The following is a 57,671-nucleotide window of genomic DNA, read 5'->3' on the forward strand; positions in this document are numbered from 1 at the left end:
TAGCTGGGTAGCTACGTGTGGACGGGATAAGTGCTGAAAGCATCTAAGCATGAAGCCCCCCTCAAGATGAGATTTCCCATCACGCAAGTGAGTAAGACCCCTTAGAGATGATGAGGTTGATAGGTCTGGTGTGGAAGCGTGGTGACACGTGGAGCTGACAGATACTAATCGGTCGAGGGCTTATCCTTAAAAAAGCATAACGTTTGGAAACGTCGTATCTAGTTTTGAGAGAACATACTCTCTAATTTAATAGATCATGGTGAAAGTCATGGTTAGGTCTAGTGATGATGGCAAAGAGGTCACACCCGTTCCCATACCGAACACGGAAGTTAAGCTCTTTAGCGCCGATGGTAGTTGGGGGTTTCCCCCTGTTAGAGTAGGACGTCGCTAGGCAATGAGGAAGATGGATGAAAATCCATCTTCTTTTTTTGTGCTTTTAAAAAGAAGATAAGGTGGTTTGGCGGATACCAAACTTCTGATTATAGGTGACTGGGGTGTGAAAGGTGGAGGGTATAGAGCTTGGATCGGGCAGAGATTGGTTGTCGAGATTTAGCGAACGGCCTTTATTTTTGGTTTTAGACTTAATTGAGGTTCTTTCCGACTTAATTCGCTCTCATTTCGACTTAATTTTGTGCATTCAGGCTTAATTATGGAAGGGAGATACCCCACTCCGTATGCTTCGAAGATGCGTTTCAACCACGTAACCCTATCACAACCCCTCAAAATCGGAAGAAGATGGCCACAGCCATCTTCCATAACGCGATATTCTTCAGCAAAAGCTCTAAAAATCCATTTAAGAACAACATTAGCAACTCCTTCAACCATCAACCAAGCCAGTACCAACTAAAATACCTTAAATCTCACCCTCAAATGCACAAATCTCTCCAAAACCAACTTCCGCCACGACAAACAAACACCACCAAAACAAACCCCAAGCCCATATTTCTAACCGATTTTATGCTAAACTAAAAGATAAAAACAATGGGGAGGCCATATATCATGAAGAATGTTCATTTTGATACATCCAGCGTACATGCAAGTGGTCATAATAGTGTGAAGTCGGTAAGTAAGATCAATCCGATCTATCAGACGTCAGCTTTTTCTTTTAACGATCTTGACGACCTAGAGGATTATTTTAGAGGAAAGAACGATTACTTATATACGCGTATGAATAACCCGAACCAGAACGATTTTGCGAGTGGTGTTGCTAACCTTGAACAAGCTCCTGCGGGTGTTGTGACCTCATCGGGTATGTCAGCCATTTTAGTAGGTATCTTAGCAGTTACACAAGTCGGTGATCATATTCTAGCTTGTGATGATTTGTATGGTGGCACCTATCAGCTTCTTTCTGATGATCTTAAGAGTTTTGGAATCGAAACCACATTCGTTTCATTCAAGGACTTAGATGAGGTTAAACGAAACATTCGAAGCAACACGAAGCTCATTTATTCAGAATCCATAACGAATCCTTTATTGCGTGTAGAGGATTTAGAGGGACTTGTTGCCATTGCAAAAGAACATAATCTTACGACGATGATTGATAATACATTCGCCACACCTTATGTACTAAAGCCGTACACAAAAGGTGTTGATCTCGTAGTTCATAGTGCAACGAAGTACTTGAATGGACATAGCGACGTGACAGCAGGTGTAGTAGTAGGGAAAGAGGAGTTAATCGCAAAGGCTCAAGCAAAAATGATTCACCTTGGCTGTAATCTAGGACCGTTTGATGCGTGGCTGGCTTCTAGGGGCTTGAAAACGTTAAGCGTTCGTATGGAGCGTCATATTTCTAATGCAACTGAATTAGCGAAGCAGCTTAAACAGACAGAGGGAATTAAAACCGTCTACTATCCAGAATACGTGAGTGAAACGGGTAATTCTTCTATTGTAACCATCGAACTTGATGAAAACAGCAACGTTCATACGTTTTTTAAGTCATTGGATTGGGTTCATATTGTTCCGACGCTTGCAGGTGTAGAAACGACGGTCTCTTATCCACTCGGAACTTCTCACCGATCTTTACCAGCAGAGACATGTGAAAAATTGGGGATCAATAAGAATGTGATCAGAATTTCTGTTGGGATTGAAAATATTGAGGATATCGCGACTGTTTTTAAAGAAGCTGCCAAAAAAGCCCTGTTACAATAGGGCTTTTAGGCTTTATAATGTAATATAAACGAATTGTTTATCTTTGTCGAAATGTGTTATGATATCGGAGTGAAAGCGCTTCATCATATACATCAAGGGAGGCATAAAAATGAAGCCAAAACAAGAATTACAGCGTGGGCTCGAAGAACGACATATAACACTTATGTCGCTTGGGGCAGCTATTGGAGTGGGCTTATTTTTAGGGTCAGCTTCAGCAATTGAAATGGCGGGGCCAGCAATTTTATTAGCATATGCATTAGGCGGAGCCGTAATGTTCATTATTATGAGAGCATTAGGAGAGATGGCGATTCATCAACCGGTTGCCGGATCTTTTAGCCGATATGCAAGAAACTATATTGGACCACTAGCTGGTTATTTAACTGGCTGGAACTATTGGTTCTTGTGGATCGTAACATGTATGGCTGAGATCACAGCCGTAGGTATTTATATGAAGATGTGGTACCCAGATGTACCCGTTTGGATTTGGGCACTATCTGCACTTGTGATTATGGCTAGCATTAACTTGCTTGCTATCAAAGCGTATGGAGAGTTTGAATTCTGGTTTGCACTGATTAAGATCGTTGCCATCGTATTAATGATTGTAACTGGTTTAGGCATGATACTATTTGGTTTTGGTAACGGTGGAGTAGCAACAGGAATCAGTAACCTTTGGGAAAATGGCGGTTTCGCACCTAATGGCATACAGGGAATCCTGATGTCTATGCAGATGGTTATGTTTGCATTCTTAGGAATCGAGATGATCGGTGTTACAGCAGGTGAAGTTAAGAATCCTGAAAAATCTTTAGCAAGAGCTGTGAACTCTGTATTCTGGCGTATCCTGATTTTCTACGTAGGGGCATTATTTGTTATCATGTCCATCTACCCGTGGGATCAGATTGGAACGCAAGGAAGTCCGTTCGTTCTTACATTTGAAAAGATCGGTATCGGACAAGCTGCTGGTATCATTAACTTTGTTGTATTAACAGCTGCATTATCTAGCTGTAACAGTGGAATATTCAGTACAGGACGCATGCTTTTCAACTTGGCTGAACAAAAACAAGCACCAGCAGGACTTCATAAAGTAAGTAAGACGGGTGTACCTTCTGTAGCTGTATTAGTTTCAGCGGGAGCACTTCTTATTGGAGTCGTGTTAAACTATCTTGTTCCTGAAAAAGTTTTCGTATGGGTAACAAGTATCTCAACATTCGGAGCGATCTGGACATGGTCCATTATTCTTGTGTCTCAGCTTAAGTTCCGTAAAAGGTTGAGTGAAGAAGAAAAGAAATCACTGAAATTTAAAGTACCGTTCTTTCCGTATGGATCATATATCGCATTAGCTATTTTAATCTTTGTTGTCGGAATCATGGCATACTTCCCAGATACACGTATCGCCTTGATCGTAGGACCGTGTTGGTTAATCTTATTAACAGCGATCTACTATTTAAAAGGGTTCAACAAACGCACTGAAAACAACGATAAAGTGGCATAAAATAGAGGGCACTGGAAATAAATAAAATTTCTAGTGCCTAATATTTTTAAAACACTTGCATCATACTAAGAAACGTGATATATTAATAAATGTCCGAAACAAGTTGTTATCTAAACCAGAAAAAACAACATTTTATAACGTCGCGGGGTGGAGCAGTCTGGTAGCTCGTCGGGCTCATAACCCGAAGGTCGCAGGTTCAAATCCTGTCCCCGCAACCAATTTAAATTTCATGAACATTTACTACATCAATTACATACAAGCTGGACCCGTGGTGTAGTGGTTAACATGCCTGCCTGTCACGCAGGAGATCGCCGGTTCGACCCCGGTCGGGTCCGCCACTTTTAAAAAACGAAACAAGGTTTCGTGTTTTTTTATGTCTAAAAGTAAGTTAAACTAAAAATATACAACTGTCACCTTAGGAGTTTTATTATAATCCTAAGGCTTTTTTATAAGTTGATTTAAGAGTTGAGGTTGATTTCCGCTCCAGGTACTTCGCTTTCCGCGGGGCGACCGGTGAGCCCCTTGCCGCTTTGCGCCCTTAAGGGTCTCACCTGACCAGTTACAGTGGCTAGCCCCTCGAGGTCAAAAATTAAACGGTCAAGAAGGCAAAGTGCGCCTTCCTAGCCCATTCAACTTTTGCTGGTCGGGGCTGAACGAGCCACTTTCACATTTAGAACTGACCGCTCGTCCCGCAGGAGTCTCGTACCTTCCATACAATCAACTTAATCAATGAGGTTTTGCAAAGCTATTTAATAAACATGCTAAAGTAAAGACCAGAGAGGAGCACATCCATGATTAAAGATGAATTTGAATGGATCAACAGCATCACGCCTCGGCACTTCTTTCAAAAAGAGGTTGTTCAAGGAATCGGTGATGACGCTGCTCTTTGGTCGGTGAACGAAGAGATGGATCAAATCGTTTGTGTGGATACCATGGTAGAAGGTGTTCATTTTACGAAGAATACGTTATCTCCTTATCAAGCTGGCTTTAAAGCACTTGCTGTGAACGTGAGTGATATAGCCGCGATGGGTGGTATTCCGCAGTTCTATCTCGTCTCGATCGCGATTCCACCTGAATGGTCGGAGGATGAACTGCAAGAGATCTATCGTGGGATGGGGAAACTTGCAGAGAAATACAAAATGGATCTTCTGGGCGGAGATACCGTTTCTACAAAAGGGCTGTTAGTATTAACAGTGACGGTTATTGGAAAAGTAGAAAAAGGAAGATCTCTATTAAGAAGCAACGCGAGACCAGGAGACTCTGTATTTTTAACAGGAACAACGGGTGAATCAGCGGCAGGACTCAACATTCTGCTTGAAAAAACAAGACATGCTGAACTCACGGCAAATGAAGAAAAATGGAAAAGTCAACATCAGATGCCCATTCCTCATATCCAGCAGGGAAGAATTCTCGCAGGTAGCGGTTTTCGAATCTCCTTGAACGATGTTAGTGACGGAGTGGCGAGCGAACTGAATGAGATCGCTGAAGCAAGTAACGTTTCCATTCATATAGAAAGAAACAGCATGCCTGTTAGTGAGTCCTTAAGAGATTTACCAGAGGATGACGTGCTTCACCATCAGTTGTTTGGTGGCGAAGACTATGTGCTGGTTGGAACAGCTTCAGAAGAAGATTTTAAGGTGCTGGCAGATACATTCAAACAACATGAGCTGCCGCTTTATGAAATTGGGAAAGTTGGAGAAGCTGGTAAGGCTGAAGTCTTTCTTCATAAACAAGACGAGAAGCCTGAACTTCTCACGAAAAAAGGATACAATCATTTTAGGGAAAGGTAAGGGGAAGTCATGAGTACTTATCAATACGAAACAAAGTCAGCGGAAGAAACGATGTCTTTTGCCGAAAAGCTGGGCTCTCTTCTTCAAAAAGGAGATGTACTCACACTGGCTGGAGATCTTGGAGCGGGAAAGACGACTTTTACAAAAGGGCTCGCAAAAGGGCTCGGAATAACCCGTACAGTGAACTCTCCTACTTTTACCATCATTAAAGAATACAGTGGACGACTGCCGCTTTATCATATGGACGTGTACCGATTAGAAGACTCGGACGAAGATTTAGGATTCGAAGAGTACTTTTCAGGAGATGGCGTCTGTGTGGTCGAGTGGGCCGTATATATAGAAGACTATTTACCAGAGGAAAGACTTGAACTCATTATCTCACATAAAGGCGACGACGAGCGAGAGATTCAATTAAAACCTATCGGAACTAGATACGAAGAACGCGTTAAGGAGATTATGTAATGAAAGTTCTTGCAATAGATACATCCAATCTTGTGATGGGGATCTCAGTATTGGATGAAGGAAAAGTGCTCGGTGAGTATATTACGAACTTAAAAAAGAATCATTCGATACGAGTGATGCCTGCGATTGAAGAAGTATTAAAAGAGACTGGGGTAAAGCCTGCAGATCTTGATCGCATCGTGGTTGCGAAAGGGCCTGGTTCTTATACAGGTGTTAGAATCGGTGTAACAATCGCAAAGACACTTGCGTGGACACTAAAAAAAGAACTCGTTGGGATTTCGAGCCTGGAAGTACTCGCTCAGAGCGGAAAATACTTTGATGGCTATACCGTTCCTTTATTTGATGCACGCCGCACGCAGCTGTTTACGGGGCTTTACGGAAGAAATGATTCAGGAGAGTTTCAAAATCTTTGGGAAGACCAGATCATCTTATTAAAAGATTGGTTGGACAAGCTTAAAGAGCTAGATAAAAAGATATTATTCGTCGGAAACGATTTACCTCTTCACCAAGAGACGATTCAGAACGTGTTGGGGGACCAAGCTATTTTTGGACAAGTATCTGATCACAATCCGCGTCCAAGCGAACTCGGACGTATCGGTATGACGAGCGAACCGGTTGATATCCATTCGTTTACTCCAAGCTATCTTCAGTTGGCAGAAGCAGAAGTGAACTGGCTGAAGTCACAAGGAAAGTAGGGTGGATCTGATGGGAGAGCCTTATACATTCAGACTGGCAAAAGTAAGCGATATAGATGATATCCTTGGGATCGAGCAAGCATCGTTTGCTGTTCCATGGTCCCGAGAAGCTTTTTATAGAGAAATCGTTGAGAACCAGTTCGCTCATTACCTCGTTATCGAAGACTCCTTTCAGCCGGTCGGTTATTGTGGCATCTGGCTCGTTATGGACGAGGCACATGTTACGAACATCGCAATCCTTCCTTCTTATAGAGGAAGAAAGCTAGGGGAGATGCTCATGAGAGAAGCGATCAAACTTGCGAAGATGCATGGCGCGGTATCGATGACGCTAGAGGCACGCGTAAGTAATCATGTGGCACAGAACTTATATAAAAAACTAGGATTTGAAGCAGGCGGTATTCGAAAAAACTATTATAGCGATAATGGTGAAGATGCTTTAGTCATGTGGGTGGAATTATGATAAAAGATGAATTGATATTAGCGATAGAAACAAGCTGTGATGAGACAGCAGTAGCGATTGTGAAGAACGGTACAGAACTGTTGGCAAACGTTGTCGCGTCACAGATCGAGAGTCATAAGCGTTTTGGCGGCGTTGTTCCTGAGGTGGCGTCACGCCATCATGTTGAAGAGATTACGGTCGTAATTGAAGAAGCGCTGAATCAAGCGGAGTTAGAGCCAGGAGATCTTACAGCAGTTGCTGTAACAGAAGGACCAGGCCTCGTCGGAGCACTATTAATCGGTGTTAACGCAGCGAAAGCGTTCGCTTTTGCACACGGGCTACCGCTCGTTCCTGTGCATCATATCGCAGGACATATCTATGCGAACCGACTTGAAAAAGAAATGACGTTTCCACTGTTGTCTCTTATCGTCTCAGGCGGGCATACAGAGCTTGTCCTGATGGAGGAGCACGGAACGTTCAAAGTAATCGGTGAAACGAGAGACGACGCAGCAGGGGAAGCGTATGATAAAGTGGCGCGAACACTGAACATGCCATACCCAGGCGGTCCTCATATCGATAAGCTGGCACAAGAGGGTGAAGCGAACATTGACCTGCCTCGCGCTTGGCTAGAGCCGAACTCGCTTGATTTCAGCTTCAGCGGCTTGAAGTCAGCTGTTATCAACACGGTTCACAATGCAACACAGCGTGGAGAAGTGATCAAGCCTGAAGATCTCGCTGCAAGCTTCCAAGCGAGTGTTGTGGATGTACTTGTGGAAAAAACATATCGTGCCGCAGAGCAATATAACGTAAAACAAGTCCTCTTGGCCGGTGGAGTAGCGGCGAACAAAGGACTTCGTCACATGCTAGAGAACCGTTTTAATGGAACAAAGTATGATCTCGTCATTCCTCCGCTTCACTTATGCACAGATAATGCAGCTATGATTGGTGCTGCAGGAAGTGTGGCGTACCAAAAAGGAACGCGTGGAGATATGGCATTAAACGGTGTACCTGGATTAGATTTAGAAGCGCAATAATGAAAAAGCTCTTTTCCTTATATGAGGAGAAGAGCTTTTTTAGTAATCGACTTAATTCGACACAAAAACCCTTCATTTTTGTGGAAAAGTTATACACAGGTTTGTGGATAATGTGGACAATGGTTTTGAAACATTTGAAATAAAGGGTTTGTGTTATACACAATTCACATCATGTATACACATGTTCGTGTGGATAAAGTGGATAAGTCGTCAAAAAGTGCAAAATCCACAGGTTGATCTGTGGATAAGAATGATTATTCGAAAATTTCACTGGGTGTTTTTTTAAGTTTATTAAGATATTTGTGTGTAACGTTGGGGAAGAAGTGCGTAAGTGATGTCGAAACGTGCGCAGCGAATTAAATGACAAAAAAGCTGACATCCCTACAAAAAGTAAGGATATCAGCTTTCAACTTAAGCATTTTGTAGTTCTTCCCATTCTTCCATCAACGTTTCCATCTCTTCATTCAAAACATCAAGCTGAGACTGGAATTCTTGCGTCTTTTCATAATCCTGAAAGACTTCAGGTTTACAAAGTTCAGCTTCGGCCAAAGTGATTTTCGTTTCTAGTCCTTCAAGCAGACCATCGATCTCCTCGATACGGCGCTGTCTTTTACGATCCAGCTTCTTCGCTTCTTTATCGATCGAGTTTTTCGCACCGTTTCCTTGGTTTGAAGAAGGAGTGTTAACCGCGTTCTCCGCTTTCTGGCGCGCAGCGATTTCTTCACGTGCTTTCATCTCATTTTTCTTTTCGGTGTAATAGTCGTAGTCACCTAGATACTCGGTCATGCCTGTTGGCGCGAGCTCAACGACTTTCGTGGCGATACGGTTTATGAAATAACGGTCATGCGATACGAATAGGATCGTACCAGGATAGTGGATCAGAGCTTGTTCAAGGATCTCTTTGCTGTCAAGATCCAGATGGTTCGTCGGCTCGTCCAGCAGAAGAAGGTTTCCTTTCTCCATCATAAGCTTCGCCAGGGCAAGTCGAGCCTTCTGACCACCGCTCAGCTCTGTTACAAGCTTAAGTACATCGTCACCGCTAAACAGGAACTGTCCGAGGATCGAGCGGATCTCTTTTTCTGTTTTTTCCGGATAGTCATCCCACAGCTCGTTAAGAAGAGTCTTGCGGGAATGCAGATCCGCTTGTTCCTGATCATAGTGAGAGATCATGAGTCCACTGCCGTACCGTATATCGCCCGATATGAGCGGCAGCTGCTTACGTATCACTTTTAATAAAGTCGATTTGCCGATACCGTTCGGTCCAACGATCGCGACGCTGTCCTGGCGGTTGATCGCTACCGATACGTTCTTAAATAACGGCTCACCGTCTTCATATCCTGTGCTCACGTTCTCAAGCTTCAGCACATCGTTCCCGCTTTGTCTCTCAATCTCAAAAGAAAAACTAGCAGACTTTTCGGCACCAGCGGGACGCTCTTTTAATTCCATCTTCTCTAACTGTTTGCGACGACTCTGTGCACGTTTCGTAGTCGAAGCACGCACGATGTTGCGCTGAATAAAATCTTCTAACTTCGCAACCTGCTCTTGCTGCTTCTCAAACTCTTTCATCTCTTGAGCGAAACGCTCCGCTTTTTGCTCGAGATAGCTAGAATAGTTACCTGTGAAACGGTAAGAACGTTTTCTAGAAACCTCATAAACGGTCGTTACGATCTTATCGAGGAAATACCGGTCATGGGAGACGATCAAAATGCCGCCGGGATAACTCTGCAGATATTGCTCGAGCCACGTGAGCGTTTTGATGTCTAAGTGGTTCGTCGGCTCATCGAGAATGAGTAGATCTGGTTTAGTTAATAGGAGCTTTGCGAGTGCGAGTCTCGTTTTTTGCCCTCCACTTAATGTGTTGATCTTCGTATCGCGATCAAAATCGGCAAACTGAAAACCGTGAAGTACCGTACGAATTTCTGCTTCATACTGATAGCCACCTTCGTCTTTAAATGTTACTTGCAGCGCATCATAGTCTTTTAAGAGACGTTCATACTCCGCTTCATTCGCAATCACTTCTGGATCGCCCATACGCGCTTCCATCTCACGCAGCTTTTTCTCTTTTTTACGAAGGTCTTCAAACACCGAGAGCATCTCGTTCCAAATCGACTCATCGGAGTCCAGCCCCGCATCTTGTGCGAGATAACCAGTTTTCACGTCTTTCGGAATCATGACATGACCAGAATCGTAGGAATACTCACCAGTAATCACGCGTAGCAGCGTAGATTTACCCGCACCGTTCCGCCCAACAAGCGCGATCCGCTCACCTTTTTGAACCTCTAGTTTTATATTCGATAAAATAACGTCCGCGCCAAACGACTTCGTAACGTCCTGAACTTGTAAAATAATCATTGTAATTTCACCTCTATGGAAAACGGGTGGTTTTATTTATTTAATTGACTTGTTTGTTACTTTTGAATAATGCTGAAAAAGTACTTCTTTGATAAGTTGGTTGGAGCGCAAGGCACGAGACTCCTGTGGGACAAGCGGTCAGGTGAGACCCTTAATGGCGCAAAGCGGCAAGGGGCTCACCGCCTGCCCCACGGAAAGCGAAGTGCCTGGAGCGGAGAACAACTACTTACACAAACATGCTTTTATACAATCAGCCCTTAAATAAACAATATAACCCTGTCTAACTAGTAGTTTAGCGTAGTTTGGAGATTCGCGCCAACAAAGGGAATGTTCAACATTTTGCAATAATTACAAGTAAAATCTTAACGACAATAAAAGCGGTTTCGTGTATATTCATCATGAGGAGGGGTTTTATGACAGAGTTTACCCATTTTAACGAAGAAGGCCGTGCGCGCATGGTTGATATTTCGGAAAAAGAAACATCTCACCGAACAGCCGTAGCGGTAAGCGGGGTAACGGTTTCTGAAGAAGTCTTCCTTAAGATCAAAGAAAACGGATTTAAAAAAGGGGACGTTCTAGCCGTCGCACAGATCGCTGGAATCATGGCTGCGAAAAAAACCTCTGACTGGATTCCGATGTGTCACCCGTTATCACTGACTGGCGTTGATCTGTCTTTTTCATGGGATGAATTAGCGGACAGCATGTTTAAATTAAACATCCAAGTTGAAGTGAAAACGAAGGGCAGCACCGGTGTTGAGATGGAGGCGTTAACAGCGGCTTCTGCAGCAGCGTTAACCGTCTATGATATGTGTAAAGCAGCGGATAAGGGAATGGTGATCGGGCCTACATACCTCCATTCGAAAACAGGAGGAAAGAATGGGGACTTTCTACGTTCTTCAAGCCCTGACAAAATATGATACAATAGGAATAGATAAGCTTTCTAAACTTGGAGGGCTCCAAATATGAACCAAGATCAGTTAAAAATACCACACGCAACAGCAAAACGGCTGCCCTTGTATTATCGTTTTTTGAAAAACTTATCATCTTCCGGTAAACAAAGGGTGTCTTCTGCTGAATTAAGCGAAGCTGTGAAAGTAGATTCTGCAACAATCCGCAGAGATTTTTCCTACTTTGGCGCATTAGGCAAAAAAGGTTATGGCTACAATGTTAATTATCTGTTGTCGTTCTTCGCAAAGACGTTGAACCAGGATGAAACAACAACCGTAGCATTAATCGGAGTAGGTAACTTAGGCACGGCCTTCTTACATTACAATTTCACCAAAAATAACAATACCAAAATAGAAGTCGCATTCGATGTAGACCGAGCAAAAATCGGCAGCGAAATTGCCGGAGTTCCGATCTATCACACAGAAGACATCGAGCAAGAACTGAAGAACCGAGGCATCGATGTTGCGATCCTCACCGTTCCAGTAGGAGCCGCTCAATCGATCGCCGATCAACTCGAGCGCGCAGGTGTAACAGGCATCTTAAACTTCACACCCGCCCGATTGACCGTCTCACCCGAGATTCGTGTTCATCACATCGATTTAGCTGTTGAATTGCAATCGCTTGTTTATTTTATGAAAAACTATTCTTAAAACAAGGAGGTAATCGTTATGTTAGGACCAGGAAGTATCGCGGTAATCGGACTTGCAGCTCTTGTTATGTTTGGACCGAAAAAGCTGCCTGAGCTAGGTAAAGCAGCAGGTAAGACGCTTCGCGAGTTCAAAAATGCAACAAAGGGCATGATGGACGAAGAAGATGACAAAAAGGAAAGCGAACAACTGAAGAAGTAAGGATGTTTGTCTATGACCTCTGAAAAAAATATGTCGCTATACGGTCACATTGGCGAATTACGAAAGCGCATCATATGGGCGATTCTAGCCTTCTTCTTATTCTTGATCGCTGGATTTTTCTTAGCCAAGCCCGTAATCGTATATCTGCAAAGTGACCCAATCGCAAAGAACATTCAGATGAACGCTTTTCATCTAACCGATCCACTGAACGTGTACATGACGTTTGCCTTCTTCATCGGCCTCGTCCTATCCGCACCAGTGGTGTTGTACCAACTCTGGGCATTCATCAGCCCGGGGCTCTATGAGAACGAACGAAAAGTAACGCTTATGTACATCCCGATCGCATTCGTGCTCTTCTTAACGGGACTCGCATTCTCGTACTTTATTCTGTTTCCGTTCGTTGTGAGCTTTATGGGAAATGTCGCCGTGGCACTTAGTGTAGAAGGCGAATACGGAATTCAAGAATACTTCTCATTCCTATTCAACATCACACTGCCGTTCGGCCTGTTGTTCCAGTTCCCAGTCTTGATCATGTTTCTGACTCGACTTGGAATCGTAACACCTGATTTCCTTAAGAGCATTCGAAAAGTAGCCTACTTTGGGATTTTAGTAGTAGCGGGATTGATTACACCGCCAGAGCTGCTGTCTCACTTGATGGTTACGTTCCCGCTCTTGCTTTTATATGAGATCAGCATCATCATATCGAAGGCCGCTTATAAAAAACGCATGAAAGCCGAAGTCGAAGCACTCGTAAAAGAACGAGAAGCCCAGGCAGAAGCTGTGTATCATGATTAAAAAGAGGATGACTCCACGTGGGGAATCCTCTTTTTTGTGTGGTTGGAGTGGGTTGTGATTGAGAGTGGACAGTAAAAGCGGGGAATTGGACAGTAAATGTGTAAAAGTGGACAGTATTTTTTCGAAAGTGGATAGTAAAACTCGAAAAGTGGACAGTATTTTCGTGGAAGTCGACAGTAAGGCATACTTTGAGGGTTTTGCAGGCGACGCAGGTGCCTGCTTGAGCACCAAAACAGCCTTTGTTTTGATGCTGGTGATGATAATCTGTCGGATTCGAAGATTAATCTGTCCGATTGGCCGTATAATCTGTCCAATTCCCAACATAATCTGTCCAAACTAGCCAATAATCTGTCCAATCTCACATCCGCCACTGGCCAACCTCACAATGCACCGCCCCAAAATCCTACACAAACAAAAAAACTGCCTCCATCAGAAGCAGTTCCCCCATATTATTTCTTCTTTTTTCTTTTCAAGTGGTTGTTTAACGCGAAATAGCGGATGGCATTCGCATAATCGAAGGTTGCTACGACCATCGTAATGATGGTCCAGAAGCTTGTCATGCCGTACTCGCTTGCGTAATGAACGGCTAAGTACGTAAAGACGACTCCGATCCCTAAATATAAAAATGCCATAAACAGTGGTGATGTCTTCATAATAGTCCTCCAATAATCAGTTGCGCTGTTTCTAGCTGTTGTTCCATTTCTTTGATTTTATCGGCAAATAATACTTGAACGATCAAAACGAGCGTGTTCATGGCAACGTGTGCAGCGATCGGTACGATAAGGCGTTGCGTTTTAACATAAAGAAAAGCGAACGTGAAGCCCATTGCCGTGTAGATTAATAAGTGTGTGAAATCCGCATGAACAGCAGCAAAGATTAAAGAACTGATCAAAGCAGAAATAAAGAAATTATAGCGTTTATGAAGAGAGCCGAAAATAATCTTTCGGAAGATGATCTCTTCTAGTATTGGCCCAACGATGGCCGTTACAATCATAAAATATTTAACGTTTTTCACGATTTCAACGAGTTGCTTCGTGTTTTCCGATCCAGGTTGGATACCGAACAGGTTCATCTCGATCATGCTCGCGATAATTTGAGCGGCGTATGCCATAAAAATACCGATGATCGACCATAGAACGGCAGATCCTTTTGAGACGCGCTTAGAATTTCGGTGGCGTTCTCTCATTTCAGGGATCAGCATGTAAAGGATAATCACAAGAGCCACGATAAAGCTGAACGTTCCCCAAATTCCAAAAAGTTGATTTCTAGGAACACCAAGTTCGTTTAACAGTGGAACCCCAATGTAACCTGAGAATTGCATCACGATATATATGAAGATGATCCACCAATATTTTTTCTTCAAATTACCTTCTCCTTTACTTACAGCCCTAAAAATAATTGCGTTTTATACCTCTTTATATGCTTACCCATTTTAACATAGAATAGGCAGGGCTCGCGAGGATATCGAATTTGAGGGTAATTCGATTTATATTTATATTTCTCACTTGCAAAATTTTTTAGTTTTATTTATTATTAGAAATGGAGTTAGCACTCACTAACAAAGAGTGCTAATAAGAAATCTTTTAACTATTTAAGGAGGGTGTTTCACTTGTTAAAGCCACTAGGTGACCGTATTATTATTGAGCTTGTAGAAGGTGAAGAAAAAACTGCAAGCGGCATTGTATTGCCAGATTCAGCAAAAGAAAAGCCTCAAGAAGGAAAAGTTGTTGCTGTAGGTACGGGCCGTGTAACGGATAACGGCGAGCGTATCTCTTTAGAAGTTTCTGAAGGCAACACGATTATTTTCTCAAAATACGCTGGTACAGAAGTTAAGTACCAAGGTAAAGAATACTTGATTCTTCGTGAGTCTGACGTTTTAGCGATCGTAGGCTAATCTTTAGGTAACTGGGAAGCTTCAAAATTTTGAAGCTACATAAATTAAACATTAAGCATATGTAAGTCACTAACTTTTAAAATTAATGGGAGGGTTTTTACATGGCTAAAGATATTAAATTTAGTGAAGACGCGCGCCGCTCAATGCTTCGTGGTGTTGATGCACTAGCAAACGCTGTAAAAGTAACACTTGGACCAAAAGGACGTAACGTTGTGCTTGAGAAGAAATTCGGTTCTCCTCTAATCACAAACGACGGTGTTACAATTGCAAAAGAAATCGAGCTTGAAGATGCATTCGAAAACATGGGTGCGAAGCTTGTAGCTGAAGTTGCGAGCAAAACGAACGACGTAGCAGGAGATGGAACAACAACTGCAACCGTTCTTGCTCAAGCGATGATCCGTGAAGGATTGAAGAACGTAACAAGCGGAGCAAACCCAATGGTACTTCGCAAAGGAATCGAAAAAGCAACGGCTGCTGCTGTTCAAGAATTAAAAGCGATCTCTAAACCAATCGAAGGCAAAGAGTCTATCGCACAAGTTGCGGCAATCTCTGCAGCTGACGAAGAAGTAGGACAATTGATTGCTGAAGCGATGGAGCGCGTTGGAAACGACGGCGTTATCACGATTGAAGAATCAAAAGGATTCACAACTGAGCTTGAAGTGGTTGAAGGTATGCAGTTCGATCGCGGATATGCATCTCCATACATGGTAACAAACTCTGACAAGATGGAAGCAGAGCTTGAGAACCCGTACATCCTTATCACAGATAAGAAGATTACGAACATCCAAGAAATCCTTCCAGTTCTTGAGCAAGTGGTACAACAAGGGAAATCTCTATTGTTGATCGCTGAAGACGTTGAAGGTGAAGCACTTGCTACATTAGTAGTTAACAAGCTTCGCGGAACGTTTAATGCAGTAGCTGTAAAAGCTCCTGGATTCGGTGACCGTCGTAAAGCAATGCTAGAAGACATTGCAGTTCTAACTGGCGGTGAAGTGATCACAGAAGAGCTAGGTCTTGACCTTAAGACTGCGAACATCACGCAGCTTGGTACAGCTTCTAAAGTTGTGGTAACAAAAGAAAACACAACTATCGTAGAAGGTGCAGGAGATTCTTCTAAGATCGCAGCTCGTGTTAACCAAATCAAAGCGCAACTCGAAGAAACAACTTCTGAGTTCGATAAAGAAAAATTACAAGAGCGCTTAGCCAAATTAGCTGGTGGAGTAGCGGTAATCAAAGTTGGTGCAGCTACAGAAACTGAGCTTAAAGAGCGTAAACTTCGTATCGAAGACGCACTAAACTCTACGCGTGCAGCAGTTGAAGAGGGGATTGTATCCGGTGGTGGTACAGCTCTAGTTAACGTGCTAAAAGCAATCGCTCAAGTAGAAGCTACTGGAGATGAGTTAACAGGTGTGAAATTAGTACTTCGTGCACTAGAAGAGCCAGTTCGTCAAATCGCACACAACGCAGGTCTTGAAGGATCTGTAGTGGTTGAGCGTCTGAAGAACGAAGAAATCGGAATCGGCTTCAACGCAGCAGCTGGCGAGTGGGTAAACATGTTCGAATCCGGAATCGTTGACCCAACAAAAGTTACACGTTCAGCTCTACAAAACGCAGCATCCGTATCTGCAATGTTCCTAACAACAGAAGCAGTAATCGCGGATAAGCCAGAAGAAAACGCTGGCGGCGGAATGCCTGACATGTCCGGCATGGGCATGGGTGGAATGGGCGGCATGATGTAATAACGCCCACAAAATCCAAGTAATAGGATTTGTGAGTAATACAAAGAAGGTGGAATGCTAGCTAAACTAGCATTTTGCTGACATAAAGGAATTTTCGGGAGCTTCTCATAAGTAGATAAAACTTATGAGAAGTTTTTTTATTTTGCTTAGTCAAAAATCCAAATAAATGACATCATTGAAGTATTGAATGCATTGATGACAACAGATGTTCAGGTTGTATCGTGCAATATTCTACAGAAAAAGTGATCTTCAGCATTAGGTAGGAGACTGCACAGTTGTGACAGCAAGATTGTGCAAAGTAATTAACCGCAGATCCTTGATAAAGTAGAAGGTATGTTCACGAGAGGTAGATTGAGTGTTGCGAGTTATACGACAAAGCAACTATATAAAGAGTTTAATGATCCATTATCTAAAGACATTCTAAAGAAGATTATCGTTTCCAGTGAATATGAAGCAAAGAATTAACTAATCATGTACAATTATAATGATTTCGATCTTCCATTTAATAGAAATAAAACGGTTTCGAAATTCAATATGATTATTAACTCTAGTATCGGCAGATTTCTTATTTGGACAAGGGGAGACAAAAGCAAATATTGAAAATTATACAATTTCAGCAGGGGCTAGTGTATCTGCAGCGAAAACAGAGATAAAATTAAAACCTTTGAATTTTTTTGGATACGAATCTTTAGAAGATTTTTTTGAATTTATTATGATCCATATATTGGATTGTATGTTTTTTTAGGAAGCTTAGGAGTTGGCGGTTCTTTAGGTGCCGAAAATAGCTTGTATGCTGCACTTGGAATAGGGATAGGAGTAAAAATTGGGGTTGAAGAGGATAAAAAGTAAATAAAGATAAATTAGTTGGAGGATATAACATTGTTGCCTATAAATAAAAAAGATTTAAGAAAAGCTTTAAATTTCGGATTACTATTTTATGCTATTTTTGGAGCGGTGAGTGGAACCTTAATATTTGGTGCTGTCTTACTTGTTGATTCGCCTGCAAATGAATTACAAAGCGAAATAGGAACATTGAGTATTGTTGCGGTCTTTGTGTATGGATCATGTACAATTGCATTAATTATTCGTGCCATTCTTAAAAAAAGAGGGTGGATTTAAATGGCTGATATAATTAAAACGCTGTTGCCTATTGGGACAGTAGTCAAAGTAAAGATTTTAAAAAGTTGCTTATGATTTATGGAGGAAACCAAATATTAATCAAAACCAACAAGTTATTGATTACGTTGCTGTTCCCTATCCTGAGAGTAATATCTCAGAACAATTCAATGTTTCTTTAATATAAATCGGATTGAATACGTGATCTACTTTGGCTATGAATCACCGCAAGAAGCTGACATGCGTTGGGCTGGAAATAAAAAACTGAGAAGGAATCATGAAAATGAAAATATTACGAACTAAAAATAAAGGCAAACTAGTATTCATCTTTTTGCTTGTTTTACTTTTAATAGGGTGTACGAATGCGAAAGAAAATAGTTCCGAAAAAGAGAGGCTAGATAAATCCAAACCTTTACCTATTGGCACAGTTGTAAAGTTAAAGCAGATGAAGAAAAGTGTCATGATTTATGGTTACAATCAAATACAAGTAAGTACTGGAAAACAATATGATTACATAGCGGTCCCGTACCCGGAAGGTAATATTTCTCCCGATTATAATGTGTTTTTTAACCGTAACTTTATTGAGAAGGTAATGTACGAAGGCTATGATTCAGAAGAAGGAAAAAAGCTGCGTAAGAAGGTAGAAAGCAACATGAAAGACAATTAAGGAAATTCAGGAGTTATAGATAATATGACGGAATTTTAATCTTATCATCTACACACCAATTAAAGCTCAGCTTACTTTTTTACTAAGAAGGATACAACAGCATTTTGTCAAAATAATAAAGCTAGTAGTATTTCTACTTACTAGATTTGATACGGCAATGGAGGACAGTACAAAGTAAATGAAAATATCGGACTTAATGAATGTAATTGAACCCGCTCCCTTAGTACATATGTCTATGTCCAGTGATAAAAAATGGTTAGCACTTTGTGTAAATGGAGAGCCAGTAGATAAGAGGTCGAATGGTGTTTCGATGGCTGTTGCGGGAACATCACAATGGGTTTGTAATTTGAATACAGGTGAAGCATTTCCGATTGCTCCAGAGGCAAATAGTAGCTGGGCGGGAGTATGGTCTCCTGAAGGTAAGACACTTGCCTTTTTTGCGGATATTGGAGGAAAGGCCCGTTTATGGTTATGGGATTCTACAAACCATAGTCTTCATTTAGCTGCAGATTTAGTCGTCCGGCCATTCTTTGGCTTTGAAAAACCAATTTGGACAAAGGACGGCAAACAAATCATTGTAAAATCTATGCCTAATACACCTATAAATGAAAATGATTTTTACTCCAATTGGGAAAAGTCTAGTCCAAATACTAATATATCACAACGGGTTAAGGTATTTGATACAGGCAACTTGTCTGCTCAGAAAGTTACTGAAGATCTAGATAACTGGGCTGATCGTTATCGGGCAGAAATTAGTATGATTACTGTTGAAAATGGACTTGCTACAACACTTTGTAGTGGGTTAAGACCGGTGGGTATGAAATTATCAACAGATGGTGACTATCTAGCATTTACGCATTGTTTAGGTGAAGAGAATATTGATACTCAACAAAATATCTTTGAATTATGGACATGTCCACTCATTTCTAGTGATACTTCCGAGGTGAAATGTGTTCCTTCGAAAATACATATGATGTATGGTTTAAGTTTTAGTTGGGGAAACGACAATAAGTCTATTTACTACACTACAAATGGACCTTTGTCAGATGGAGGTTTATGGGTTGTAAACACATCCACTAATGTAAGTGAGCTATTATTTCAAGATAAAACAAATCACTTAGGGCATGATTTTGAATCACCTAAAGTACTACAGAATGAAGATGTAGTCATGATTGCAGGAGGGAAGCTGTGGTATTATAGTTCAACTTCTGAAATGCTCAATCCATTTCCTTTTCCAGAGGAACGCAGTATTGTTGCAGGGTTTCCAATTACTAAGGATAACCGAATGGTGGTTCAGACTCATGAACCTATAGAAGGACGAGATGGATTTTGGAACATTAATTGTGTAACAGGAGAAGCCAATCCTATACTTGAAGAACCAAAAGGGCACCTTCCATGGTTTGAAGGTGGAGCTGCTTATTGTGACCATATGAATGAAACAATAGCTTATCTATTTCAGGATGTTGATCTTCCACCAACAATAAGGGTATTTGATGTTGCTTCTAAAAGTGGTACTACTATAACGTTGTCAAAATTAAAGACAGACACGTTTGGTACTTCGGAAATCATTCGTTGGAAGGGTGAGCATCAAGAGTTGAGGGGAGCATTACTACTGCCCAAAAATAGTAAGGGGCGAGTTCCTGCAATCATTAGAGTTTACCCAGGGTCTATGCAATCCACTAATGTTCGATTATTTGGCATGAGTCCATCCGTATGTGATAATCACCAAATATTTGCTTCATACGGGTATGCCGTATTTTTACCTGACTTACCTATGAAAAGAACACATGAACCAGCAGAAGAAATTACGAAAACGATCGCTGATGCTTATGAGGCTCTAATTAAACATCCAAACATAGATTCAGAGAGAATTGGAATCCTAGGACACTCCTTTGGTGGTTATTCAACATTGGTGGCTATAACAAAATTACCACATTTTAAAGCAGCTATTGTATCGTCAGGAATAGGAAATCTAATCAGCTATTACACACAGTTTGATATTAACTCGAACTTAAATTATGGAAGTATTGAAGACGGACAATTTAACATAGGTGCTACATTATGGGAAGAGCGAGAGCGGTATGTAAGAAATTCTCCATTGTTTGAGTTTCACAAAATACAGACACCTGTACTAATCACGCAAGGAACAAGAGACCATTTATGTTATGCAGAAGCTGGACCAATATTTTCTTCATTAAATCGATTAAATAAAACGGCTCAGTTGGTATTATATGATGATGAAGACCATTACCAAGGAACGTGGCGGCGAGAAAACCTTGAGGATTATTATGAGCGCGTTCTGAAGTGGTTGGATAAGTACTTATAATTGAATTTAAAAACATTTACACAATGGAAGTCATCCTCAACGAGAAGGCTTCCATTATGTATTTTGTAGTTAACTATTTCTCAACCTTCTCCCCAAAAGCCTCCGGAATCATCGTAAACCCTTCAATCACCGTATCTTCCTCAACTTCAATCATGAGGTAACGTTTACCGCTAAGCTGTACTTGCTTCACATATCTTAAATCTTGGGGACTAATCGAAATTTTAGCTACCTTTGTGTCGATCTTAATAGATTTTGAGTTGTATTTCGGTACAACACTGCTTGCCTTAATCTCATACTTGTCATCATCAATGACTTTTTGGAAAGCGGACTCTACCTTTTCCACATTGATATCTACAACACCGCTCGCTTTCAGTACGCGCTCAACGTCCTTGGAGTCTAGTCGTGGATGCTCTTCCTCTTCGTTCTCTTCGATCATTCGGTTAATTTCTTCATACACATTGGAGAGGGTAGACGTGTTCAACTGATCTTGTGTTACGTCTTTGATAATTTCTTCAAATACAATCTTATCGTCTTTTGCTGTCATAATTTCTTCGCCATTTAAAACGTCCACGATGAATTCATAATCAGGCTCATGGACTTTGCCTGCTGAGTACAGGATGTGGTTCACATCTGCTGCATTATCACTGAAACACGGGAAGAGAAATCCTCCAATCGGTGCGTTCAGGTTGATGATTGGATCGACCACAAAATTATACTTGAACTCTTTTTCCACATAATCAAAGAGCAGTTCTTTTTTCGGCTCTTGCGTATTGTTTATGCTGCACAAAATGAAGGGGAAGGAGTAGACAGCATCACGTTCACTAATCTCAGCCTCATCATTTTTGCGCTTCGTCGGCTTATAGTATTCTCCCTTAATAAAAGTGATCACGATATCCTTTTCGTACTGACGGTTTAGGAGCATTTTCCCTACCATTTGTAGCATGCGCTCTTTCCAGTCCTCTGTATCGCTTGCGAGTAATCCCTGATGCAGAATAAGCTGGCTATTGTTTTCAGCATTTCTATTAAACTTTAATTCAAAAAGTTTCTCATCGAGATTTCCGCCAAGCAATTTTTTAAAGTTATTAAAGAAGAGCTCTTGTTGTTCAGTATCTAGCATCTCAAAAGGCTGACTCACGTGATGGTAGATCTCGCTTGATTCTTTCGTAATATACACATTAAAGATGCTCGAGATCTTCAGTAGATCGTTCTCTTTTTTGAACTGTTTTCGTATTTGAGCGATATCTTTTTTGTTCATGCTTCTATACACTCCTAAGTTGTTGCGATTTTAAGTCGACACTCTCTATATGTCTAACAGGGAAGTATTCTTTATTTTAACATTCAGAAGGAGTGAAGTGTGATGGTGAATATGAAACTTGAACTTTAAAATAGCAGACACTATGAGGGCGTCTGCAGTCTAAGAAAATATATATTTTAATTATTAATTATATGCACAAAAACAAATACGATTGGTATTAATAGAAGAGTAATAATGATTGTATTCTTGTGAATTTTTTTTTCCATAGTCTCTCTTATTTTCCCAAGAATCAAAAGAATTGCACAAACGAACATGCACCCTACTAAGAAATATGATAGTGAATCTTGGTCAAGAATATAATTACCGTTTGGTAGCTTTGTTGCTGAAGTAGAAAATAGTAGTAGACTTAAAATAACAATTCCAAACATTGGACCCCCAAAAAACCAATCAATTTGTTTTTTCTTCATTCTTACTCCTTAAAAAAGTATTTTGTATTAATAACTCAAAAAAACCCCATATTGTAAGCCAATACGATACAGGGTTCTTTTGAATTACAGTATTCTCTTCTTAATACGTGCTACAAGTGGAACCACGACAAGTCCAGCAAATCCAACTTGCAGAATGTTTCCTGGGATGGATCCAAACGGTACGATCCAGTTGCTGTAAAGCACAACTTCAGCAAAATAATAACCTACCACTTTAATCAGCATTGCTACGACAACTGCCATTGAGTAGACAAGTACTCGTTTGCCTGGTACTTTTTCCGCTATAACGCCCGCTACATAGCCCATTGCACCAACGATGATAAATGTGAAAGGAGCCCAAATGGTGTAACCGGATAGAAGGTCAAATAAGCCCATCCCGAAAGCACCTGCAATAGCACCAGTTCTTCTACCGAAAACAAAAGCCGCTACGAATAGAGGAATGTTACCTAAATGGATAAGACCACCGTTTCCTGCGATCGGAAGCTTGATGTTGATGAACATTGTTGCAACAAGAGTCAGTGCCACGAATAGTGCGCTGATGACTAACATTCTTGTTTTAGTAGATTGTATCGATGAATAAGTAGTATTCATTACATAACCTCTCTCATAAAAAATAAATGTAAAAATAATTGCACTTTTTCATTATATATGTCCTTATTCTTTTAGAAAACAGCTATTTTCTGGGTAGGGTGAAGAAATAGAAAAATAAACTAGTGGAATGAGCGAGTTTCTCAAAAGGAAAGAAGGGGAGATCGATACATTTGCCGAAATCTATTTAGTAGAGCATAGACGTATTGGTACAGTTCATTGCGAATGCCTATAGTAGAAGAATTTAACGATATGTATCGCATGGCGATATAAGGAATAGATGAAGAGAAATGAAGGTGGCCCGATATGCGACGTGATATACAACCGAATGAACGAGCTTTCTCCTCCAAGGAAGTTGCAGAAGAAGTAGGAATCGCAACACCTACTGTTCGAAAGTATGGACAAATTTTAGAACGAAACGGATACGAGTTTTTAAAGGATGGAGATCGACGTATTTTCGTTCAATCTGACATTGAATCGCTCATAGCGCTACGCGATACAGACAAACCTTTAGACGATACAGCTAAAGATATTGTGCTTCAACAAAAAGAAAGACTGAAAGAAACAGTTCAAACGGACGTAGCGCTACCCGATACATATGAGAACCTTCCACAAGACCCGAACCAATTACGAGAAGTCTTAATGATGCTAGCAAATGAATTAGCAGCGACACGCGAGATGAATGCTCAGCTGACAAACGATATGTCTGAGCTTAAAGTAACCGTATCGAGGCTTCAGCAAGATCACCACGCCATCAGTGCTAATGTAGGAAACGCAGCTCAGAAAACGAACGCTAAGATTGAGAAGTTGACCAATCAGCAGAAGGAACAATACGAGGCCTTGCTAGAACAGGAGAAAGAGAAAAGTGAACTTCTTCAGCAGGAAATTCAAAAGTTAAGAGAAGAACAGGTCAAGGAATGGCGTCTGCAGAATGATTTTAATAGACGATTAGAAATTGTTGTTCAAAGCAGGCCGAAAAGCAAATGGGAAGCGATCCTGTCTTTGTTCAAAAAATAAGTTGTGTGTATCGGGGGGCGATACGGTCAACCGTTAACAAGCTCTTTTTCACATAGCTATATCGTGACCCGATATGGATTTTTTATCGATACACGAAACAATCCTCAACATTAAATCGTCATATTTCTACAATTTCCCGAGAAATATCTACAAAAACAGCATACTTATTAAGCTTGGAAAATTAGAGTCAAAGAATTCAAAACAAGACTAGTGTGAGCGAGTACGGTGCACTTTATAGGGTGCATCTTTTTTTATTTATTTTCCTGTATCGAATCTTCTCTTTTTTTGTAAAAAAAACAAGGAATATCGTCTGTACGATGAGAATATTTAAAGGAAAGGGAAATTAAATAATGTAGAGACAGAAATGTTAGAGGGGAGTCTATCATGAACGCTAGAAATGAAAAGACATTTGAATATCATCCTCAGCTTAGAGAGGTTATCGCAAACGTAGAAAAAGTTATGGTAGGTAAGAAAAAGGTTACAGAGTTAACGCTTGTTTCGTTATTAGCGGGGGGACATGTTTTACTTGAAGACGTACCAGGAGTAGGGAAGACAATGATGGTGCGATCCATCGCTAAATCTCTGGGCCTAACCTTTAACCGTATACAGTTCACACCTGATTTATTGCCGTCTGATATGACGGGGGTATCGATATATAACCAAAAAGATATGAGTTTTGAATTTAGACCAGGTCCTCTCGTTGGAAACATCATTCTCGCTGATGAGATCAACCGTACATCACCGAAGACACAATCTGCACTTCTTGAATCGATGGAAGAAATGAGCATGACGGTTGATGGACAGACTCACATATTGCCCGATCCATTCTTAGTTATGGCCACACAAAATCCGATCGAATACGAAGGAACTTATCCGCTTCCAGAAGCACAGCTTGACCGCTTTTTAATGAAGCTGACGATGGGATATCCGACTCCCGAGGAAGAGTTTAACGTATTGAACGTAATCGGAAACGAACACCCGATCCACCTCCTTAAACCAGCCATCTCACCTGAAGAGATCTCAGAACTGAAAACAGCCGTAAAGAACATCTTTGTATCGGATTCAATCAAGCGATATATCGTCGACCTGATCAACCGTACACGTAATCATAAGTCCATTGCGCTAGGCGTCAGTCCGCGTGGGTCGCTCGCGTTATTAAAAGCAGCACAGGCTTTTGCCCTTCTGATGAACCGTGATTTTGTAATCCCTGATGATGTGAAATACTTGGCACCTTATGTTCTTGTTCATCGTGTGCTATTAAAACCTGAAGCTCGTTTTGAGGGAATCTCAGCTGAAGAAGTAGTCAATGAGCTTTTGGCACGTGTGCCTGCACCTATTCATAAGGAACAGCATGCATAATGAAGGCGTTTCTTCATAAATTTCGGGAGCGGTATAAAACACCGATCGGGTTTTCAGGGATCATCTTTTTACTTCTTGTTACGTTCTCTTTTGCGATGTTTCAAGGAGGATTCGTAAGCTGGTTTTTGTTTTACAGTGTACTTCCCCTCGTGCTTTATTCCATTACGATGGCTTTCTATCCGATTCAGAGGTTGAAAGTGGAACGTTATATTTCAAAAAACAAGCTGATGGCAGGCGAAGAAGTAGAAGTAACGATCGTCGTCAAACGACGAAGCAACTTCCCGCTCTTTTACGTTGTGTTAGAGGACTTGCTTCCAGAGGTACTGCTACGTGAAACGCGATATGAGGGCAATACGCATCAGATCCAGTCTCGTATCCTGTTGTTTCCGTTGTTCCGAAAGCATCTGGAATATTCGTATACGATTAATCCTGCACCGCGCGGGTTGTTTAAATTTGATCAGATTCAAATCAGTACAGGCGACATCTTTGGGTTTGTCTTAAAAAGCACGAGTGTCTCTCTTCAAGATCAGATCTTTGTGTACCCGCATTATCAAGATATTGAGCGGTGGGAAGCAGGAAAGATGCTGCAATCCGGTATGAAAAAGGTCGGAAAGCGTTCTTTCACAGACTACACATCAACGGTCAGTGTGCGTGACTATGTGGCTGGTGACCGAATGAACTGGCTGCACTGGAAAGCGAGTGCGAGGTCGAACAAGCTATTAACCAAAGTGTTTGAACAGCAGCGTAACGATGACTTTGTGATCGTGCTCGATCATTGTGAAAAGAGCTACGGCACGCATGATTGGTTGTTTGAACGCGGCGTTTCACTTGCGGCCTCCATCGTTCACTATGCGATCTCAAAGGGTGGTTCGATCGGCTATCATCCGTTATCCGGAAAAGAAATCCCGATGAATATTGGGGTTGAACAAGAGTGGCGGATTCTTCACGAACTAGCAAAAGTAAAGTCAGACGTGAAGCTGCCTTTTGAAGAACGGTTGAAGCAGGAATACATGGCAGGCTATATGGAAGGCAAGACGGCGCTTATTATTTCGCCGAATCTTTCTGAATACACGATGAAAACGCTCGAGCTTATCGCATCTAGACAGCAAACGAACGTGATTTTCTTTTATTTAGCGCTTGATTCTAAACTTAAGAGTCAAGAACTTACGTATATCTCTCGAATCAGACAATTTGGTGTGCCTGTAACACCGATCATTGGCTCTGACTTTAACGAATCGCTGAAGGCAGGTGGCACGTATGCCTCAATCTAATCAGCAACAAGCGTCAACGCTACACGTCTTAGTTCTGTACGGCTTAGGTTTTCTTCTTTTATGGGAGTGGTTAAGACCGCTTAAAGAGCTTACGACGACGAACGATATCCAAATTTTCGTGATGTACACATTCTTTTTGTTTATTGTTACGTATTTTCAGCTTCCGTTCTGGATCTCTTTTCCTGTGAAATTGGGAGCGATGTTATATGCGCTTCACTCGCTTTACTTTTTTGATGTTTTCTTATCGTTTAAATGGGTTCCATTCTTGATTGAAGACATTCAATACAATCTTGGTCTGTTTTCAAACCAAAACTGGGACGAGATGACATCACTCTCTCGAAGTCTGTTGTTCTTTATATTACTCTGGCTCGTCAGTTATTTGATGCATTATTGGCTCGTCCAGACACGAAGAATCTTTCTGTTTTTCTTGATCACCGTCATCTATATTTCAATACTCGATACGTTTACAGTGTATGATGGGAAGTTCGCGATCATCCGTACCGTTTTCATCGGATTAATCTTGGTCGGTATCTTACGGATGATGAAGATTATTGAAACGCAAGGCTTCTCGCTTTTAAAAGGAAAGTTCCCTGTGCTGTGGGTGGCACCACTTTCTGGTGTCATCGCGTTGTCATCAGCTCTAGGTTATGTGGCGCCAAAAGCATCTCCGATCTGGCCTGATCCTGTTCCTTTTATTCAGAACATGTCAGGAAAAGATGGAGAAGAAGGACTAGGAAAAGGCGCTGGTATCGCGAAGATTGGTTATGGGGAAAACGACAGCCAGCTTGGCGGTCCATTCGAGTTCGACTATACGCCAATCTTTACGGCCTATGATAACGGCAGGCATTATTGGCGGATAGAAACGAAAGAATTCTACACCGGTAAAGGGTGGGAGAATGTAACTCCGACTCAGGCAATCGCTTTAGAAGCAAATAATCCTTCAGTGGATACCGATTACACGAGAATCTGGGTAGATGGATTAGAAATGAAAGACCATAAAGCACGCATTGAAGCGGAAAAAAGAAAAGAATACTCATTTTTAATGATTCCAGGAAAACTGACCAACATTCAAGCCGATCCGGATATCAGTTATCAGTTAGATGGTGTTAACGGCAAAATTTCTACCTTTCAAGATGGAAGAGAAGAGAAACTTTCTGAGTATGAGATGAACTACCAGTTGCCTGTTATCAAAGAAGAGCAGCTAAAAGCTTCAACCAATCAATATCCTGAAGCAATAAGTGAAAATTACCTGCAGCTTCCTACTACTTTACCGGAAAGAGTAAAAAATTTAGCGCGAAACGTTACAGCAAACCAACCAACGATCTACGATAAAGTCAAAACGGTCGAAGGCTATTTTGCAAAGAACGCATACGGCTATAATACGATTGAAGTTGCGGTTCCAAAGGGTGATGAAGATTACGTCGATCAGTTTTTGTTTGAAACGAAAAAAGGGTATTGCGATAACTTTTCAACGTCGATGGTTGTAATGCTGCGCTCTGTTGGCATACCTGCGCGCTGGGTAAAAGGTTTCACACCAGGAACTTTTGAGGCGCTTGGTGATGATGGTCTTCGTGAATATACCGTTACAAACGCAAATGCCCACTCATGGGTAGAAGTGTATTTTTCAGGAATTGGATGGGTTCCATTCGAGCCGACGCGTGGATTCGATAATCCATTCCAGCCTGAAGACGAAGAAAAGGATTCAACACCAGCTGCACCTGTACCGTCACAGCCGGACAAGCCCGAAAAAGACGTAACCAAGGACGAAAACACTTCATCAGGAGAAAAAACAGGTTCAAGTTCAATCCTGAAATCTGTTGGAACGCTAGCTGTAATTCTGTTAATCAGCCTTGTTGTGATTGCTGGGCTCGCTTATCTGTTCCGTAGAAAATGGCTTCGTCAGTACACGATCTGGCGCTACAAACACAAAAAAGGCGCTGATAGCTTTGAAGAAGCGTTCGAACGCTTGATGTGGCTATTAAAGGTATATGGCATAAAAAGAAGACCTGCTTTTACGTTGAGAGAATACGCTTTGTATGTTGACAGAGAGCTCGATTCGAAGGACATGAGAATACTCGCGAAAGCCTATGAAGGCGTTCAATTCAGTCCGAAAAAGCAGTCAGATCTATGGAATGATTTTCATAAAGAATTGTGGGAAAATTTAATTAAAAGAATCCGCCCTTGACCGCTATAACAGGCATTGTTAGAATGTCTTTAAGATTATAGTGTCAGATATTATTCTCCTTCGTATATCCTCGATAATAAGGTTCGAGAGTCTCTACCGGGTTGCCGAAAATGACCTGACTATGAAGGCAGGATTCTTTATAGCTACATTTTAAGGAATTCTGCCTTTGTTTTTGTATGTGGAAAACAAGGGTAGAATTCTTTTGTTTTATAAAGAAAGTGTAAAGATAGACAAGCTGACGGATACTATAGCTGATAATAATAGATGGGGTGAAGTACATGAGCGTAACGAATGATTTGCACGTAATGAGTGAAATGATCGTTGTGTTAGATTTCGGTGGACAATATAATCAGTTGATTGCACGTCGTATCCGTGACTTAGGAGTATACAGTGAATTACATCCGCACACGACAACGGCGGAAGATATAAAGAAAATGAATCCAAAAGGAATCATCTTCTCTGGTGGACCTAACTCTGTTTATGCAGAAGGAGCACCAGCTTGTGATCCAGCCATTTTTGATCTGGATATCCCAGTGCTCGGTATCTGCTATGGTATGCAGTTGATGAGCTACCACTTCGGCGGTAAAGTAGAACGAGCGAGCCACCGTGAGTATGGTAAAGCAGAAATCACAGTAACGAACATGAACAAGCTTTATGAGAATCTTCCAGAACAACAAGTGGTATGGATGAGCCATAGCGACTTAGTTGTTGCGCCACCAGAAGGTTTCGTAACGGACGCTACAAGTCTTTCTTGTCCTGTAGCGGCAATGAGTGATGTATCTCGTAAACTTTACGGCGTACAATTCCACCCAGAAGTTCGTCATTCAGAGTATGGTATCGAGTTTCTTGATAACTTCGTAAAATCTGTTTGTGAATGTGAAGGCAACTGGACGATGGAAAACTGGATTGAAGACGAAATTCAAAAGATCCGTGACGTTGTTGGCGACAAAAAAGTGATCTGCGCGATGTCAGGTGGCGTTGACTCATCTGTTGTTGCCGTACTTGTTCATAAAGCGATCGGTGACCAATTAACATGTATCTTCGTTGATCACGGACTTCTTCGTAAAGATGAAGCTGATCAAGTAATGAAGACGTTCAGCGAAGGATTCAACATCAACATCATCAAAGTCGATGCGAAAGATCGTTTCTTAAGCAAGCTTGAAGGTGTTTCTGATCCTGAGAAGAAGCGTAAGATCATCGGTAACGAGTTCATCTACGTATTTGATGAAGAAGCTTCAAACCTACAAGGCATCGAATTCCTTGCACAAGGTACGCTTTACACAGATATCGTAGAGAGCGGTACAGCAACTGCACAAACGATCAAGTCTCACCATAACGTTGGCGGACTTCCTGAAGACATGCAGTTCAAATTGATCGAGCCTCTTAACACACTCTTTAAAGATGAAGTGCGTAAAGTGGGTACAGAGCTTGGCATTCCTGAGCACATCGTATGGCGTCAGCCGTTCCCAGGACCAGGTCTAGGAATCCGTGTACTTGGTGCGATTACAGAAGAAAAACTAGAGATCGTTCGTGAGTCTGATTTCATCCTTCGTGAAGAAATCGCAAAAGCAGGCTTAGAGCGTGAAGTATGGCAATATTTCACTGTCCTACCTGACATCCGTAGTGTTGGTGTAATGGGTGACGCTCGTACGTACGATTACACGATCGGTATTCGTGCCGTAACGTCGATCGACGGAATGACTTCTGACTGGGCACGTATCCCTTGGGATGTTCTAGAAAAGATCTCTACTCGTATCGTAAACGAAGTCGATCACATCAACCGCGTGGTATACGATATTACGTCTAAGCCACCAGCAACTATCGAGTGGGAATAGGGTTGAAAGCGAAAACACGAACGATTATCGTAAAATAACATAAAATCATTCGTAAAAACGCTTGACGTACGACAAAGTTCGACCTATACTCAAGTAGTAATTAAAAATTAAATGTATTTCCTACGTATAAATTCGGGGATATGGCCCGAAAGTTTCTACCAGACTGCCGTAAATGGTCTGACTACGAAGGATTTTTGAAACATGGCTCACATGCTCTCTTTGCATAGGCCACGTTTCATTAACTCTTACGTATTCAGACCCAAGGGCTCGTCCCTTGGGTCTTTTTGTTTGAACAAAGCTGCTTTTGAAAGTAGTTGATTTCCGCTCCAGGTGCTTCGCTTTCCGCGGGGCGGGCGGTGAGCCCCTTGCCGCTTTGCGCCTTTAAGGGTCTCACCTGTCCCACTCGTCCCGCAGGAGTCTCGCACCTTGCGCTCCAATCAACTACAATGATGCAAAGTTCAAACCCCATAAGTCAGTAAAATAAGCTTTTTCGATTTTATACGTAGACAGGGTATAGGGGGATATATAGATGGAAAAGTACTTTGGTTTCAAGGAGTTCAACACTTCTTACAAGAAAGAGGCAACAGCAGGATTAACAACGTTCCTTGCGATGGCTTACATTTTATTCGTTAACCCTTCCGTTCTAGGCGATGCTGGCATGGATAAAGGTGCCGTGTTCACAGCAACTGCACTTGCAGCGGCCCTTGGAACACTTTTCATGGGGATCGTAGCGAAGTATCCGATCGCACTTGCTCCAGGTATGGGACTTAACGCTTTCTTCGCTTACTCAGTAGTCTTGGTCATGGATATCCCGTGGCAAACAGCTCTTGCTGGCGTATTGATGTCTGGAATTATCTTTATTTTTATTACATTATTTAAAATTCGTGAAACCATCATAAACGCAATACCGGAAGATTTGAAGTTTGCTGCAGCGTCCGGTATCGGGCTGTTCATCGCATTTATCGGACTGAAGAACGCAGGAATCGTCGCTCCAAGCGAAGCTACACTTGTTTCTCTTGGTGACTTAACACAAGGTCCAACACTTCTCGCAATCTTTGGTTTCATCATTACAATTTTAATGATGATCCGAAACGTTCGTGGAGGAATCTTCTACGGAATGGTAATCACAGCTGTAGTTGGTATCTTTGCTGGTTTGATCAATAAGCCAGATCAAATCGTAGGAGCGATTCCAAGTCTTGCGCCAACATTCGGACAAGCGTTCTCTCACTTTGATCAAATTTTTACGATCGACATGATGATCGTTGTTCTAACGTTCTTTATCGTTGATTTCTTTGATACAGCAGGAACATTGATGGCAGTTGCATCACAAGCAGGAATCATGAAAGACAACAAGCTGCCTCGCGCAGGTAAAGCGTTGCTAGCCGATTCATCAGCAATCGCAGTTGGTGCGATCCTTGGAACATCTTCAACAACAGCTTACATCGAATCAGCTTCAGGTGTAGCAGCAGGTGGACGTACAGGATTCACGTCTGTGGTAACGGGTGGATTATTCTTATTAGCTCTTTTCTTCTCGCCATTATTAGTTGTCGTAACACCATCTGTTACTGCACCAGCACTTATCATCGTAGGTGTACTGATGGTATCCGTATTAAGCAAAATCAAGTGGGACCGTTTAGAAATCGCAGTACCAGCATTCTTAACATTGATTGCAATGCCGCTCACATACAGCATCGCAACAGGTATCGCACTAGGATTCGTTATGTATCCACTAACAATGACAGTAAAAGGACGTGTAAAAGAAGTTCACCCAATCATGTGGGTTCTCTTCATCGTCTTCATCAGCTATTTTGTATTCTTAGTCGAATAGTGAAAAATTATCGTAGGAATGTCCGTTTTCGGGCATTCCTTTTTTGTATGTGCAGGAAAACAAATAAAAAAGATAGCCGATAACTTTAAGGAAGAGAGATGCAAAAAATAAGTTTCTTCATTATAATAGTGTGCAGGATGAAGATTAAGGGAGAAGTGGGAAATGGAAGTAATGTGGAGCGTTTGGTTTTTTGTAGTAGGAGCCGTCTTAGCCTCGTTCGGTGGAGTAATCGGCTATCGTCTGCCAAAGGGAATGAAGGTAATAGGTGTAGAACGCTCACAATGTGACCATTGCGAAAGGCAGCTAAAATGGTACGAGCTGTTTCCCATCGTTTCGTATCTCACCGCCGGCGCAAAGTGTAAAACATGTAAGAAGCGGATTCCCCTTTTATATACGATGGTGGAACTCGCAACAGGAGTTCTTTATAGTTTTTCATACATAAAATACGGCTTTTCTATTGAATTGTTGTTAGCCTGTTCACTCGTTTTATTATGCGCCATCATTACTGTTTCTGATTTGTTGTACTTTATTATCTCAGACAAAGTGCTGATCGTATTTTTCGTGTGGTTCCTAGCGTTACAGGCGATCTTTGAGCCTAGAGGCTGGGTAGACGCTGCCGTCGGAAGTTTGCTCGGATTTTTATTTTTATTGTTGTTAGCCGTTCTCTCTAAAGGCGGAATCGGCGGTGGAGATATTAAACTGATGGGCGTATTAGGGCTCATACTCGGTTTTCAAGGAGCATATCTAACACTTATGGTCGCATCCATCGTAGGCGTTTTAGTCGCAATCGTAGGGGTAGTGACGAAGAAATATAACCGTAAGACCGCGATCCCGTTCGGACCGTATTTAGCAGTAGGAGCGTTAGTGACATTTTATTATAGTGAAGAGTTGTTGGGGTTGATCTTTTGACCTCAACTTTTTTATGTCGAAACTTTGATTTGGATTGAGCGTAAGTAGGGTATGAAAAATAGAGTAGTATGAAGGTTATAGAGGATTACGAATACATTTAGAAGAGGATTATGTTAGGAGGTTTTGTTGGAAATGTGGGTTAATTATTTTTACGAATATACTAGCGTTCATCTTAGCATTAATATTTGGAATAGGTTATTACAAAAAGAAAAAGAAAGAAAAAGTTAGTCAAATTCGAGCTGAACTCTGGGGAACAGCGGTCTTTATAGGAGTTATGGTTTTTTTTAATGGGATAATTCTGTACGTGAACTATTCAGATGAGCAAAGAGTAGAAGCTGCATATACAGAAATGGAAAAAAACAATGAAGAAAGAGGAAATGAAGAAGAATCTTTTGCTAACCTGGAATTATCACTTAAAACTGATAAAAATAAGGGCCAAGATACTCATTATATTTATGTAGCTAATTTTAATAAAAAGGTATCATTTCATGGAAAGGTCTATATAAAAACCATCATCAATAATAAAATAGTTGACGGGGAATACACAACAAAAAAAATCACTATAAAACCAGGGGAAAAGAAACAAATAGATCATTTTGATGGGAGAAGGTTGTACGATTCATATTCCTGGGAGTGGAAAGGTGAACTTAATTAATTTGAAGTTATAAAAAGGTGAGGACGAAAATGGATAATGACTATTTGAGTGGTGTGATCTGGTTTAACATAGGAGCTTTTTCATTTGGACTTATTCTAGCCATTAGCTCGTTCGTTCACTATAAAAAGTTAGGTAGAACGAGAACAGGTGTTTATTGGGCGATTGGTTGTATTGCGACATGCCTGCTAGTGATGAATGGAATTATAAAGGTTTCAGATGTAATGGATGAACATATGAAGAAAGAGGCCTTTGAATTACTTAATGAAAGATACGAAGACCGTGGAGACCCGAATAACGAGTCTTATGATAACTTGGAGGTTGTTGTAACTCCAGATAAACTCAGGAGTTCTACTTCATATAATATTTATGTAGCAAATTTTAACAAACAGTATTCATACAAGGGCAAAATTAAAATTACAATTAGGAACAAGAAAGACAAAAAGGTTTTTACCCATGTTACCGAATCAATTACTATAAAACCGGGTGAAAAAAAGGAAATTGAAAATGCGCTTTATGATACTTGGCACCCAAACTACTCGTGGAAATGGTTGGGCGAGCTAAAGAAATAATAATATAAATGGAGGTTAGTGTTTTGAGAATAGAGTTTTTAATTATGAGTGGAATTGGTGTGTTTTTTGGTATTTTTGCAGCATATTTTGCGTACTTAAAGAAAAGTCCTGAAAGCAAGAAAGCGGGTTGGATGTGGGCTATTGGGTCTTTTCTGTTTTGTGTAATATTCTTTAATGTCATTATGACTTTTGTAGACATATCAAACGATAATAGAAAAGAAGAAGCTTTTGAAGTATTGGATAAACAATATAAAGAACAAGGGGATAAAGAGAATGAATCCCTAAATAACGTAAGACTGTCTATAAAAACTGATTCACAAACAAAGTCGATTTCCCATTATATTTACGTAGGTAACTATAACAATAAACGAACGTATAAGGGAAAAGTACATGTGGAATTGGTTAAGGATAATGAAGTTGTAGAAGAATACACCACTAAATCAATAACTATAAAGCCAGGCGAAAAACAAGAAGTAACATTCTTTAAAGGACCTCGAAGTTATGATTCTTACCGTTGGGAATGGGAAGGGACGTTGCGTTAATCTGTTTAACAACCATCTATCTTAAGATAGATGGTTGTTTTTTTAAATTGATTCTATTTTCCTATGTGTTTTCTAAAAACCACTATAGGTCTAATTCACCTAAATTGTGGTTACAAAGCACTTTAGGGTTTAATTCAGTGAGTTTTGAGGTATTAAGTTTTTAGTAAAGATGGGTTAAATTGTAATTTATGTATGATTATATTCCTAAAATAATACTTTGTAGAAATTGTCGAAAGGAGTCGAAGTTTATTTCCCGTTAGTAAGAAGGTATTAAAAATGAGATAAAACCTTTGTATACCAAGGTTTTTTGGAGGTTGACGCTGTTGGGAAATATGTGATAGTTTTGGCATAGCCATTTATCAGGATATGACATTTGTATTATAAAATAGTAATTCGTCGAGAGAGAGGTAAATTTTTAAATGTTGGAGTCGAAACGAAGAGCCATTATCTTTATTAGTCTTTCTTTGTTATTAGCCTTACTAGCTGGAGTAATATTTCTACAAAAAGTTAAAGCACTCAACAATCAATTAGGTGACACAACATCAGTATATGTTGCTAGCGCGGAGATTCCATCAAGAGCCTTAATTAAACCTGATCAGGTTAAGGCTATTGAAATCCCTAATAAATATGTAACCGATTCACACATCACAAACAAGAAAAATTTAATTAATAAGGTTTCAGTCGTTCCATTAACTCCGGATGACATCATTATGAAAAACATGTTGAAGGATGTTTCAACATTACAAAATCAAAATAATAGACTTATATCTATGATAGCTTCTGAAAAAGTCAGGTTTGATCAAGAGCTAAATGATTTGGACCGAGTTGACATTATCGTTTCTCAAAAAGTTGATGGTCAGCCAAAAACAGAATTATTTATGAGCGATGTACCAGTAGCCATGGTTGCTAGAGGTGAAAATAAATCGTTTAAAGGAGTTGCGTTAGAGGTTCCTATAGAAGACGCTCCTAAATTAATCCATGTGCAAAACTACGCAGATAGTGTAAGGATTTTAAAAGCAAATGTTGGGCAAGGAGAAAAGAAGAAACCACAGGAAAATGATCAGAAAAAAGAAACTGAAGAAAAACCTGCAAGTACACCACCTGCTCAACCAACAAAACCAGCAGCCAAACCAGCAGAAAAGCCACCTGCTCAACCAGCACCACAACCTAGTAAAAAAGAATAATACAAGGATTTATCGGTGGAGGACATTATGAGTAAACCAAAATCTTTAGTCGTTATAACAGAAGATACCTTATTAAAAAAACAAATATTAGAAGGTTTAAAAGATTATCAAAATGTTGAAGTCGTAGAACCGTTTGATGCAGCAAAAGAAATTGACAGGTTAGATCCTGATATTGCAATTGTTGCTAGATCTAATTCTGAACAGGGTGTAGAACTAGTTCAGAGTCTTCATGCTATTAATTCTTCGTTAAGTATTTTGTTTGTGTCAGATGCTCCAGACTTTATGTTGTTACGTGAAGTAATTAGAGTAGGAGCTATTGATTTCTTTGTTTTACCAGATGAACTGGAGTTATTTAAGGAATCCATTAAAAAGACAGAACGATTTATTGAGAATAATCGCAAAAGACAAGATGGTGTACAACAAAGTTTTAAAAAAGGAAGAGGTCAGGTTATCTCTTTCTATAGCGGTAAAGGTGGTAGTGGTACAACCTTCTTATCGACAGGTTACAGCCAAACTTTAAAGTTAGATTCTACTGCTCAAGTCCTATTTATTGATTTAAATCTCCAATTTGGTGGAGCTGAAGCTTTTTTGGGATTAGATGGAAATCGAACGATTGTTGATTTAAAGCCGGTAATTGAAGAGTTGAATGAAAGTCATATAAAAAATGTTACACAAAAAGAAACACATTCTAACCTAGAAGTGCTTATGAGTCCTAGGGATGCAGAATCTGCTGAGATTATAAACGAAGAATTTATTTCTAGGTTAATTCGAACATGCAGGCTTTCTTATGATTACGTCATTATTGATTTGCCAGCTTATATGAATGAAGTGAGTTTAACTGCTTTAGAAGAATCAGATCTAATCTACTATGTAATGAATTTAGATACACCTTCTTTAAGAGTATTTAAAAGCGCGGAAGAGTTATTTAATCGGTTAAGCGTTAATACAGAAAACAGACTTGAGCTTGTTTTTAACCAAGTTGGAAGAGATAACGAATTAAGTGTCTCTGATTTCAAACAGCTTATTGAAAAGCCTGTGGCTGCTGAAATCTCGAGAGATTTTAAAGGAATTCAATCTTTGATCAATAACAGTACGCCGATTAGAAAACAACCAAATGAAAAGAAAATTACGAGTGCTGCAAAAGATTTGAAAAAGTGGGTTGCCAACACTTTGAATTAATAAAGGAGGTTTAATTAATGTCGCTATTCAGTAGAAAAAGTTTCATTGAAGTAAACGACAACAACGATCAAGTGCAAGATTATTCCTCCTATGCTAATCCATATATAGATGAACTATTAGAGCACTATAAAGCTAGATTGTTAAATGAATCAAATCTTGATCAGATTACTAGCTTATCTCGAGGCGAAATGAGACTGGCTATAGAGAGAATCATCAGTCAGTTTATGTTAGAAGAAAGAGTTGTTATACCGAGAAGCGATAAAGAAAAATTACTTACTCGGTTGATAGATGAATCAGTAGGCTTTGGTCCTTTAGAATCACTGTTAAACGATCCTGACATTACAGAGATTCTAATAAATGGACACAATGAGGTTTACATTGAGAAAAACGGTAGATTAGAGTTAACCAGTCTTAAATTCAAGGATGAATCTCATGTAAGGCACATTATTGATCGTGTAGTTGCACCACTAGGACGAAGAATAGATGAAAGTTCACCTATGGTTGATGCAAGGCTTCACGATGGTAGCCGTGTAAATGCTGTAATTCCTCCTGTTAGTTTAAGAGGCACATTAGTTTCAATACGTAAATTTCGTAAAGAACCACTAATGATGGAAGATTTAATCAGTTTCGGTTCTATGTCAGATGATATGTCCAAGTTCCTTGAGGCAATAGTAACCGCAAAATTAAATATTCTTATCTCTGGAGGAACAGGAAGCGGAAAAACGACTTTGCTAAACGCAGTTGCGCGATCCATTCCATCAGGCGAAAGGGTAATCACTATTGAAGATTCAGCTGAACTTAGGCTAAATCGACCTAACGTAGTAGGAATGGAAGCACGTCCAGCAAACGTTGAGGGATCGGGTGAAATTTCAATTAGACAACTCGTTAAAAACTCCCTTCGTATGCGTCCCGATCGAATTATTGTAGGGGAAGTTCGTGGACCTGAAGCGTTCGATATGCTCCAGGCGATGAATACAGGTCATGAAGGTTCTCTTACAACCGTCCATGCTAACTCACCTAGAGACGCTCTTGGAAGAGTTGAAGGTATGGTAATTATGGCAGGAATGGACTTGCCCGCAAGTGTAATTCGTGAATATATCGTAGGAGCTCTAGACTTTATTGTTCAAGGTGAACGACTTACAGACGGGAAGCGTAAGATTGTTTCCATAGCAGAAGTGTTTACCGATGAGGATGGAAAAGTACACGTGAACGATATTTTTATATATAAAAAGACTGGAATGAATTCAAATGGGGATGTGGAAGGCTACTTTACCCCAACGGGAATAGTTCCAAAATGCTTGGAGCGATTAAAGGTTTTTGGTGTTAATCTTTCTGAAGATATTTTTCAGACACAAGGAGGGAAGCTGCATGATTATAGCCGCTCTTTCTAGCCTATCCGTTCTATTAGCAATCTGGGCAATTTATAGCTTCTTGGGTTACAGGACACATAAAAGAGAATGGAAAAGACAAGCCGAGACCATATATGGTACTCCAAATAAAAGAAAAAGCTATTTTGTTGTATTGGGAGATAAATTCGATCGATCTCCACTAGCAAGTAAAATGCATGAGAAGTTGCAGCAAGCCAATGTATCTTTAACACCATCTGAGTTCTACGGAATGTTGATTTTAGGTGGAGTTACAATAGCAATTTTATCTAACACGATGTTCAGTATAACAATGCCTTTAAACATAATCATCGCAGCTGCTTTTGTTGTGATTTCATACTATTCTTTGTTTGCAATTAGAAAAAATAAATATCAACAACGATTTGAAGGTCAATTATCTGAAGTATGTCGCCTTCTTGGGAATTCAACTAGAGCAGGTATGACAATTAACCAAGGTGTTGAACTTGTTGCACATGAAGTGGCACATCCTGCGGGTACAGAATTCAAACGACTTGCAAATGAACTGAGATTAGGTGTGGATTTTGAGAAGGCTCTAGTAAGTTTTCAAAAAAGAGTACCTTCAAGAGACTTTAAGTTATTCATAGCTACTCTTCTTATTCAAAAAAGAGCGGGGGGCAACCTGCATGCAATCTTGGACGAAATGGCCCATACGCTTGAAGAACGGAAAGTACTTAATCAAACTATTAAAACAATGACTGCAGAGCAAAGATTTATTTCATATATTTTACCATCTCTACCCATATTTTTGATTTTAGTTATGAATACTATTGTGGATGATTTCTTAAAACCTATAACCACTGTGCCAGGGGCTATTATATCAATAATGTTCATTATAGGAACTATTTTAACTTTTTATCTTGTAAGAAAGGTTACCAACATAAGGGTGTAAATAATGGATACTTCAATAATTTTATTGGTTTTACTATTTTGGTTCTTTTTTGGGATGGCCCTAAGGAATTGGTTTGTGTTCTCACAAGAGAAAAAAAAGTTAATTACTCATATTCAAGATGTAACAGAAATTAGTAGGAATGTATTTAAGAAGAAAGAGAAAACATCAACGAAAATTTTAACTAAAATTTTCAAATATGGTGATGATTTTTCTGCTTTAGGTCAAAGAATAAATTTTTTCAGTGAAAAACACGAGGTAGAACTTTGGTTAAGAAAAGCAGGTTATCCATATGAGTTAACAGTGGAACGATTTCAAGGCATAAAAATATTTTTAACAATTATTGGGTTTTTCGTAGGTTTTATTGGAATCTTTACAGGATTACCATTATCTCAATTTGGTGTCACCCTATTACCGTTGCTAGGTTACTTTGGGACAATCATGGCGTTAAAGAACAAAGCAAAAAAGCGACAAGAAGAACTACGTTATGATTTACCTGATTTTCTAGATACAGTAAGTGTTAGTTTAAGAGCTGGAGTTAGCTTAGATCAAACGCTCCGAGAAGTAGTTAAATATTTTAGTGGTCCTCTACATGAAGAGTTTTCTAGGTTTAACCAAGAGATAAGTTTAGGTGTACCTAGAGAGGAAGCATATCGAGATTTACTTAAAAGAAATGATAATCCCGAATTTCAATCGTTAATAAAATCTCTTATTCAAGGGGTTAAATTAGGGGTTCCAATTGCTACAACTTTTAAAATACAGGCAGAAGATATGCGAGTAATCCGAAAAGAGTTAGCTAAAGAGAAAGCAGCTAAAGCCAGCCCTAAGGTTACTCTTATAACAACATTTGTAGTTGCTCCTACTGCAATTATAATGATTGCAGGTTTAATGATACTAAACATGCTGTTTAGTGATGGTGGAATAGCTAGTTTATTTAGGTAAGGTCTTTGCATTCTGCAAAGTTAAAATATAAAAATTTTTAGGAGGAAATTGTTTATGAAAAACATCATGTTAAGCACTTATGTCAAGGTTGAAAACACTATTAAAGGTTATGCGGATAAAGTTAGAAATGAAAAGGGTTCACAATCACTTGAGTGGATTGCAATCGCAGCCATTGTAGTCATTATCACTGGAATTATCTCTAAAGCAATGAAAGATACTTCAATCGGAACAGAATTTTTAAATAAGTTTAAAAACTTTATAGCTGAAGTAGGTAAGACTGAATAAGGATTTTAAGAATAGTAATGTTCCACGAACATTACTATTCTAATTTTATTAAAAAATACATAGTAGGGAGAGTAAACAATGAAAATTACATCAAGTTACAAATTTTTATTCATATCAATTTTAACGGTATGTTTAATCTCCTGTTCCAACAACGATTCTAATAACAATGAATCAACAAAACCAAAAGAAGAAACAAAATCTACCGAACAAAAAGATAAAGGTAGGTCAGAATTTAAAACTTTAAAAAAAAATGTATTGTCGTCACCCACAAACACTAATGAATTAATTCAATATCCTGCAGGAGCATTTGCAGGTAATACTATAGCATTATTACCTGAAGAAGAAAAAAAAGAAGTTTATAAAAAATTAGATAAGATGCCCAAAATTACAGATAATGCAACAAATAAAGAAAAGGATCTCTATTGGAACAATCTTTTATCTTTATTTCATGAGGATTACATAGATCCTCAATCAGTATTAGAAAAGTGGAAAATGGAATCATTTGGAAGTCCGGAAATTGACGATCCTCGCTTTAAATTTAAAGAGAATTTAAACGTTGAAATTGTACTCGATGCAAGTGGAAGTATGAATGGGAAGATTGGCGGAAAAACAAAAATGGAGTTGGCTAAAGAATCTATTTCTGAATTTGCTTCATCTTTGCCAGAAGGTGCGAATGTTGCTCTGCGTGTATATGGGCATAAAGGGTCAGGTTCTGATCAGGATAAAGAGCTCTCATGTGAAAGTAGTGATATTGTTTACAATATGCAGAATTACGACGAGAGCAATTTTAAGGAATCTCTCAATAAATTTAATCCTTCAGGGTGGACCCCTATTACGCTCGCATTGAATAAAGCAAAAGAAGATATGGCCAAATTTAACGGAGATCAAAATACGAATATAATTTTCCTTGTCAGTGACGGAATAAACACATGTGGTGGTGATCCTGTCCAAGTTGCTAAGAGTTTAGCAGATTCTAACATAAAGCCTATCGTAAATGTAATTGGGTTCGATGTTGATGCTAAAGGGCAAGAACAATTAAAAAATGTAGCAAATGCAAGTGCAGGAATTTATGCAAATGTAAATAATCAAGGTGAATTAGTGAAACAGTTTGAGTCTGCAAAAGAAATCGCTGAAAAATGGGACCAATGGAAAAAAGATGCTATAAGCAATTTGGATTCCATAAAAGTTGATCGTTACTTTATGACACTTGAGTTTTCAAATGATTGGAGTTCAAAAGAGGAACAACAAAGTGCAAATTTAATTGATGCAATAAATTATTTATATCGTGATAAAAAAGTTATTAGTAAAGAAGTCAATGATTATTTTCATTCTAAGCGTGATGAACAAAAAGATTTAACAGGAAAATCACAGGACGAAGTAGTGGAATACCTAGAGTCCATAAATGACAAAACATACGACGAAATGAAGAAATCCATTGAAGAGAAATATAAACAGAAGTAAAACATCTAAGTCAGTCAAAGATACTTGAAAGAAAGGAGCTTGTAAGGGTGAAAAGTAAAAAAATTAGAAGAAGAATGATGCCATTCTTTGCTGGCTTGGCTGCTTATTTTATTATTTTCCTTAGTGTAGCTCCTACAGCAGTCTATGCTGTGGGGAGCTGGGGAGATAATATTAATCCCTGGGGTGATTCTATTGAAGACTGGGATGACAGTGTGGATAGTTGGGATGATTCTGTTAATGACTGGGATGCTGAACCAGGCAGTTCAAAAGATGGGAACTCATCTAATGGAGGAAACTCCTCTGATGGAGATAAATCAAATCCAGATGGTAATGATCCATCAACTCCAGATGGCAGCAGCGATCCATCAAATTTAGACAATCCCAACAACTCAAATGACACAAATAATCCAGATAAAGAATCTGAATCTGGTGGCAGTAAAAATTCAGAGGATCAAAACAACGAACAAGATGGAAATGATCCGGAAGAACCATCTGGTCCATCGTTGTATGATTTTAACAAGTATCTTCATAATGATGTGTTAGGCAATACCTTTAATTATATGGAAGAAAACAACATCAGAAATCCTATGGATGTGTTTACTGATTATAACAACAACAGAGGATTAATGGCCAACATGATGTATTCCACCTATAAATTAGGTGTTAAAGGTGATTTGGTCGGAGAAACAATTGCAGATGGCGTGGACTTGGGTATAAAGGGTATTGAAGTTAAGAATAAAGTAAAAGAAATTCAAAATTATAGAAAAGCATTGAAAACTGCGTTAGATGCTAGAAGCACAACATTACAAAATTTAGACAATATTGACGACATCAGAAATTTAGACTCAATAGATGATATCAAAAAAGGATTACAGGGCACACATTTTACTCCTATCTCAAAACTTAACGTTGGTGTAGCTGCTGTTAGTGCTGGTTACTCAGCTTATGAAACAGGTAAAAACATTGGTAAATTAATTACAGCAGACAATTCTAAAGATAGATGGTTGGCTGGTGGAGATATTGGACAGAGTTTAGGGGACACTTTAATGAGTGCTTCTGTAATAGCAGGTGGAACTGGTGTAGGTGCTCCTGTGGCTGCAGGTCTTTTTATAGCAGGTGCAACCCTTTGGGCAGCAGGAACTATTACTAAAATGGTAGTAAATCATAAGGAAGTATATAAATCGGCTAAAAAAGGAATTGAAAAAGTTGGTAAAGCAATTTCTTCTGTAAAAGAAAAAGGGGAATCATTAGTTAAGTCTGTCTCATCTTGGTTTAGTTAAGGAGATACATTATGAATATGACTGAAGAGCGTATAATTGATAAAGCAAGCAAATATAAAAAACTTCTAGAAACATATGAACTGTATCCTTATTCTTATTTAATTAACAACAAATATTTTTATTTTGTTAGTTTTCAAAGGTTTAATAAGAGTACTGGAATGGTTATTATAGCAGATTCTAAGAATTACACAGATCAAGAAATAATAAGTGCGTTTAAAATGATTTACAACTTTAACAGAATCATGAGAGAAGCATTAGATCAAATGATTCCAGATATTAAAAAACCTGTTTCAGTTCTTCAAGAAATGCAGATACTATTAACAGAAGTTGAATCAATGACTGGTTCCACACTCAAAAAAAGTGAAAATGAGGTTAAAAACCTTAATTTTATGATTAATGAAGTAGTCGGATTTCCTGATAAACTAGTAGAAATATTAAAAGAGATGAAAGCAATTGAAAAAACAGTACTTGATCGCAAATATCTACTTAGTGATGATGTAGACCGCATGATGGAGCTGAATTTTCTTCATTGTAAGATAATGTACAGTCAAGGTCGAGAACAATTAAAAGGCATTGAGGATGCACAAGTAATAGTCCGCAGATTAAAAGAACAAATAGATGATTTCTCAGATAGTCAAAAGAAAAAAATTAAACAGCTTATTTATTACTTGGAAGTATTTTCAGAGGAAAGAGCTATAAGAGATTTAAACAAATCCCAGGCAACATTTGAAAAAGACGAATTTGGTAATAAAATAACTATTGCACCTGGGGAAGCAGGTATGGAGGAGTATAAACAAATTCACTATAAAGCAGTAGATAATATACTAGAAGATCATATTAAAAATCATTTGAGGAATTTTAAGTAAACTACCCTAGGTGTAAGGAGGTTAAAAGATGAATCCTATAAAAGAAGGTTTCCGATTCTATACAAAAAATGTTGAATACCTGCTGTTACTGTCTATAACTATAGTACTACCATTATTAATTCTGCATTTTTATTTGATGAACTACATTTATCTAACAACATCTGCAATCTTTAACGATACCACATTTGCAGACCTAGTAAATGGATTCTTCACCTTACTGTTTCTTATTGTAGGACAACTTCCTTTTATAAAGTTCGTACAATCCGACTTAGAAGGGGAAGAAAAGAGAGTTAAAAGTGCTTACTTGTCATTTTTAAAGCACAGTTTTTCATTATACTTGTTCGGCATCGTTTACTGTGTTCTAGTACTTTTAGGTTTTACTCTTTTCATCATTCCAGGTTTAATTCTTATGGTGTTTTTATTCCTGACCCCATATATATCAGTGTTAGATGACAAGCCAGCACGAAAATCTTGGAAAAGTGCTATGAAGTTAGCTAAGAAAAACTTCTTTAAATTAGGTGGAATAATAGCTTTAGTAAGTATCGTTGAAATGATAATAGGATTAATCGCATTGTATGGTGTTTCTTTAATCACAAATAACTTTGGGGCTGCAACGGTAAGTCAAATTCTTTTAAATGTAATTATGTTGCCGTTATTGGCGATTATGGTCACATTTTGTGTTATTAAATGGAGAGACCATCTACCACCAGCAAATATCGTAGTGAAAAAATAATATAAATACATTTACGGAGTGGAAGAAACATGATCATATCTTATTTAAAACAAAAAACAAACGAAAAAGGTTCGGCTAGTATTGAGTTTTTGGCAATGATTCCTTTTGTTTTTTTATTAATGGTCATGCTCTGGCAATTTCTTATAGGTGCTTATGCTTTAATAACTGCTCAATCTGCTGCAAATGAAGCAGCCAAAGTTTATTCAACGACTGAAAACCAAGCTGAAGCTGCATCAGCTGCAAGTAAGATTGTGGATGCAACGGGTGATAGTATTAAACTTAATAATAGTAGAACCTTTATTTCATCAGGTTCAGATAAACAATTCACATCTTCTGTAGGGGTAGATTTGGAATTGGTATTTTTGCCTTCTGAGCTTTTTAGTGGAGGAACACCCACTATTCCAATCAATGTTGACGTTAGCAGCAGGGTGATAAAATGAGTAAGCAGTTTTCAAATGAAAAAGGTAATATTGCACTTCTGACCCTTGGTTTAATGAGCGTAATGATTATTATGTTTCTATTCCTCACCAATTTCGTAAAAGTTTTCTCGATAAAAGAACAAGCTTCAACCAATGCTCAGCAAGCTAGCTTGGCAGCTACTTCAATTGTTTACGAAGAAGTAGATGAGGCGATTGATGAATATGAAATGACGCTCATTGCAAACGGTAAGGAGATTCTTGAAGGAGAAAGTCTAAGTGAGAGAATTAACAAACGCCAGGAACAATATTCAGACCTTAATCAAAATGAAGCACATATTAAGGCAGTAGATGAAGTGTTAAGTGAAGAGTTATCTGGAAATGGAATTGACACTAAAATCTTAAACGACATACTCATAGAGAATCTCACCAATAGTCAAACCATTGAAAGTCTGAAATATGAAGTAAGCGAAGTTATTTCTAGCAATAAAGGGACGGTAGCCAATTCCGAGATCGTTTTCATGGATGATTCACAGATAACGGTTAAAACATCTTCGAAATATAAAGCACTCAAGTTTGATAGTTTTATTCCTGATGATCAAAGAGATATTAATCAAACTGGAACGGGTCCTGAAATTTCCTTTATCGAATATTTAGATGGTTGGTCTGACATTACAATTGAACTTAACTAGGGGGGAACAGTATGTCAAAAAGTGAAAAGAAATGGCGGCGTATTTATATCGCCCTATATATCTTCGTATACGGAATTTATGTTCCTTATAATCTACTTATGTGGCTTGGTGGAGAAGAAGGGTTCCCGATTGCTATGTTTCCAATAGCTATAGGTTTACCATTTATGAAGAAGAACCATATCAATAGCATACGAGAAAAAGAACAGAACGTTTAAACAGAGGGATGAGAAAATTGTCATCTCTTTTTTTTGGAATTCAATCGTAATTTTATTGTAATTCTGCATATTTTGTTTTTGTAATCTGCTCTATGGGAGGGATTTATAACTGCTTATGTATAAGAAATTAAATATATTTCTAGTAATAACTCTATTCTCTATTCTAGTTGCCTGTAACAATCAAGAAGAAGCTGAACACCAACAGGATAGTTCAAAGAGTAACGAAGAAAAAAGCACAATCGATGAAAGAAATAAAGAAGAGGTAAATAAATTAAAAGATGTTCCAGAACCATCTAAAAGCTTAGATGAAGTTTTGAATTATCCAGTCGGAAGGTTTGCTGGACTTAATTTTAGAGCTTCAGATGAAGATAAAAAAAGGATACTTAAGACATTTAACGAGTTTCCGAAACTCACAGATAATACGAATGAAGAAGTATTGGATAAATATTGGGCAAACATGGTTGCTCTATACCATGAAGAATATCCAAGTCCAGATAAAGTTCTAGAGGATATTAAAGTACAATCTTTTGGGAATCCAGAACTAGAAGATGAAAGATATCATTTTAAAGAAAATTTGAATGTTGAAATTATTTTAGATGCAAGTGGAAGTATGGGTGGAAAAATAGGTAATAAAACCAAAATGGAGCTTGCAAAAGAATCAATAAAAGAATTTGCTTCTAACCTGCCTGAAGGTGCAAATGTTGCGCTACGCGTGTACGGGCATAAAGGAAGCGGAAGTGACGCAGACAAAGTACTTTCATGCGGTAGCTCTGAATTGGTTTATTCTATGCAAAAGTATAATAATGAGAGCTTTAGTGCATCACTATACAAGTTTCAGCCAGCAGGTTGGACTCCTATTGCTTTAGCGTTAAATGAATCAAAAAAAGACCTGAGTAAGTATGATAGTAAAACAAGTACCAACATTATATATCTTGTGAGTGATGGAATTGCAACTTGCGACGATGATCCTGTAGATGCAGGAAAATTACTTGCAGGCTCTAATATTCAGCCAATTGTAAACATTCTTGGTTTTGATATTGATCATGAAGGACAAAAACAGCTTATGCAAATTGCTGAAGCATCTAAAGGGACTTACTCCTCTGTTAACAATGGGGAACAATTAACTGAGCAACTTGATAAAGCAAAAAAAATGGCAGAGTCTTGGGAAGAATGGAAAGAAAGCGCGAACAGGGAAGCCAAGAGTCAGTATTTTGATCAAGAATTTGAAATTCTCTCCTTCTCCAATGACTTTGCTGAAGCATATTTAAGAGAAAATAATAATTATCGATATACCATCAGACATTTAAGGGATGAGGGAGAAATTAGTAAAAAGAGTTGGAGATATTTAGATGATAAACGAATAGAACGTTTTGAAAGAATGAAGCAATATAGACGAGACAATAAAAAGCAGTTGGAGTCTATAAATGAAGACAACCTAAAAAATGTTCAAGAAGAATTAAAGGATATGGAAAATAAAAAGCCTAATTCTTAGGGATTCCCTTTTTACCTTGTTAGGAATTGCTTTAGGTCTGCCTATGATGAAGAAAAATCATATACACATCATTCGTGAAAAGGAGCAAAATAAAAAACCTAATAGTTAATTCTAGGAAATATGATCTTTTAAGGAGAGGAAATGACAACAGATAATAACGTGAAAAAACACAAAAAATTTCTAGAAACAATCGATAAGACGAATTATTTAATTGCTTATAAAGATAAATATTATAGTGTGATAGGTTATTTTAAATTTGGACAAACAAAAGGGTACTTAATTTTAAATAAAGATGGAAGTGTATGTGCAAGACAACAATCAATACAGCCTTTTAAAATGTTTATGGTATTTAATTCGTATATGCTTAGTTTTTCTACTGTTGGATTAGAAGAGATAAATAAACCTACAGGGGCATTTCAAGACACCATAAATCTATTGCAGAATTCTTTAACCATAAACCAAAGAATTAAAGATAAGGTAACACATGTTATTTCTGTATTAGAGAAATTGGATAAAGGGTTTAATAGATTAAGAGAAATTTACGAAGAGGTTAAACGAGTATTTAATAATGAAGTTAAGGCAAGGAGCATTTTAGATGAAGAAATTGTAAATCGAATTTCTGACTTAATGACGGAATTCACTGAAAGACAATATGAACACCTCTATCTGCAAATTGGATTAAAAGAAACATACGCATCAATTCTCAATGAGATAAGCAATAAGGATAGTAAAGATAACCAGGAAAAAAAACAGATCAAGGAAATGCAAAAATTGTTAAGGTACTTGGTTGAAGATGAATACCAGAACAATTTAAAGAATAGTTTAATTGATTTTGAGACAAATATTCATGGGAAACAAGTGTCTTTTTTTACAGAAAATCATGAACAATGGAAAGAGAAGCTTAATTCAAATAGTCATGAAAAGATGGAGAACGACTTTAATAATGACATCCTCAACATGCTAAGGAATTAATTTGCAGGTCTAATGTATTTTAGACTAAACAAGGAGAACTTATGTTTTTAAAAAGTAATACAAAAAAGCACAAGAAAACATTTGAAACCACCGACCTTGTAGAATATTCAATTATTTATGAAGAGTAAAGGTACAGAGCAGTTGCTAACTACAGATTTGGTGTTGCTAAGTGTTCTCTTGTAATGTTTGCTCTCGGAAAAAGCAAAGGGTCTATTTAGAATGTTAATTGAAGTAAATTCATATAGACATTATAAACAAGTGTGTAAGTCAATTTTTTACGAGGTAAACTATGAATCTCTTTGAGACTATAAATAAATATAAAAAATACTTTGAAGCTGTGAATCTGTTTGATTTCGTTGTTAATGTTAAGAGTACTCTATTTAGAGTGGCATACTATAAGCTCGGATTCATTAAGGGTTATCTTGTTTTATACGAAAATGGAACAGTATGTCCTAGAGATAAAGCATTAGACCCTTTTAAAATGGTTATTCAACTAAATTCTTTTATGCATGGATTTTATACCCATGGTCTTGCAGAAACCCAAAAACCTACTTACGCCTTTCAGGAAACAATTGAGTTGGGTGAAGACGTTAAGCCTCTAATCTGCGATTATAAAGAGGAACTTGAATCAATTATTTCTGATATCAATCAATTGGAACAAGGATTTAAAAGGTTAAAACAGATATACTCCGATGCAGATGAGACATACAAAGAGATTATGAGTTCTAAGGAATTAAATCAAGAAAAACTTAATAAAATTGTGAAATATACAAATGAATTTTCAATTCTTCAATATCAACATTTGCAAACACAACTTGCATTTAAAAAACCTCTTCTATTAGTGATAACTGAGTTAAGAAACAATAAACGGCAAACTGCAAACATAGACAAAAGAACATATAAAAAAGCACTAGATATTTTCAAACACCTTAGTTCTGAAGGGTTTCAAACTAGAATAAAAAAGAGTTTAAAAGACTTTGAAACAAATTCAGAGGGATTCGCTACCGATTTTTATTCTATGCCTAATTGGGAACAGAAATTGATTATTAACAGTGAAAACAATAATAGAAAGATATTTAATGAAAAACTGCTTGCCAAGTTACGAAACTAGAAACTATTTCAAAATAAATTCGTACTAATTATTGACCTATAGGATTTGCATAAGAGATGGAGATCCCATCTCTTTTCTTTTTAAAAACAAATTTATAAATAGGAGTGTGAAAAGTGATCAGCAAAGTAGATAGATGGAAAAAGAACTATCTGTATCTCTTTATTGTATTTTATGGCGCAATAGGACCGATTTCCTTTTACCTTTTTAAACAAGGTTATACATCCCTTTTTTATGGTTTGGTACCCATTGCTGTCGCGCTTCCGAGTGTTAGAAGAAACCATTTGGGACTCCTTGAAAGAAAAGAAGAAAGTATGAAACGTATTAGGTGAAATATTTAACAAAGGAGTACAACAAATGAAAAACAAACTAACCAATTCTCTTCTGCTTCTCATGGTTTTGACACTAACCGCCTGTACATCAGACCAAAAACCTTCAGTCCAACCTAAACAAGAAGAGAAAAAAGACAAGTACACGACACTTGCTGAGGAAGCGAACAAAGAGGACACATTAGAGAAGCTAGAACTACTTCCGTATGCAGAAAAAGTGGAAGCGACGTTATCCAGCCCTAAGTACAAAGAGTTTACGGCAAACTCAACGGTAACGATTAAAGGTAAGGCAAAAAAGTACAACAGTTTCAAGTCAGACCATGTATGGATCAAAGTGAGAAGTGATGAAGAGGGGCCGAACGGTCAGGACTTCAGCTATTACGCTCCTATAAAGGAAGGCAAGTTTGAACAAAAGATCCAGCTATTTAATGGGAAGGGATATTATTCTGTCAAAGTGAGTGTGCCGAGCGATACGGCTGAAGATTACTATTACGATATTGCCTCATTTGATGTAGAAAACGTAAACCCTGAAATTAAGAGAGATATTGCTTATACGAAGAACGCTTTTCAATATGATTTAAAGTTAAAAAATTCCATAAATGGGTATATGGAAAGAGATGGTTCTTTCGAGCTGACGGGTGAGGTTGCTGATTCAAGTGTGGAGCAGCTTATGGTTGAGTTAAAAAAAGAAAGTGAATCTACCAAAATTATGGTCCCAGTTGAAAATGGGAAATTCACGCAAAAAATCCCTCTTTATTTTGGCGCGGGTGTTCATGAGGTACAAATTATGACGCCAAAAGAAGGATCGACCGACTTTTTTTCGGATGCGGCTCACTTATATGTAAAGAATTTATCTAATGAATCCTTTGAACCTGTAAAATACTCCTCTGCTTATGAGGAAAAAGGCTTTAAGCTTGAGACGCCAGAAGTAGGCGGTGAAAAAACGGATCTGACTTACACAATTAAAGGAAGTATTGATCCAAAAGGTGAGGATGCGAACAAGACGAATGTCATTTTCGTTCAGACAGAGAAAGACGATCTAAAAGCGATGTACGCGATCCCGGTTAAGAACAATAAATTTGAGGGAGAGTTTTTCCTACGTTTTGGACCTGGGAAGTACGATGTGTCCATAATGGCACCAGAATTTCAAAAAACTAATGGATACATGCAGTACTTTGTTGGTGTAGCAAATTTCACAGTTGAGAATACAAACACGAGTGATCAACGATTTACCTTACCATCTAGAGGTATTCAGTCGGATGCTCCTGAGATTAAGAAATTAGCAGCGCAACTAACAAAAAATAAAAAGACCGATAAAGAAAAAGCACTAGCAGTATACGAGTATGTCGCAAAAAACGTGAGCTATGACGTAGACAAGTTAAACAATAGAACGTTTGAGTTTGACGACAGTGCATTAAAAACGTTGGACGAGAAAGAAGGCGTTTGTCAGGACTTTGCGTATTTAGCGATTGCTCTTTTACGTGCAAGTGGTATGGAAGCGCAAATGGTAACAGGATTTGCAGGGCAGAATCATGCGTGGGTGGAGACGAAGGTGAACGGACGCTGGTTAACGATGGACCCAACATGGGGATCAGGTTACCTGCAGAACAACAAGTTCATTCCAAAGTTTACGATGGAATACTTTGATCCGAAGCCAGCGGAGTTTCAGAAAACACATACGAAAAAAGAGGTGGAGTATTAAAATCAATGATAACCGTTAAAAGTTTGCCGGAGCACATTAAAGAAGTAGCTCGAAGACATCAAAAAAATGATAGACGGTTCCACGTATTCCCCTCAATCTTTGATATAGATGAAAAGAAATTTTATTTAATAATGTACGAACCTACGAAACATCAGATCGTGATTAGCTTAGATGGTAGTGTTATGTCCAGAGAAAAAATAAAGATCCCTTTTTTGTACGCTCTAGCTTATAACGCTTCTATAGAGAATATTTCAAATATAGGTGGTGCTTGGGTAAAGAATATTCCTATTCCAAGATACGAGAAGCTCATTAACATCTTAAATAGATTGCAATCTATTATTTCTAATAAGGCGTCACCACCTATACTAGACAAAATAGAAATTTTAAAAAACATGTCTAACGTTCTTCTTGAAGAGCAAAAAAATATCAATTCTTGTGTAATAAAAGGATTGGAACTGACTATGAAAACGAATGACCTTGAACTTGTAACCATTGAAGATTACAAACAAATGCGAATGTACGTTCATAGCATGGTTCAATCCGCCTTTAAACAAAATGAAATACAGTTGAAAACAGAACAAGCAAGAGCTGAAGTGTTTAATTATGTAATGGTAAATATTTTTTCTTACGGATTTAAATTATTGCCGATTTTATTTCATTTGTATTTCTATAAAAAGAATATGAAAACAAGTGAAACGTATGGGTCAAATGAATTGGATGAAATTAAAAAGACTATTTCAGAAGATGTGAATGTTGAGGAAGATCTCGAAGCATTATCCATTGTTAAACAGTTAAGAAATCCATTTTAGACTGGGGCTTCTTAATATTCCTAGCTAAATTAATATTAATAAAAGTAGAGTACCGAAAACATATACGAAAAAGGAGGTGGAATTTTAAGAATTAATGATAACAATTAAGAGTTTGCCGGACCATATATTAAATATTGCCAAAGGATTTCAGGAGAATAATAAACAAATTCATGTTTTTCCTTCCTTACTAGATATTGAAGGCGATAGATACTTTTATTTTAAATTCTCACCTAAACGAGGACAGTTATTAGTAAGAGAAGATGGAGCGGTTTTAACTATTAATCAAGTAAAAAAAGCTTTTGTATACGGATTGGTTTATAACACTTCATTTGAAAACATTACTAAATTTGGACTTGAATGGGTTGAAAGTGGTACTTTACAACGCTATCAAAAGCTATGCCGAATTTTAACGAAACTTTCTTCAACTATTCATCAACAAGCACCACAAGAGGTTATTAAGAGCCTTACCAATTTCAAAGAATGTGCAGATGAGATTATTAAAGAACAGAAAAATATAGAGTTTGTAGTAGGAAAAAGTTTTGAGTTGGCTTTAAAAACGAATGATTTAGAACTTGTCACAATGGATGACTGTATACAAATGCGTAAATACAATGAAAGTATGGTTAGGTCTGCTTTTAGACAGAATGAAGTGCAGTTAGAAACAGAAGAAGATAGAGCTCGGGTGTTTAAATATATTTGGAATAAAAAGTTTTCTTACAATCTAAAATTAATACCTACCCTTTTTCTACTGTTTCCATATAAAAACCACATGAGAACAAGTCAAACCTTTTGTACAATCTAACTCAATTCACGTGAATAATGCTGTTTCAAAAATTACAAATCTAGATAATGGATTTTTAACATTTAAAACATTACATGATGATGCACTAAAATTATATGATGAAGTGATTAAACTAGGAGTGTTAGAGAAATCAAGTGTAGATAAAGTAGACTTTCTAATGAATGAGTTTTCTATTCAGCAATATAAGAATCTATACTTACAACTTAGCATGAAAGAAGATTTTACTACATTAACTCAAGAATTAAAAAACTATAACAGTAGTGGGAAAGATAAAAAGAATATAAAAAAAGCATTAGACACCTTCAGTTTTTTAAGTGGAAAAAAATATATAGATGGTATCTATGAAAACTTAAAACAGTTTGAGGTAGATGAACAAGGAAATAAGATGGTGTTTTATGACCAATCCAACAATTGGGAAGCTAAGTTTATTGAGAACTCGAACAAGAGAAGCGATAAAGACTTTGAAATTGAAGCTTTGTCTATGTTAAGAAACTAATTGTTTAATGGTTAGGGGGCAAAGGACTTGCCTCGTATAGAAGCAACTCTGATTGCTAGGTGAACAAAAGTAACAAAAATAAGAAGCATTAAAATATGATGAACTTATGCCAGAAGATAAGCGAAAGCTAAAGCAAAAAGCCCAGATAAAGAATTAAAAGGGTGATCTGATTATCCAATTGAATTTTAAAAGAGGTGCTGCATATGTCCAAAAAAGAAAAACGTTGGGGCAAAAAAACCAGTAAAAACAATGAAAAACAGGTAAAGGTGTAATCAGTGCAAGAAAGTAGGAAAAGAGTTGGCAAAGGGTGCTAGTCTTATAAAAGGTATATTCAGTTGAATTCATAGGAGGAAAAATGATTACTTCAGAAAAATTACCTACAGAAATTTTGGATAAAATTGCAAAATATAAAAAACACAAAGAAAAAACACACGTTTTTCCATCTGTTATATCAATAAATAATATTAATTATTATTATATAAAATATGCACCTTCGAGGGAACAACTTATTATCAGAGAAGATGGAACCATCCTTCCAGTTTCTAAAATTAAAAGCGTTTTTCAATATGCTCTTGTATACAATACTTCATTTGAGAATATTACAAATTTCGGTTTGAAATGGGTTGAGAGTGGTACTCTAAAACGATATGAAAAACTTTGTAATATTTTAGAAGATTTATACAACGTAATTAAAGAACAAGCACCAAGTAATATTTTGGACAGTCTTAAAAGATTCAGAGAGTGTTCAGAAATAATAATTCAGGAACAACATAATATAAACAAAAGTGTAGGACAAGGTTTTGATTTGGCAAATAAAACAAATAATCTGGAAATTGTAACAATACAGGACTGCAAAGAAATGAGGAAATTCAACGAAAGCATGGTGCGTGCTGCATTTAGACAAAATGAAATTCAACTGGAAACTGAAGATGAAAGGAAAGTCATATATAAATATGTTTCAAGAAATAAGTTTTCTTATGGTTTTAAACTCCTTCCAATTTTAATTCAGCTTGCACCCTATCATAAAAATATGAGAACTAGTGCAACAATTGGTTCTGAAGAAATGGAAGATATTAAAAGGCTGATATCTAAAGATTTAAATATTGAAGAAAATCCAGAAGCATTGGCTGCAGTAAAATTATTAAGAAATCCAATAAAATAGTTAATTTAGGGTGACTACAATGATACGTGCTTTTCGTAACGGGATAACAATTTATAGAAAGGAATTCAGTAAAAACTTACCTATAAGTTTTACAACTACTATACCAATCCAAATTATTTTTTTATTGGTATCAAATTTTTCAGCAACTCCCTTTGTGTAATTAGGAATACCATTATGGGAATCAATTATTCAAATATTTTTTATTATAGCATCGTTTTCATTAATTCAAGTTCCATATGTCGTTATTTATCTTATTCTATGGACTAGGATTTCCGTTCTCATTAATTTTATACTTTACTGGTAAAGATACATTTCCTTATGCATTATTAACATTTGCTGTTTTTTTACCTACAATTAGATACGAAGAACGCATTTCAATATAATTTAAAGTTAAAAAATCCCATTAATGGTTATATGGAAAGAGACGGGTCTTTTGATCTAGAGGGTGACGTTGCTGATCCTAGTGTAAAGCAGCTTATGGTTGAGCTTAAGAAAGAAAGTGAATCTACCAAAATGATGATCCCTGTTAAGAATGGTAGGTTCGCACATGATTGCTAGGTGAACAAAAGTAACAAAAATACCTACGAATTCGCCAAAGACCCTTTAAAATCTTTAGGAGATGAATTATGTCATTAGAAGCAAATTTTAAACAGTATAAACGCTTCCTAGAAAAAATAGATATAGCAAAGTATACAGTTATTTGTAATGACTCTCGTTTTCGCGTAGCGGCTTATAACAAATTAGGTAGTACAAAAGGTTATTTAGTTTTACGTGAGGATGGAGATGTCGCCTCCAGGGATGAAGCAATTCCTCCGTATAGAATATTTATTGCATTTAACTCTTATATGTTTGGTCTTTATGAACAAGGACAAGCAGAAAGTAATAAACCGACAGCGATTTTTAAAGATACGATAAATCTTTTAAATGAAATTAAACCGTTTGTTACAACAAGTAAAGATGACATTGAGACTGCTATTAAAAATATTCAAGAATTAGATAATGGTTATAAAAGAATTAAAGAAATACTGCCAGAAGCGATGAAAATCTTTAATGAAATGATGAAAGAAGGCATCTTAGATCAAACTGTGTTAGAAAATATATCATCACTCATGGAAGAATTCACTTGTCTTCAGTATAAGCATCTATATATTCAGATAAGGGCGAAAGACCAATTCGTTAGCATTTCCACAGAACTTAGTACAGTTTTGAAGACTTTAAGTGGTAATGAAAGAAAAACAGCAGCAAAAGCGGAAGATGTATTCAAATTCTTAACGGAAGACAAATATCAATCGGGATTAAGAAAAAGTTTAATAGATTTTGAAAAAGATCCTCAAGGTCATCAAATTCCTTTTTTCGAGCATTCTAATTGGCAAGAAGCATTAGACCGAAATACGGATGACAAAAATGATATTTTGTTCGAAAAAACATTATTGTCACAACTTAGAAATTAATTAAGAACTAGAAAGAGTTAAAAAAAGGAGCTTACAAATGAATAATTCTAAAAAAGGTATCCCTATGGGTTAAAAGATTATGTTAATAACAAACATTAAACTACACAAAAAAATGTTTGAGAAATATGACACTCCAAAGTATAGCGTTATTTTAGAAGGTGAGCGTTATACGGTTGCCGGTTATTATTTGTTGGGGTTAACTCGAGGATATTTGCTTTTGGATGAAAGTGGTGAAGTGTGTTCTCGTGAAAAAGCACTAGTACCCTTTAAAATGTTTATCCAAGTAAACTCTTACGTAAACGGTTTCTATAGAGAGGGTCGTGCAGAAATTCAAAAACCCTTACATGCTTTTCAAGATACAATTGAACTCGCAAACGAAGTAGATCAATATCTTTCTAAATCAAAAGAAGAACTTATAAAAGTAAAAGAAATGATTAATGAGTTAGATCAAGGGTTTAAAAGATTAAAAGAAGTGTATAAAGAAGCTGACAATACTTTTATTGAAATTAACAAAAATGAAGAGTTAACCCAACAAGGTGTTAGTAAGATAGTTGAATTAAAAA

55 protein-coding genes, 2 tRNA genes, 2 rRNA genes and 2 riboswitches (1 of these 61 running past the window's edge) are annotated in these 57,671 nt (G+C 38.1%); of the genes, 53 read left to right on the forward strand and 6 right to left on the reverse strand.

From position 1 onward, the window contains the following. From I5J82_RS19050 to tsaD, 11 genes are all read left to right on the forward strand, one after another. Positions 1–188 (forward strand): 23S ribosomal RNA (locus tag I5J82_RS19050); the annotation flags it as partial. 89 nt (positions 189–277) lie between these two features. Next, a 5S ribosomal RNA gene (gene rrf, locus I5J82_RS19055) occupies positions 278–393 on the forward strand. A gap of 606 nt (positions 394–999) precedes the next feature. Further along, entirely contained in the window at positions 1,000–2,148 is a 1,149-nt protein-coding gene (locus I5J82_RS19060) for a trans-sulfuration enzyme family protein (RefSeq protein ID WP_198769346.1), read from the forward strand. Positions 2,149–2,257: 109 nt separating this feature from the next. After that, positions 2,258–3,637: an amino acid permease gene (locus tag I5J82_RS19065; protein WP_198769347.1), complete on the forward strand. Its 1,380-nt coding sequence runs from the start codon at positions 2,258–2,260 to the stop codon at positions 3,635–3,637. Between the two features lie 141 nt (positions 3,638–3,778). Continuing rightward, positions 3,779–3,855, forward strand: a tRNA-Met gene (locus tag I5J82_RS19070). Between the two features lie 44 nt (positions 3,856–3,899). After that, positions 3,900–3,975, forward strand: a tRNA-Asp gene (locus I5J82_RS19075). A gap of 453 nt (positions 3,976–4,428) precedes the next feature. After that, positions 4,429–5,427, forward strand: coding sequence for a thiamine-phosphate kinase (gene thiL, locus I5J82_RS19080; RefSeq protein ID WP_198769348.1), 999 nt, complete (start codon positions 4,429–4,431; stop codon positions 5,425–5,427). Between the two features lie 9 nt (positions 5,428–5,436). Beyond that, positions 5,437–5,889 (forward strand): tRNA (adenosine(37)-N6)-threonylcarbamoyltransferase complex ATPase subunit type 1 TsaE, encoded by a 453-nt coding sequence (tsaE, locus tag I5J82_RS19085; RefSeq protein WP_198769349.1) that lies wholly within the window; start codon positions 5,437–5,439, stop codon positions 5,887–5,889. Next, positions 5,889–6,584 (forward strand): tRNA (adenosine(37)-N6)-threonylcarbamoyltransferase complex dimerization subunit type 1 TsaB, encoded by a 696-nt coding sequence (gene tsaB / locus I5J82_RS19090; RefSeq protein ID WP_198769350.1) that lies wholly within the window; start codon positions 5,889–5,891, stop codon positions 6,582–6,584. Before tsaE ends, tsaB begins: the two co-directional genes overlap by 1 nt. A 10-nt stretch (positions 6,585–6,594) precedes the next feature. Continuing rightward, positions 6,595–7,044 carry a ribosomal protein S18-alanine N-acetyltransferase gene (gene rimI / locus I5J82_RS19095; protein ID WP_066399684.1) on the forward strand — a complete coding sequence of 150 codons (450 nt, stop codon included), beginning with the start codon at positions 6,595–6,597 and terminating at the stop codon, positions 7,042–7,044. Continuing rightward, a complete protein-coding gene (tsaD, locus tag I5J82_RS19100) occupies positions 7,041–8,057 on the forward strand; it encodes a tRNA (adenosine(37)-N6)-threonylcarbamoyltransferase complex transferase subunit TsaD (RefSeq protein ID WP_198769351.1) in 1,017 nt (338 codons plus the stop codon). The genes rimI and tsaD overlap by 4 nt, the downstream gene beginning before the upstream one ends. A gap of 411 nt (positions 8,058–8,468) precedes the next feature. Here tsaD and abc-f read toward each other — a convergent pair whose 3' ends face one another. Continuing rightward, positions 8,469–10,409 carry a ribosomal protection-like ABC-F family protein gene (abc-f, locus tag I5J82_RS19105; RefSeq protein ID WP_198769352.1) on the reverse strand — a complete coding sequence of 647 codons (1,941 nt, stop codon included), beginning with the start codon at positions 10,407–10,409 and terminating at the stop codon, positions 8,469–8,471. A gap of 413 nt (positions 10,410–10,822) precedes the next feature. Here abc-f and moaC point away from each other — a divergent pair, with 413 nt between their 5' ends. The 4 genes from moaC to tatC are packed head-to-tail and all read left to right on the forward strand — an operon-like array spanning position 10,823 to position 13,000. Next, positions 10,823–11,326 carry a cyclic pyranopterin monophosphate synthase MoaC gene (moaC, locus tag I5J82_RS19110; protein ID WP_198769353.1) on the forward strand — a complete coding sequence of 168 codons (504 nt, stop codon included), beginning with the start codon at positions 10,823–10,825 and terminating at the stop codon, positions 11,324–11,326. A 45-nt stretch (positions 11,327–11,371) separates the two neighbouring features. Then, on the forward strand, positions 11,372–12,007 hold the full coding sequence (locus I5J82_RS19115; RefSeq protein WP_198769354.1) for a redox-sensing transcriptional repressor Rex: 636 nt from the start codon (positions 11,372–11,374) through the stop codon (positions 12,005–12,007). Between the two features lie 18 nt (positions 12,008–12,025). Beyond that, entirely contained in the window at positions 12,026–12,205 is a 180-nt protein-coding gene (locus tag I5J82_RS19120; RefSeq protein ID WP_118156255.1) for a twin-arginine translocase TatA/TatE family subunit, read from the forward strand. 12 nt (positions 12,206–12,217) lie between these two features. After that, positions 12,218–13,000 carry a twin-arginine translocase subunit TatC gene (gene tatC, locus I5J82_RS19125; protein WP_198769355.1) on the forward strand — a complete coding sequence of 261 codons (783 nt, stop codon included), beginning with the start codon at positions 12,218–12,220 and terminating at the stop codon, positions 12,998–13,000. A gap of 449 nt (positions 13,001–13,449) precedes the next feature. Here the strand turns inward: tatC and I5J82_RS19130 are convergent, their stop codons facing one another. Together I5J82_RS19130 and I5J82_RS19135 are read right to left on the reverse strand one after the other, a co-directional pair. After that, positions 13,450–13,653 carry a YdiK family protein gene (locus tag I5J82_RS19130; RefSeq protein WP_137792220.1) on the reverse strand — a complete coding sequence of 68 codons (204 nt, stop codon included), beginning with the start codon at positions 13,651–13,653 and terminating at the stop codon, positions 13,450–13,452. Continuing rightward, positions 13,650–14,363 carry a CPBP family intramembrane glutamic endopeptidase gene (locus tag I5J82_RS19135; protein ID WP_198769356.1) on the reverse strand — a complete coding sequence of 238 codons (714 nt, stop codon included), beginning with the start codon at positions 14,361–14,363 and terminating at the stop codon, positions 13,650–13,652. The genes I5J82_RS19130 and I5J82_RS19135 overlap by 4 nt, the downstream gene beginning before the upstream one ends. Positions 14,364–14,609: 246 nt before the next feature. Here I5J82_RS19135 and groES point away from each other — a divergent pair, with 246 nt between their 5' ends. The 5 genes from groES (at position 14,610) to I5J82_RS19160 (ending at position 20,742) form a co-directional block, all read left to right on the forward strand. Next, complete coding sequence (gene groES / locus I5J82_RS19140) at positions 14,610–14,894, forward strand: co-chaperone GroES (protein ID WP_066242572.1); 285 nt, start codon at positions 14,610–14,612, stop codon at positions 14,892–14,894. Between the two features lie 101 nt (positions 14,895–14,995). Then, a complete protein-coding gene (gene groL / locus I5J82_RS19145) occupies positions 14,996–16,633 on the forward strand; it encodes a chaperonin GroEL (RefSeq protein WP_198769357.1) in 1,638 nt (545 codons plus the stop codon). Positions 16,634–17,512: 879 nt separating this feature from the next. Next, positions 17,513–17,752 carry a hypothetical protein gene (locus tag I5J82_RS19150; RefSeq protein WP_198769358.1) on the forward strand — a complete coding sequence of 80 codons (240 nt, stop codon included), beginning with the start codon at positions 17,513–17,515 and terminating at the stop codon, positions 17,750–17,752. Between the two features lie 280 nt (positions 17,753–18,032). After that, on the forward strand, positions 18,033–18,416 hold the full coding sequence (locus tag I5J82_RS19155) for a DUF4176 domain-containing protein (protein WP_198769359.1): 384 nt from the start codon (positions 18,033–18,035) through the stop codon (positions 18,414–18,416). 178 nt (positions 18,417–18,594) lie between these two features. After that, a complete protein-coding gene (locus I5J82_RS19160; protein WP_198769360.1) occupies positions 18,595–20,742 on the forward strand; it encodes a S9 family peptidase in 2,148 nt (715 codons plus the stop codon). A gap of 73 nt (positions 20,743–20,815) precedes the next feature. On the opposite strand, the gene I5J82_RS19165 is transcribed toward I5J82_RS19160, so the two are convergent. The 3 genes from I5J82_RS19165 to I5J82_RS19175 form a co-directional block, all read right to left on the reverse strand. Then, on the reverse strand, positions 20,816–21,997 hold the full coding sequence (locus I5J82_RS19165; RefSeq protein ID WP_198769361.1) for a DUF4317 domain-containing protein: 1,182 nt from the start codon (positions 21,995–21,997) through the stop codon (positions 20,816–20,818). A 176-nt stretch (positions 21,998–22,173) separates the two neighbouring features. Next, a complete protein-coding gene (locus I5J82_RS19170) occupies positions 22,174–22,464 on the reverse strand; it encodes a hypothetical protein (protein WP_198769362.1) in 291 nt (96 codons plus the stop codon). 84 nt (positions 22,465–22,548) lie between these two features. Beyond that, positions 22,549–23,073, reverse strand: a complete 525-nt coding sequence (locus tag I5J82_RS19175) for an ECF transporter S component (RefSeq protein ID WP_198769363.1) — start codon at positions 23,071–23,073, stop codon at positions 22,549–22,551. A 303-nt stretch (positions 23,074–23,376) separates the two neighbouring features. Here I5J82_RS19175 and I5J82_RS19180 point away from each other — a divergent pair, with 303 nt between their 5' ends. The 33 genes from I5J82_RS19180 to I5J82_RS19340 all read left to right on the forward strand — a co-directional run. Beyond that, positions 23,377–24,087 (forward strand): hypothetical protein, encoded by a 711-nt coding sequence (locus I5J82_RS19180; RefSeq protein WP_198769364.1) that lies wholly within the window; start codon positions 23,377–23,379, stop codon positions 24,085–24,087. A gap of 384 nt (positions 24,088–24,471) precedes the next feature. Continuing rightward, complete coding sequence (locus I5J82_RS19185) at positions 24,472–25,446, forward strand: AAA family ATPase (RefSeq protein ID WP_198769365.1); 975 nt, start codon at positions 24,472–24,474, stop codon at positions 25,444–25,446. Beyond that, positions 25,446–26,717, forward strand: coding sequence for a DUF58 domain-containing protein (locus I5J82_RS19190; protein WP_198769366.1), 1,272 nt, complete (start codon positions 25,446–25,448; stop codon positions 26,715–26,717). Before I5J82_RS19185 ends, I5J82_RS19190 begins: the two co-directional genes overlap by 1 nt. Next, the gene (locus I5J82_RS19195; RefSeq protein WP_198769367.1) at positions 26,704–28,902 is read left to right on the forward strand and encodes a DUF4129 domain-containing transglutaminase family protein; all 2,199 of its coding nucleotides are present in this window, start codon (positions 26,704–26,706) and stop codon (positions 28,900–28,902) included. Before I5J82_RS19190 ends, I5J82_RS19195 begins: the two co-directional genes overlap by 14 nt. Positions 28,903–28,942: 40 nt before the next feature. After that, positions 28,943–29,044: riboswitch (purine riboswitch) on the forward strand. Positions 29,045–29,180: 136 nt separating this feature from the next. Then, positions 29,181–30,737 (forward strand): glutamine-hydrolyzing GMP synthase, encoded by a 1,557-nt coding sequence (gene guaA / locus I5J82_RS19200; protein WP_269819612.1) that lies wholly within the window; start codon positions 29,181–29,183, stop codon positions 30,735–30,737. 102 nt (positions 30,738–30,839) lie between these two features. Next, positions 30,840–30,941: riboswitch (purine riboswitch) on the forward strand. 325 nt (positions 30,942–31,266) lie between these two features. Beyond that, on the forward strand, positions 31,267–32,565 hold the full coding sequence (locus I5J82_RS19205) for an NCS2 family permease (RefSeq protein ID WP_198769368.1): 1,299 nt from the start codon (positions 31,267–31,269) through the stop codon (positions 32,563–32,565). Between the two features lie 162 nt (positions 32,566–32,727). Beyond that, complete coding sequence (locus I5J82_RS19210) at positions 32,728–33,474, forward strand: prepilin peptidase (protein WP_198769369.1); 747 nt, start codon at positions 32,728–32,730, stop codon at positions 33,472–33,474. Between the two features lie 304 nt (positions 33,475–33,778). Then, a complete protein-coding gene (locus I5J82_RS19215) occupies positions 33,779–34,129 on the forward strand; it encodes a hypothetical protein (protein WP_198769370.1) in 351 nt (116 codons plus the stop codon). A 29-nt stretch (positions 34,130–34,158) separates the two neighbouring features. Further along, the gene (locus I5J82_RS19220) at positions 34,159–34,698 is read left to right on the forward strand and encodes a hypothetical protein (RefSeq protein WP_198769371.1); all 540 of its coding nucleotides are present in this window, start codon (positions 34,159–34,161) and stop codon (positions 34,696–34,698) included. Positions 34,699–34,721: 23 nt separating this feature from the next. After that, entirely contained in the window at positions 34,722–35,240 is a 519-nt protein-coding gene (locus tag I5J82_RS19225) for a hypothetical protein (protein WP_198769372.1), read from the forward strand. A gap of 419 nt (positions 35,241–35,659) precedes the next feature. After that, the gene (locus I5J82_RS19230) at positions 35,660–36,424 is read left to right on the forward strand and encodes an SAF domain-containing protein (protein ID WP_198769373.1); all 765 of its coding nucleotides are present in this window, start codon (positions 35,660–35,662) and stop codon (positions 36,422–36,424) included. 27 nt (positions 36,425–36,451) lie between these two features. Next, the gene (locus I5J82_RS19235) at positions 36,452–37,603 is read left to right on the forward strand and encodes a CpaE/TadZ family protein (RefSeq protein WP_198769374.1); all 1,152 of its coding nucleotides are present in this window, start codon (positions 36,452–36,454) and stop codon (positions 37,601–37,603) included. Between the two features lie 17 nt (positions 37,604–37,620). Then, positions 37,621–38,994, forward strand: coding sequence for a TadA family conjugal transfer-associated ATPase (locus tag I5J82_RS19240; protein ID WP_198769375.1), 1,374 nt, complete (start codon positions 37,621–37,623; stop codon positions 38,992–38,994). Further along, positions 38,972–39,898 (forward strand): type II secretion system F family protein, encoded by a 927-nt coding sequence (locus tag I5J82_RS19245; RefSeq protein WP_198769376.1) that lies wholly within the window; start codon positions 38,972–38,974, stop codon positions 39,896–39,898. Before I5J82_RS19240 ends, I5J82_RS19245 begins: the two co-directional genes overlap by 23 nt. A gap of 3 nt (positions 39,899–39,901) precedes the next feature. Beyond that, positions 39,902–40,837 (forward strand): type II secretion system F family protein, encoded by a 936-nt coding sequence (locus I5J82_RS19250; protein ID WP_198769377.1) that lies wholly within the window; start codon positions 39,902–39,904, stop codon positions 40,835–40,837. A gap of 54 nt (positions 40,838–40,891) precedes the next feature. Next, on the forward strand, positions 40,892–41,122 hold the full coding sequence (locus I5J82_RS19255) for a hypothetical protein (RefSeq protein WP_198769378.1): 231 nt from the start codon (positions 40,892–40,894) through the stop codon (positions 41,120–41,122). Positions 41,123–41,200: 78 nt separating this feature from the next. After that, entirely contained in the window at positions 41,201–42,583 is a 1,383-nt protein-coding gene (locus tag I5J82_RS19260; protein ID WP_198769379.1) for a VWA domain-containing protein, read from the forward strand. Between the two features lie 47 nt (positions 42,584–42,630). Beyond that, positions 42,631–43,863, forward strand: coding sequence for a hypothetical protein (locus tag I5J82_RS19265; protein WP_198769380.1), 1,233 nt, complete (start codon positions 42,631–42,633; stop codon positions 43,861–43,863). Between the two features lie 11 nt (positions 43,864–43,874). Further along, positions 43,875–44,729, forward strand: coding sequence for a hypothetical protein (locus tag I5J82_RS19270; protein WP_198769381.1), 855 nt, complete (start codon positions 43,875–43,877; stop codon positions 44,727–44,729). Positions 44,730–44,757: 28 nt separating this feature from the next. After that, positions 44,758–45,462: a YciC family protein gene (locus I5J82_RS19275; RefSeq protein WP_198769382.1), complete on the forward strand. Its 705-nt coding sequence runs from the start codon at positions 44,758–44,760 to the stop codon at positions 45,460–45,462. Between the two features lie 29 nt (positions 45,463–45,491). Continuing rightward, positions 45,492–45,902 (forward strand): TadE family protein, encoded by a 411-nt coding sequence (locus I5J82_RS19280; protein ID WP_198769383.1) that lies wholly within the window; start codon positions 45,492–45,494, stop codon positions 45,900–45,902. Continuing rightward, a complete protein-coding gene (locus I5J82_RS19285) occupies positions 45,899–46,570 on the forward strand; it encodes a pilus assembly protein TadG-related protein (protein ID WP_198769384.1) in 672 nt (223 codons plus the stop codon). The genes I5J82_RS19280 and I5J82_RS19285 overlap by 4 nt, the downstream gene beginning before the upstream one ends. A gap of 11 nt (positions 46,571–46,581) precedes the next feature. Then, on the forward strand, positions 46,582–46,785 hold the full coding sequence (locus I5J82_RS19290; protein ID WP_198769385.1) for a hypothetical protein: 204 nt from the start codon (positions 46,582–46,584) through the stop codon (positions 46,783–46,785). Between the two features lie 115 nt (positions 46,786–46,900). Continuing rightward, positions 46,901–48,277 (forward strand): VWA domain-containing protein, encoded by a 1,377-nt coding sequence (locus I5J82_RS19295; protein WP_198769386.1) that lies wholly within the window; start codon positions 46,901–46,903, stop codon positions 48,275–48,277. Positions 48,278–48,418: 141 nt separating this feature from the next. Further along, positions 48,419–49,249 carry a hypothetical protein gene (locus I5J82_RS19300; RefSeq protein WP_198769387.1) on the forward strand — a complete coding sequence of 277 codons (831 nt, stop codon included), beginning with the start codon at positions 48,419–48,421 and terminating at the stop codon, positions 49,247–49,249. Positions 49,250–49,538: 289 nt separating this feature from the next. After that, the gene (locus tag I5J82_RS19305) at positions 49,539–50,360 is read left to right on the forward strand and encodes a hypothetical protein (RefSeq protein WP_198769388.1); all 822 of its coding nucleotides are present in this window, start codon (positions 49,539–49,541) and stop codon (positions 50,358–50,360) included. A 354-nt stretch (positions 50,361–50,714) separates the two neighbouring features. Next, positions 50,715–52,388 (forward strand): transglutaminase domain-containing protein, encoded by a 1,674-nt coding sequence (locus I5J82_RS19310; protein ID WP_198769389.1) that lies wholly within the window; start codon positions 50,715–50,717, stop codon positions 52,386–52,388. Between the two features lie 5 nt (positions 52,389–52,393). Next, a complete protein-coding gene (locus I5J82_RS19315) occupies positions 52,394–53,197 on the forward strand; it encodes a hypothetical protein (protein WP_198769390.1) in 804 nt (267 codons plus the stop codon). Positions 53,198–53,291: 94 nt separating this feature from the next. Next, positions 53,292–53,999, forward strand: a complete 708-nt coding sequence (locus I5J82_RS19320; RefSeq protein WP_198769391.1) for a hypothetical protein — start codon at positions 53,292–53,294, stop codon at positions 53,997–53,999. Between the two features lie 10 nt (positions 54,000–54,009). After that, complete coding sequence (locus tag I5J82_RS19325) at positions 54,010–54,495, forward strand: hypothetical protein (protein ID WP_198769392.1); 486 nt, start codon at positions 54,010–54,012, stop codon at positions 54,493–54,495. A gap of 355 nt (positions 54,496–54,850) precedes the next feature. Further along, positions 54,851–55,657: a hypothetical protein gene (locus tag I5J82_RS19330; protein ID WP_198769393.1), complete on the forward strand. Its 807-nt coding sequence runs from the start codon at positions 54,851–54,853 to the stop codon at positions 55,655–55,657. A 626-nt stretch (positions 55,658–56,283) separates the two neighbouring features. After that, positions 56,284–57,108: a hypothetical protein gene (locus I5J82_RS19335; protein WP_198769394.1), complete on the forward strand. Its 825-nt coding sequence runs from the start codon at positions 56,284–56,286 to the stop codon at positions 57,106–57,108. Between the two features lie 79 nt (positions 57,109–57,187). Then, a protein-coding gene (locus I5J82_RS19340; protein WP_198769395.1) for a hypothetical protein crosses the window boundary here: on the forward strand, positions 57,188–57,671 show its 5' portion. Its footprint extends 338 nt past the window's final position; the window shows 484 of its 822 coding nt (coding positions 1–484); it begins with the start codon at positions 57,188–57,190; the stop codon falls past the right edge of the window.

Source organism: Fictibacillus halophilus, from assembly GCF_016401385.1.
GTDB lineage: Bacteria > Bacillota > Bacilli > Bacillales > Fictibacillaceae > Fictibacillus > Fictibacillus halophilus.

Excerpts from the sequence above, each read along its gene's own strand:
- I5J82_RS19260 (WP_198769379.1), top strand. The coding sequence starts at position 41,201 with ATGAAAATTACATCAAGTTACAAATTTTTATTCATATCAATTTTAACG.
- I5J82_RS19205 (WP_198769368.1), top strand. The coding sequence starts at position 31,267 with ATGGAAAAGTACTTTGGTTTCAAGGAGTTCAACACTTCTTACAAGAAA.
- tsaD (WP_198769351.1), top strand. The coding sequence starts at position 7,041 with ATGATAAAAGATGAATTGATATTAGCGATAGAAACAAGCTGTGATGAG.
- moaC (WP_198769353.1), top strand. The coding sequence starts at position 10,823 with ATGACAGAGTTTACCCATTTTAACGAAGAAGGCCGTGCGCGCATGGTT.
- I5J82_RS19115 (WP_198769354.1), top strand. The coding sequence starts at position 11,372 with ATGAACCAAGATCAGTTAAAAATACCACACGCAACAGCAAAACGGCTG.
- thiL (WP_198769348.1), top strand. The coding sequence starts at position 4,429 with ATGATTAAAGATGAATTTGAATGGATCAACAGCATCACGCCTCGGCAC.
- tsaB (WP_198769350.1), top strand. The coding sequence starts at position 5,889 with ATGAAAGTTCTTGCAATAGATACATCCAATCTTGTGATGGGGATCTCA.
- rimI (WP_066399684.1), top strand. The coding sequence starts at position 6,595 with ATGGGAGAGCCTTATACATTCAGACTGGCAAAAGTAAGCGATATAGAT.
- I5J82_RS19330 (WP_198769393.1), top strand. The coding sequence starts at position 54,851 with ATGATTACTTCAGAAAAATTACCTACAGAAATTTTGGATAAAATTGCA.
- I5J82_RS19250 (WP_198769377.1), top strand. The coding sequence starts at position 39,902 with ATGGATACTTCAATAATTTTATTGGTTTTACTATTTTGGTTCTTTTTT.
- I5J82_RS19280 (WP_198769383.1), top strand. The coding sequence starts at position 45,492 with ATGATCATATCTTATTTAAAACAAAAAACAAACGAAAAAGGTTCGGCT.
- I5J82_RS19245 (WP_198769376.1), top strand. The coding sequence starts at position 38,972 with ATGATTATAGCCGCTCTTTCTAGCCTATCCGTTCTATTAGCAATCTGG.
- groL (WP_198769357.1), top strand. The coding sequence starts at position 14,996 with ATGGCTAAAGATATTAAATTTAGTGAAGACGCGCGCCGCTCAATGCTT.
- I5J82_RS19190 (WP_198769366.1), top strand. The coding sequence starts at position 25,446 with ATGAAGGCGTTTCTTCATAAATTTCGGGAGCGGTATAAAACACCGATC.
- I5J82_RS19185 (WP_198769365.1), top strand. The coding sequence starts at position 24,472 with ATGAACGCTAGAAATGAAAAGACATTTGAATATCATCCTCAGCTTAGA.
- guaA (WP_269819612.1), top strand. The coding sequence starts at position 29,181 with ATGAGCGTAACGAATGATTTGCACGTAATGAGTGAAATGATCGTTGTG.
- I5J82_RS19255 (WP_198769378.1), top strand. The coding sequence starts at position 40,892 with ATGAAAAACATCATGTTAAGCACTTATGTCAAGGTTGAAAACACTATT.
- I5J82_RS19195 (WP_198769367.1), top strand. The coding sequence starts at position 26,704 with ATGCCTCAATCTAATCAGCAACAAGCGTCAACGCTACACGTCTTAGTT.
- I5J82_RS19155 (WP_198769359.1), top strand. The coding sequence starts at position 18,033 with ATGAAAATATTACGAACTAAAAATAAAGGCAAACTAGTATTCATCTTT.
- I5J82_RS19310 (WP_198769389.1), top strand. The coding sequence starts at position 50,715 with ATGAAAAACAAACTAACCAATTCTCTTCTGCTTCTCATGGTTTTGACA.
- I5J82_RS19295 (WP_198769386.1), top strand. The coding sequence starts at position 46,901 with ATGTATAAGAAATTAAATATATTTCTAGTAATAACTCTATTCTCTATT.
- I5J82_RS19175 (WP_198769363.1), bottom strand. The coding sequence starts at position 23,073 with ATGAATACTACTTATTCATCGATACAATCTACTAAAACAAGAATGTTA.
- tsaE (WP_198769349.1), top strand. The coding sequence starts at position 5,437 with ATGAGTACTTATCAATACGAAACAAAGTCAGCGGAAGAAACGATGTCT.
- I5J82_RS19305 (WP_198769388.1), top strand. The coding sequence starts at position 49,539 with ATGAATCTCTTTGAGACTATAAATAAATATAAAAAATACTTTGAAGCT.
- I5J82_RS19270 (WP_198769381.1), top strand. The coding sequence starts at position 43,875 with ATGAATATGACTGAAGAGCGTATAATTGATAAAGCAAGCAAATATAAA.
- I5J82_RS19120 (WP_118156255.1), top strand. The coding sequence starts at position 12,026 with ATGTTAGGACCAGGAAGTATCGCGGTAATCGGACTTGCAGCTCTTGTT.
- I5J82_RS19335 (WP_198769394.1), top strand. The coding sequence starts at position 56,284 with ATGTCATTAGAAGCAAATTTTAAACAGTATAAACGCTTCCTAGAAAAA.
- I5J82_RS19315 (WP_198769390.1), top strand. The coding sequence starts at position 52,394 with ATGATAACCGTTAAAAGTTTGCCGGAGCACATTAAAGAAGTAGCTCGA.
- abc-f (WP_198769352.1), bottom strand. The coding sequence starts at position 10,409 with ATGATTATTTTACAAGTTCAGGACGTTACGAAGTCGTTTGGCGCGGAC.
- I5J82_RS19275 (WP_198769382.1), top strand. The coding sequence starts at position 44,758 with ATGAATCCTATAAAAGAAGGTTTCCGATTCTATACAAAAAATGTTGAA.
- I5J82_RS19290 (WP_198769385.1), top strand. The coding sequence starts at position 46,582 with ATGTCAAAAAGTGAAAAGAAATGGCGGCGTATTTATATCGCCCTATAT.
- I5J82_RS19220 (WP_198769371.1), top strand. The coding sequence starts at position 34,159 with ATGGATAATGACTATTTGAGTGGTGTGATCTGGTTTAACATAGGAGCT.
- I5J82_RS19160 (WP_198769360.1), top strand. The coding sequence starts at position 18,595 with ATGAAAATATCGGACTTAATGAATGTAATTGAACCCGCTCCCTTAGTA.
- I5J82_RS19230 (WP_198769373.1), top strand. The coding sequence starts at position 35,660 with ATGTTGGAGTCGAAACGAAGAGCCATTATCTTTATTAGTCTTTCTTTG.
- tatC (WP_198769355.1), top strand. The coding sequence starts at position 12,218 with ATGACCTCTGAAAAAAATATGTCGCTATACGGTCACATTGGCGAATTA.
- I5J82_RS19235 (WP_198769374.1), top strand. The coding sequence starts at position 36,452 with ATGAGTAAACCAAAATCTTTAGTCGTTATAACAGAAGATACCTTATTA.
- I5J82_RS19210 (WP_198769369.1), top strand. The coding sequence starts at position 32,728 with ATGGAAGTAATGTGGAGCGTTTGGTTTTTTGTAGTAGGAGCCGTCTTA.
- I5J82_RS19240 (WP_198769375.1), top strand. The coding sequence starts at position 37,621 with ATGTCGCTATTCAGTAGAAAAAGTTTCATTGAAGTAAACGACAACAAC.
- I5J82_RS19165 (WP_198769361.1), bottom strand. The coding sequence starts at position 21,997 with ATGAACAAAAAAGATATCGCTCAAATACGAAAACAGTTCAAAAAAGAG.
- I5J82_RS19060 (WP_198769346.1), top strand. The coding sequence starts at position 1,000 with ATGAAGAATGTTCATTTTGATACATCCAGCGTACATGCAAGTGGTCAT.
- I5J82_RS19320 (WP_198769391.1), top strand. The coding sequence starts at position 53,292 with ATGATAACAATTAAGAGTTTGCCGGACCATATATTAAATATTGCCAAA.
- I5J82_RS19130 (WP_137792220.1), bottom strand. The coding sequence starts at position 13,653 with ATGAAGACATCACCACTGTTTATGGCATTTTTATATTTAGGGATCGGA.
- I5J82_RS19170 (WP_198769362.1), bottom strand. The coding sequence starts at position 22,464 with ATGAAGAAAAAACAAATTGATTGGTTTTTTGGGGGTCCAATGTTTGGA.
- I5J82_RS19065 (WP_198769347.1), top strand. The coding sequence starts at position 2,258 with ATGAAGCCAAAACAAGAATTACAGCGTGGGCTCGAAGAACGACATATA.
- I5J82_RS19285 (WP_198769384.1), top strand. The coding sequence starts at position 45,899 with ATGAGTAAGCAGTTTTCAAATGAAAAAGGTAATATTGCACTTCTGACC.
- I5J82_RS19180 (WP_198769364.1), top strand. The coding sequence starts at position 23,377 with ATGCGACGTGATATACAACCGAATGAACGAGCTTTCTCCTCCAAGGAA.
- I5J82_RS19300 (WP_198769387.1), top strand. The coding sequence starts at position 48,419 with ATGACAACAGATAATAACGTGAAAAAACACAAAAAATTTCTAGAAACA.